The organism is Caldimonas brevitalea (assembly GCF_001017435.1).
Classification (GTDB): domain Bacteria; phylum Pseudomonadota; class Gammaproteobacteria; order Burkholderiales; family Burkholderiaceae_C; genus Caldimonas; species Caldimonas brevitalea.
The window spans coordinates 5,780,626-5,838,296 of record NZ_CP011371.1; the positions used below are offsets into that span (position 1 = coordinate 5,780,626).

Below are 57,671 nucleotides of genomic sequence, written 5' to 3' on the forward strand. Positions count from 1 at the left end.
CCGAGAGGAAAGACCGCCGCTTGCAATCCGCCGTGTCGACACCCGGGTCCAGGCAGCGCCCGTCCTGCCACAAGTAGCCGCGAAAGTCGCGCACCGACCGCGTGCCGTGGGTCACCGGCACGTCGGCCGAATAGCCGGTCAGGCGGCCGCGCACGCCGGGCGCGTTGCCGTCGTCCAGCCGCTCGAACGGCGCGATCCAGCGCAAGGTGCGGCCTCGCATGGCCACTTCGATCTGCACCCGATGCGCGCCACGGAAATCCAGCTCGCCGGGCGCGTGCGAGGCCAGGTCACCGCTGATGAAGCTGCCGATCAGATACAAAAAACCGCCGGCGTAGGGGTTGTTGCCGACCGCCACGCAGAGGCTCGCCGAATCGGGGTACTGCACATGGCAGCCCGCCATCTCCACCGCCTGCTGGGCCTTGGCCTTGTCGTCGAAGTCGATCGCGGAGAAGGGCAGCACCAGCGGGCGCAGCGGTGTCACCGCCTGCTCCGCGCTGCCGGGGTTGAGCAGCGCCAACTGGCCGGTCGGATGGCGCAACAGGGCGGCGATCTGCGCCTGGTTCTTCAGCAGGCCGTCCTGATAGTTGCGGTGGCTGCGCTGCTTTTCGTCCTGCAGCACGTGGATGGCCAGCGCCAGTGTCGCGCACGCCAGCAGCGCGAACGCGCCGCGGAAGAACACGCGCAACCCGAACGGCACGCGGTCGGGCAGGCGCCACCAGCTCATCAGGTTACCTCCGTGCTGCGCACTGCGGCGCGAGCCTCATGACCGCTTCAAGGCCCAGCGGAAGCCACGCATGGGCACGTTCTCGATGCCGTCGAAGCCGGGGTCGATCTCGCGGAAGGCGTCGCGGATGGTGCTGACGTGCTTGCGGATGTTGTCGCGATTGCGCCCGCTCTTGACCACCTGGTAGAGCTCGTCATACGACACCACTTCGCCGCGGCGCTGGTGCAGCGCGGCCAGGATGCGCTGCGCGGTCAATGGCAGGTTGACACGCTGGCCGCGCCACAGCGGCGAGCCCTGGCGCAGCGGGTCGAGCGAGAGCTCGTCGCCACGCGGTGCCGCCACCTCCTGGCCGGAGGGACCCCGGTCTCGCGCCGCGCGCAGGATTTCGAGGAAGGTGTCGATGAAGTCGGCCTCTTCGAAGGTCGTCTTCTGGAGGTAGTCCCAGGCATCGAGCGCCTTCATGATGCCGCGGTAGATGGTGGCCGGCATGGCCGACACCACCAGCACCGGCGTGCCGCGCTGCTTGTTGATGGCGTTGATGATGGCCACGCCCGCATGCCGCTCGCGGCCCAGTTCGATGTCGAGCACCACCACGTCGTACGTTTCGCGTGCCAGCGCGGCCTCGGCGTCGTCACGGGTGAACCACTGGTGCACCTCGATGTCCGCACGGGCCGACTCGATCCATCCCCTGAGTTGATTGCTGGTCGGGACGTCGTCCTCGATCACCGCGACTTTTGCCATGCACTGCTGCCTTCGCGGCCCCGGCCGCCTACCCGGGGATTATCCGGGCGGCGGGAGGGGCCGGCCGTGAGTGTTTCTTCCGGCGGCGGGCGGGCCGGCTCACGCACGGGAGCGGCGGGCCCCAGGGTGCAACGCAAGTCGCCCGTCCTGCGCATTGAGTGCTCCGGGGCTGATTCGAAGAATGGAGTCCAGCGAGAGACGAACGCAAACGCCGACAGACATAAAGAACGGCCGGCGCCTGACGCCTCCCGCATGACCACCACAGCGAAGACTGTTTTCTTGGAGTACCCCGACATGAACTTGCGCCTCAGCCCCCTGACCCATGCCATCCGCCATGGCCTGTCCGCCAGCCGCGCCGCCCTCGGGCGGCTGGCCGGCGGCACCGGCCGCGTCGTCCTCGCTTCGCGGCGCGGCCTGTGGGTCGCCGGCGTGCTGGGCCTCACCACCTGGGCGCTGGTGACCCATGCGCCGCTGCGCACCGTCGCCCGGGGCGACATCGGCGTGCGCACCAACCAGTTCACCGGCAGCACCACCGAATTCAGCGCCGGCAGCGTGATCGTGCTGCCGGGTCTACACGAGCTGCGGACCTATCCGCTGCGCGACCAGGTCTTTCGGCCGGCGCAGGGCCGCAAAGCCGACGGCGAGGCGCCGTTCCAGTCGGTCGAGGGCCTGTCGCTCGGGGTGGATCTGAGCATCCGCTATGCGCTCGACCCGGCCCGCATCGCGGCGATGTCGAAGAAGCTCCCCGACGACATCGCCGGCGAGGTGGTGCAGCCGGCGGTGCAGGGGGTGGTCTACAAGGCTTTCACGCGCTACACCGTGCGCGAAATCTTCTCCAGCAAGCGTGCCGAGATCCAGCAAGCGGTGGAAGCGGAACTGCGCACCAAGCTGGCGGCCGACGGCATCTTGCTGCGCAGCGTGCAGATGGGTCAGGTCGACCTGCCGGCCGAGTACCGCCAGGGCATGGACAAGCTGCTGGTTGAGGAGCTGGCGAGCGAAAAGATGCGCTACACGCTGGAGCTCAAGGAAAAGCGGGTCAAGGAGACCGAACTGGAGGCGCAGGCCGACAAGGTGCGGCGTGAGACGGCGGCCGCCGCAGCCGCCAACGAACAGGTGATCGCCGCCCGGGCCCAGGAGGAAGCGATGAAACACGTGCTGCCGTTCAAGCAGAAGCAGATCGAGCAGCGCCAGTTCGAGGCCGAGGCCGAGAAGGTGGCGCGCATCAAGTCGGCCGAAGCGAGTGCCCAGGCGCGCAGGATCGAGGCCGCCGGCGAGGCCGAATCGCGCCAGAAGCTGGCCGATGCCGAAGCCTACCGCCTCGACCGGGTCGGCAAGATCGCCAGCGAGCAGATGGCGCGCGACGGTGCGCTGATCACCCGCCATCCCTTGCTGATCCAGAAGACCGTGGCCGACAAGCTGTCGGACAAGATCCAGGTCATCATCGCGCCGCCGTCGACCGACGGGCGTTTCATCGCCGCCGGCCTGATCGGCGCGTCGCAACCTCAAGCGCCGGCCGAGGTGGCCCAGGTGCAGGAGGGCGAATGATGTTGGTCGCTGCACTGGCCTCGATGGCCATCGTCACCCAGGACCAGGTGCCGCTGCGCGCCGGCCCGCGAGATTCCGCCGCCCAGCAGGCGGTGCTGTGGCAGGGCGACACGCTCGAGGTTCGCGGCGAACGGATGGGCTATCTGCAGGTGTGGGACCACCGCCGGGAGCGCGCCGGCTACGTGCTGGCCTCGCAGGTGCGCACCACCTCGCTCAAGCCCGAGGAAGCGCCGGAGCTGTTGGCCGTGGTGCGCTTCCTGCGCGACACGCCGGGTGCCGAGGCGCTGGGCATCGGCTACACCGCCGCCTACCTGAAGGCGGCGCCGGCCGGCGACATCACCGCCGAGCCTTTCGATGCCCTGGGCAGCATGGCAGAGCGGCTGGCGCGCCGCGCGTCGGCCCAGCAGGGCAGCAAGGCCAGCGCGACGGTGGCGGCCCATCTGGAAGTGGCGACCCACTATGGCGTGAACTTCAGGAGCTACGACCACGACGGCGCGCTGCGCCTGTGCTACGACGGCGAGGCGTTTCGCCGGGTCCTGGCGATGGCGGCCAGCCCCGAGCAGCAGGCGCGCGCGGCCTTGGCGGTGACGCGCCACGACTGCATCGACCCCGGGCTGCCGCCGGTGCAACGGCAGCAGCTGGACGGCTGGCGGGCGGAGGTGCTGGACCGCCTGGGCGCGGCGCCCTTCGCGCAACTGCCCGAGCCGCTAAAGAACCGACTGCGTCTGCGGCGTGCCGGCGTGTGGGCGGGGCTGGCCTTTCAGCAGGCACGCCGCGGCGAGGGGGCGCAACCGGCTGCCCAGCGGGCCCTGGCCGAGTTGGCCGGCGTGAACAAGACCGAGCTCAGCGATGCCGATCTGGTGGACTACCACCAGGCTGCGATCCGCGTGGGCGCTTCCCGCTGGGCGGCCGAAACCGCGCCGGCCTCGCCCGCGTCGCGTCTGGGCGTGATCACGCGACCGGGCCAACCGGGTGAGACCTGCGTGATGCTCACCGATGCCAGCCACGGCGCCCGGTCCCCGCTGGCAGAACGGTGCACCTACGGGGTGGTGTGGACCGCTTCCGCCAGTCCCCACCCCAATGGCCGGGCGCTGGCCTTGGCAGTGCAGCCGCTCGAAGGCTGGCGAGAGTTATGGGTGTTCCGGCAAGACGCCACGGGATGGAGTGTCGACGTCATGCCGCCGGCGGCCAGCCAACCGGAGCTGGGGTATGTCGAGTTCGCCGGCTGGGTCCCAGGCGGCGAGAAGCTGCTGATGGCCCGCGAGGCGCGCAGCGAGGGGCGCTTGCGGCGCAGCTTCGAGGTGGCAGAGCTGGCGACGCTCAACGTCGAGAAGCAGGCCAGCACACCGTCTCTGCTGGTGCTGTTTGGCAAGTGGCAGGACGCGGCGTGGAAGCGGCAGACGGTGAGCCTGCGGTGAGCCCGGAAAGCCGACATGTGCACTCAGGCGCGGAGCAGCTCGTCGAGCCGGTCGACGAAGGCATCCGCCGGCGCGCTGCGCACCGGCTCACCGTGGTTGTAGCCGTAGCTCACCAGCACCACCGGGCAGCCGGCCCGTCGCGCCGCCTCGGCGTCGTTGCTCGAGTCGCCGATCATCAGCGTGGCGCCCGGCTCGGTGCCCAAGGCCTCGCAGGTCTTGAGCAAGGGCAAGGGGTCGGGTTTCTTGCGCGCGAAGGCATCGCCGCCGAAGGTGTGCCGGAAGTAGCCCGACAGGCGCTTGCGTTGCAGCAGCTGCGCGGCGAAGGCGGTGGGCTTGTTGGTCAGGCAGGCCATCGGCAGGCCGCGCGCCTGCAAGGCCTGCAAGCCCTCGACGACACCGGGAAAGACCGCCGAATGCTCGCCGTTGACCGTCTGGTAATGGTGCTGGTAGCGCGCCAGCGCGGTGTCGAACAATTCGGCGGCCGGCGCCTGCTTCGACGCGGCCTGCAGCAGGGTCTGGTGGATCAGGTGCTCGGAACCTTTGCCGACGGTGCGCTCGACGAAAGCACGGTCGATGTGGGCCAGCCCGAGGTCGTCGAGCATCCCGTTGAGGGCGACGACGAAGTCGCCGAGGGTGTCCACCAGGGTGCCGTCCAGGTCGACGATGAGGGCGCGCGTGGCGGCGAAGCGCGTATCAAGTAGCGGTCGGGGAAACACGTGCTGCTGCGTCTGAAGAAGTCATGCCAGGCGGGAGCGTAGCAAACGCGGGCGCGTCGGCGAGCAGGCAGCGGTCGCGCCCGCCCGCCTTGGCCTGGTAGAGCGCGCGGTCGGCGCGGGCCAACACCTCGCTCCACAGCTCTCCGGGACGGTGCCGCGCGACACCGGCCGACAAGGTCACCCGAAGGTCGGGCGCACCTGGGCACAAGCGCTGTGCCGCAACATGCTCGCGCAGCCGGTTCACCGCAGCCAGCCCGGCGCGCTCGAGGTCGGGCCCCGGGTGGAGCAGCAGCACCAGGAACTCCTCGCCTCCCCATCGGCAGATCACGTCGGTCTGCCGCAACGCGCCGGCGGCAGCCGAGGCAAACCCGGTCAGGACATGGTCGCCGGCCTGGTGGCCCCATCGGTCGTTGATCTGCTTGAAATGGTCGAGGTCGATCAGCGCCACGCAGAAGCCGCCCCCCAGGCGTTCGTGACGCAGGCATTCGCGCTCCAGCGCGAGCTGCATGTACTGGCGGTTGTACAACCCGGTGAGCGGGTCCCGCATCATCAACCGCTCGACCTGCTCGGCCGCCGCGCTCAGCTCCTCCCGCTCGCGCCGCACCCGGTCGCGCGTCTGGCCGTGGTTGTACGACTGCATCGTCAGCAACCACAGGACCACGCTGGTCATCGACACTTCCAGGACTGTCTGTCGGGGCTCGAAGTCGCCCGCACCGCTCCAGGCCGTCGCCAGCGGCATCGCGATCAGCAACAACACGGTGGCAGCCCCGGCGATCTTGGCCTGCAGTGGCCGCAGGCCCATGAAACCGAACACGATCGTCAGCGTGAGCATTTGCAGCACCGCGCCGCGGGCGGGCGGGACCCAGGCGTAAGCCGCCGTGAGCCCAAGGCTGCTCCACAACACGTAGGAGAGCGTCATCGCCGGGTCACGCCAGCGCAAGGTCATGCCGGAGCGCACCAGCAGCAGCGGCACGACGCAGCCGATCAGGTTGTGCGCCATCAGGGCCGTGGCTTGCCCTGCCGTCAGCAGCCCTGTCGGAATGACGTAGAGCAGCATCGCGGCGATGCAGGCGGCATACATGCCCGACGACAGCCAACACATCGGCATCGCGGCACGCATGCGGCGCTCGGTGCCGAGCAACAGATCGACCAGCAGCCGGCGCGGCCGCCGGCCGCCGGTCGTCGCGCGAACCGCATCGGCCGGTGTGGCCGGCGCAGTGGGACGCAGCGGCGGCGCTGGGCAAGGGGCCGGGCCGACGCCCACCGCCGGGGCAGGCGCAGCGGGCCGCATCGGCGCCGCGGCGCCGCCCGACGCGTCGACTGCGAGCCGGTCGCGGCCCAGCGCCTTGGCCTGGTACAACGCGCGGTCCGCGCGCTCCAGCGTCTCGGTCATGCTCCCCCCGCGCGGGTGTTGGCACAGCCCCGCCGAGAAGGTCACCGACAAGCGGTCGTGCAGCTGCGCCCACGGCTCTGCATGCACCGCGTCCCGCAGCCGCTGCAGCGCGGCCTCGACCTGCTCGAGATCGCGGCCGGGCATCAGCAGCAGGAATTCCTCGCCGCCCCAGCGCGCCAGCACGTCGACGTCGCCGGGAAAGGCCTCGTGCGCGAGCTGCACCAGCCGGCACAGCACCAGATCGCCGACGGCATGGCCGCAGCGGTCGTTCACCTGCTTGAAATGGTCGATGTCGAGCAAGACCACGCACAGCGGCGCCGGCGCCCGCTGCTGGCGCCGCACTTCCTCGTCGAGCCGCGCGAGCATGTGCCGACGGTTGTAGGCCCCCGTCAGCGCGTCGCGTACCGACAGCTCGCGCAGCTGCGCCAGCGTGTCGGCCATCTGCTCCTTCTGCGCCAGTTCGCGCCGGCGCACGGCGCGCGCCTGGGCGGACACCGCGATCAGCACGGGCAAGGTGGCGGCCATCAAGCCGAGGTTGAGCAGGTCGTCGCGCCAGCCATGCGCCTCGGGGCGGAACCAGCTTTGCAGGCCGACCACCAACGTCGGCAGCAGCAGGCTGAGCGCGGCCGCCAGGCGGATCTGCCGCTCGGGCAGACGGCGGATGTCGTAGGCGATGGTGACGCTGAGCCACAGCAGCGCGGTGGTCCGGCCAGCATCGAACAGCCCGTACATCAGCGTCACCAGCAAGATGGTGAACACCACCTGGGCGAAGGTCAGTACTGGGTCGCGCGAGCGCAGCGTGAGGCCGCTACGCAGCAGCCCGTAGAACACCGACAAGGTGACGAGCGTGAACATCGTCACGACCATGGCCCCTTGCCACGGACCGAGGCCGACAGCCGCTCCCGCCCACACGATGAGCAGCACCGCCGCATACGAGGGCACGGTCACCAGGAACCGGCGCATCCCCTTGCGCCGCAGCATTTCCTCGCCGACCCGGCTGGCGCGGCCAGGCGGAGCGCCGTCGTGGTCGATGGGCTGGGGGATCACGGGAAACTGTCCTTGGCGGGCGGTACGGTCTGCTGCTGCGGCGACATCGCAGGCGGCCTTCGGTTCATCGGCGCAAACCGCCTTGACTTGAGCCTTGGGGGGCGGAGGGCTGCCGGGCCGAGGGACACCTCAGGCGGCGAGCACGCAGCGGTCGCGGCCGTCGGCCTTGGCCTGGTAGAGGGCGTGGTCGGCACGCGCCACCAGCTCAGAGACGCCCTCGCCCGCCGCGTGCAGCGCGACGCCGGCCGAAAACGTGACCTGCACCTGCGGCGCTGCGGCGCAGAAGCGCTGCGCGGCCACATGCTCGCGCAGCCGGTCGACAGCCGCCAGGCCGGCGGGGCCGGGCAGCGTCCCGGGATGGGGCAACAGCACCAGGAATTCCTCGCCGCCCCAGCGGCAAATCACGTCGGTTTCGCGCAGCGCGGCGCGGGCTGCCTCCGCGAAGCCGATCAGGACGGCGTCGCCGACATGGTGGCCACAGGTGTCGTTGATGCGCTTGAAATGATCGAGGTCGATCAGGGCGACGCAGAATCCGGCGCCCGAGCGCATGTGGCGGGCACATTCGCGCTCGAGGGCGAGCTGCATGTACTGCCGGTTGAACAGACCGGTCAACGGGTCACGCATCATCAGCCGCTCGACCTGGGCGACGGCCGCCGCCAGTTCGTCACGCTCGCGCCGCACCCGCTCGCGCGTGCTGCTGTGGTTGTGCGACTGCAGGGTCAACAGCCAGAGCACGGCAGCGCTCATCGACACCTCGAGCACGATCCGGCGCGGATTTTCCCAGGCCGGCCCGAACTGGATCCACACCGCGGCCATCACCGCCAGCATCGCGATCACCACCCCACCGGCAATCTTGGTCTGGCGTGGCCGCAAGCCCATGAAGCCGAACACCATCACCAGGCTCAGCATCTGTAGCACTGCGCCGCGCAGCATCGGCACGATCGCGTACGCCACGGTCAGCCCGGCACCCGCCCACAAGACGTAGGGCAGCGTGATCGCGGGGTCGCGCCAGCGAGAGGTGAAGCCGCTGCGCACCAGCAGTGGCGGAACGACACACCCGATCATGTTCTGCGCGAGCAACACCCAGACACTCCAATGAGCCGTCCGGCCGGCGGGCACGAGGTGCGCCAGCAACACGGTGATGCACGCGACGTACATGGCCGACGACAGCAAACACATCGGCATCACCGCCCGCACGCGGCGGTCGGTGCCGAGCACCAGGTCGGCCAGGCGCGGGAAGGCCGGGCGCCGCTCGGGCGCGGGTGGGGGGGCGTCGGCTACCGGCGGCTGGAGTGGCTGCGGCGGGAGGTCGGGAACCCGCACCTGAGCCTCGCTGCGCTGCCGTGCCGCAGCCCAGCGGGACGGGTCCTGCGGGCCGTCGTGATCCATCTTGCCGTGCACCACCACCCGGTCGCGCCCCAGCGCCTTGGCCTGGTACAGCGCGCGGTCCGCCTGCTCGAGCGTCTCGGCCATGTTGCACTCGGGAAGGTGCAAACACACACCGGCCGAGAAGGTCACCGCCAGGCCGGCATGGTGTTGCCCCCAGTCGTATCCGTGCACCGCGTCGCGCAGCCGCTGCACCGCGGCTTCGGCGTCGCGCAACGGAGTGGCGGGCATCAGCAGCAAAAACTCCTCGCCGCCCCAGCGCGCCAGCGCGTCGACGTCGCCGGGAAAGGCCGCCTGCGCCAGCTGTGCAAAACGCTGCAGCACGGCGTCGCCGATCGGGTGACCGCAGTGATCGTTCACTTGCTTGAAATGGTCGATGTCGAGTAGCGCGACGCACAGCGGCACACCGTCTCGCTGCTGGCGCCGCTGCTCCTCGTCCAGCCGGGTCAGCATGTGGCGGCGGTTGTAGAGGCCGGTCAGCGCGTCACGTATCGACAGTTCGCGCCGCTGGGCCAGTGTGCGGGCCATCTGCTGCCGCTGCTCCAGGTCGCGGCGGCGCACCGAGCGGGCGCGCGCGGACAGGGTGATCAGCACCGCCATCGCGACGGCCAGCAGGGCGAGGTTGAGCAGGCTGTCGAACCACCCTGCCGTCTCGGGGCGCAGCCAGCCGCGCAGGCCGATCACCAACGCGGGCAACAGCAGGCTGAACCCCACCGCGAGCCGGATCTGCCGCTCCGGCAGCCGCCGGATGTCGTAGGCGATGATCACCGTCAGCCACAGCAAGGCGGTGTTGCGGGACGCCTCGAACAAGGCATAGACCAGCGCCACCAGCGCGATGCTGAACATCGCCTGCGAGAACGCCAGCACCGGGTCCGCCGGCGTCAGCACGGTGCCGCGCCGCAAGAGCAGGTAGAACCCGACCAGCGTCACGAGCGTGAACAACGTCACGCCGATGGCCCGTGGCACGTCGCCCAGACCCGCCAGCGTCCCGCCCCACACCACCGCCATCACGACGGCGTGCGAGCGCAGCGTGATCAAAAAGCGCCGCATGCCCTTGCGGCGCAGATCCTGCCCGTCGGGCAGCACAGCGCCGACGGAAGTTCCGCCGTCTGGGACGGTGGGCGTAGCGGTCACGGCAAATCGATCCTTGGAACGGGCGTCACGGGCGCGGCGGGCACGAGGCAACCTCGTCCCGGCCGGGCCATGCGTCGTCTTCGGCCGGAATCGGCAGGACTTGAGCCTGGCCCGCCTTCCTCGGTGTATGCCGCCGACGTCCAGGCGACGCAGGTCACGATCCGCCGCGCAAACAAACCGTTCCACCTCCTTACGCGACCGCGCGCACCGGCGCGGCCTCGGGTGAGCGAAACTTGGCAGCCGCGGCCGGGTCTCACCTGGCCGCTGCGTTTCCCCCTTCCGACCCAGCACGATGCACCACCATCACCATCACCCCCGAGACACCCGATCCGTCCGGCATGCCGGCGCCCAGCTTTGCCTGTTGCTGGCCCTGGCGGGCTGTGGCGGCGGTGGCGGGGACGGGGGCAGCGGCGACGAAAGCCTGGCAGCGCCGGCGCCCGGCGGCCAGGTCGCGCAAGGCGGCCCGGGCGTCGGCGAGACCCGGCACGGCGACGCGACCTACTACGGCGCCGACGGCACCGGCAATTGCAGCTTCGACGCGAGCCCGAACGACCTGATGGTGGCGGCGTTGAACGACACCGACTACGCCGGCAGCGCGGCGTGCGGTGCTTTCGTTTCGGTGCGCGGCCCCAAAGGCAGCGTCACGGTGCGCATCACCGACCGGTGTCCCGGGTGCGCGCCGGGCGACATCGACCTGAGCGAGCAGGCCTTCGCGAAGATTGCCGACCTGACCGCGGGTCGCGTCCCCGTGACGTGGCAGGTGGTCGCCGGCGACGTCAGTGGCCCGGTGCGCTACCGCTACAAGGACGGCAGCACCCGGTGGTGGACGGCGATCCAGGTGCTGAACCACCGCCTGCCGATCGAGAAGCTCGAAATCAAGCCGAGCGGCAGCTCGCAGTGGATCGCCGTGAAGCGCGAGCCGTACAACTATTTCGTGCACCAGCCCGAGATCGCCGCCGGGCCGCTGCAGGTGCGGGTGACGGCACAGGGCGGCGCGACGCTGGTCGACACCTTGCCCGAGCCGCAGAGCAACCTCGTGGTGGCCGGCCGGGCGCAGTTCCCCTGAGCGGGGCAGACACGGGCCGGCCCTGCGCGGCCGACCGGCCGAGGGTGTCAGGCGGCGAGTTGCTGGCGCATCGCGTCGATGACCGCCTTGTAATCGGGTTTGCCGAAGATGGCGCTGCCGGCCACGAAGGTGTCGGCCCCCGCATCGGCCACCTGGCGGATGTTGTCGACCTTGATGCCGCCGTCCACCTCGAGGCGGATGTCGCGTCCGCTCGCGTCGATCAGCTTGCGCACCTTTTCCACCTTGCGCAGCGCGCTGGGGATGAAGCTCTGGCCGCCGAAGCCGGGGTTGACGCTCATGATCAGCACCAGATCGATTTTGTCGATCACCCATTCGAGCACGTCGATCGGCTCGGCCGGGTTGAACACCAGACCGGCCCGGCAGCCTTCGGCCTTGATGAGTTGCAGCGTGCGGTCCACATGCATGCTGGCATCGGGATGGAAGCTGACCAGATCGGCGCCGGCCTTGGCGAAGGCCTGGGCCAGCGCGTCCACCGGCTTCACCATCAGGTGCACGTCGATCGGCACCGCGTTGCCGTCCTCGCGCAGCGCATGCGGGCGCAGCGCTTCGCAAATCATCGGCCCGAAGGTCAGGTTGGGCACGTAATGGTTGTCCATCACGTCGAAGTGGATCCAGTCGGCGCCGGCGGCGATGACGTTCTTCACTTCGTCGCCGAGCCGCGCGAAGTCGGCCGACAAGATGCTGGGGGCGATGCGGTAGGTGGGCATGGGCATTCCTTCGGGATCGGTGATTCTAAGGAGGTCGGCCTGCGGCGTCCGCCCCCCGAGGGGGAAAGGAAACTCGGGGCGGCCCCACGTTTCCTGTCGGCCCCCAGGCCGCCTGCGGCGTCCGCCCCCCGAGGGGGAAAGGAAACTCGGGGCGGCCCCACGTTTCCTGTGGACCCCCAGGCCGCCTTCAGCGTCCGCCCCCCGAGGGGGAAAGGAAACTCGGGGCGGCCCCACGTTTCCTGTGGACCCCCAGGCCGCCTTCAGCGTCCGCCCCCCGAGGGGGAAAGGAAACTCGGGGCGGCCCCACGTTTCCTTGCCCGCCCTTGTTACCATCGCCGCCGATGAGAACAGCAGCATCCCCCGGCGGCATCTGACGGACACGACCATGGCCCTATACGAGTTCACTTGCAGTGTCGAACCGCAGTACCTCCCCGAACAGTCGGACCCCGAGCAAGGCGTGTTCGCCTTTGCCTACACCGTGACGATCCAGAACACCGGGCAGGTGGCGGCTCAGCTGATCTCGCGGCACTGGATCATCACCGACGCGACCGGCCGGGTCGAAGAAGTCAAGGGCCTTGGCGTGGTCGGTCATCAACCGCTGCTGAAGCCGGGCGAGGGGTTCGAATACACCAGCTGGACCCGGCTGGCGACGCCGCGCGGCACCATGAGCGGCAGCTATTTCTGCGTCGCCGACGACGGCGAGCGCTTCGACGCCCCCATCCCCGCCTTTTCGCTGGCCGTTCAGCGCAGCGGTCTGCACTGACCGGCAGGCCGCGGATGCGCTCGATACTGCCGCGCGCGGTATGGGACCTCACCGCCCTGCTTGCGACGCTGGACGCGCGTGCCGAACCGGCACGGCGCAACCTCTGGTGGGTGCGGCTGGCCGAGTGGCTGCGCCACGCACCGCTCAAGCGCGAAGGGGTGGAGGCGCCGGAGGCCGGCAGCGCCACGCCGTTGCCGGTGCTGCGCTTGCGCCATCTGCTGAACCTGCTCGACCGCCAGCCCGGCTACCGCGCCCAGGTGGTCGACCTGCTGGCGAGCACGCTCGAAGACCTCGACGCGACACTGCTGTTGGCCGATTTCGGTTTTGCGCAGCGGCTCGCGTTTTTCAGCGAGCTGGGTGAACGCCTGCAGCGCAAGCTGTTGCCGGGCAGCGCCGACACCCGAGACCTGGCCGAGTTGTTTCAGCTGGTGTTTTCCGATCAGGACGACGCGGAGTGGCTGGCCGCCCTCGACGACCCAACCCTGCAGCGCGTCGCCGCCTTGTTCCACGATGCGGTGGCGGCGTCGCAGCACCCCCGCGCTGCGGCGCGCTGGCAGCAGTCGCTGCTCGACGCGCTGATGTTCTGCACCAGCCAGGTCCGCGCGGCGGCGTTTTCGTCCGAGATCCGCACCCGGCTGTCGCCGTCGGCCCAGGCGCTGACGCCGTTTCGCCAGCTGTCGCGCGCCTTCGACGAGGTGCGCGACCTGCTGGAAAACGGCAAGCCGGAGCCGGCCGCCCTGACGCCGGCACTCGGCTACGCGCGGGCGCTGCTCGACGCCGGCCGGCGCGACGTGCTCACCGTCCATGACCATCTGGAGGAATTCGGCGTCTCGGTCGACATCGTGTTCCGGCTCGAACAGATCGAGTCGCGCCTGGACCGCATCCACCAGTTGCTCGACTGCCTGCTGAGCGACCGGCCGGCGCAGTCGGTGCGCTCGCTGATGGTGCAGTTTGCCGAAACGGCGTGCGCGCGGCGCAGCGTGCGGGCGCTGCTGGCGCGCAACTATTCGCTGCTGGCGCGCAAGGTGGTGGAGCGCAGCGCCGAGACCGGCGCGCACTACATCACCCGCACGCCGCGCGAGTACCGCCAGATGTTCTGGCGCGCCTGCGGCGGCGGGGCGGTGACCACGCTGACCGTGTTCGTGAAGTTTCTGCTGTCGGGTCTCGGGTTGTCGCCGTTCTGGGCCGGCTTCAGCGCCGGCCTCAACTACGCCGCCAGCTTCGTCGCCATCCAGTTGGCGCACTTCACCCTCGCCACCAAACAGCCGGCCATGACGGCGCCCGCGATGGCGGCGCGCCTGACCGACCTGAGCTCCGACGATGCCATCGAGGGTTTTGTCGACGAAGTGGCCCATCTGATCCGCACCCAGGTGGTCGGCATCCTTGGCAACGTCGTGGTGGTGCTGCCCTGCGTGCTGCTGACGCAGCTGGCGTGGGCGGCGGCCTTCGGCAGCCCGCTGGTCGGCGCGGCCAAGGCCGAAGCCTCGCTGCAGGCCCTCAGCGTGCTCGGCCCCACCCCGTTGTTCGCGGCGGCCACCGGCGTGCTGCTGTTCTTGTCGAGCCTGGTGGCCGGCTGGGCCGAGAACTGGTTCGTGCTGCACCGGCTGGGCCGGGCGCTGCGCTGGAACCCGCGCATCCTGGCCCGGCTCGGCGAACAGCGTGCGCAGCGGTGGTCCCACTACCTGCAGGCCAACGTCTCGGGCTTTGCCGGCAACATCTCGCTCGGGTTGATGCTGGGCCTGGTGCCGGCGGTCGCCACCTTCTTCGGCCTGCAGTTCGACGTGCGCCACGTCACCCTGGCCAGCGGCCAGCTGGGCGCCGCGCTCGGCGCCTTGGGCTGGGAGATCGTCTACACGCCCGAGGTCTGGCTGGCGGTGCTCGGCATCGCCGTCACCGGCCTGCTGAACGTCACCGTCAGCTTCGCCTTCGCCTTCCGCCTGGCGCTGCGCTCACGCAACCTGCGCCTCAAAGACCGCCACCGGCTCTACGCCGCGGTGCGCCAGCGCGTGCGCCACAGGCCCGCGAGCTTCGTGCTGCCGGTCGGCACGGTGGCGCCGCGCGCGCCGGCACCATGAAGCAGACCGGTACGCAGGCTGTCAGGCCGGCGGCGGTGTGCTGTCGTCGTGACGCTCGTCCTCGTGCCGTTCGCCACCCCGGCGCCCCGAGAACATCGTCCACCAGACGATGAAAATCAGGACCCCGAGGGCTGCCAAGGCCTCCAGCAACAGCAACCACATGCGCTTTCTCTTTCCTTATCCACCGTTCACCTCGCCGCGTCGGCAAGGCGGCTTCGCGCGCGCGCTCGGCGCCCTGATTCTAGGAACGCTGGCCGCCTGCGGCACCGTGCCCGAAGACGCCGCCCCGCCTCTGCCGCCCGACACGGCCGCGGTGCCCGCCCAACTGCCCGCCATCGAACAGCCCCGTTCACGCTGGGTGCCGGTGCCCTGGGACGCCCTGCCCGGCTGGCAAGCCGACCAGGTCGGCCTGGCGTGGCCGGCGCTGCTGCGCAGCTGCGAACGGCCGGCACCGGCCTGGGCCGAGGTGTGCAAGGAGGCGCGCGCGCTGCCGATGCCTGACGAGCGCAGCGTGCGCGACTGGCTGCAGCGCAGGCTGCAGCCGTATCAAGTGCAAAACCGGGACGACGGCCGCCCCGACGGCCTCATCACCGGCTATTACGAACCGCTGGTCGACGCCAGCCGCGAGGCGCGCGGCGCCTACCGCGTGCCGCTGCACCAGCCGCCGGCCGACCTGGGCCAGCGCCAGCCTTATTGGAGCCGCGCCGAACTCGACACGGTGCCGGCCGCCCGCGCTGCCCTGCGCGGCCGCGAAATCGCCTATGTGGCCGACCCGCTCGACGTGCTGGTGCTGCAGATCCAGGGCTCCGGCCGGCTGCAGGTGACCGAGCGCGACGGCAGCAAGCGGCTGGTCCGCGTCGCCTTTGCCGGCCACAACCAGCATCCGTACCGCTCGGTCGGACGCTGGCTGGTCGACCAGGGCGCGTTCTCGCTCGAGCAGGCCTCGTGGCCCGCGATCAAGCAATGGGCACGCGCGAACCCCACACGGGTGCAGCAGATGCTGCACGTCAACCCACGGGTGGTGTTCTTCCGCGAGGAGCCGCTGCTCGACCCCACCATCGGCCCGGTGGGCGCGCAAGGTGTGCCGTTGACGCCCGGCCGCTCGATCGCGGTCGACCGCGAGTCGGTGCCCTATGGCACCCCGGTGTGGATCGACACCACCGAGCCGTTGCTGCAGCCAGGCGCCCCCGCCCGGCCGCTGCAGCGCCTGGTGGTGGCGCAAGACACCGGCAGCGCCATCGTCGGCGCGGTACGGGCGGACTATTTCTGGGGCTGGACCGAAGGTGCCGGCGAGTACGCGGGGCGCATGAAGCAGCCGTTGCGGATGTGGGCGCTGTGGCCCCGTTCGCCGTCCTGACTCCCGTGCGCCTTCGTCGGGCGCGTGGGCAGCGTCAAGGCGCGCTGACGCGCAGCTGCACCAGCTGACGCCGGCTGCCCGACGCCTGGCGGCTCGACAGCACCCCTCGCACGTCGCGCTGCTCGGTGTCGCCGCTGCTGGCGATCGTGACCCATTCGTCGAGCGGCACCTGCACGGTGGTGAGGGCGGTACCGCCTTCACGGGCGGCGGCGGTGTCCAAACGGCTCGACTCGGCCTCGATCTCGACCAGCACCGGGGCATTGCCGCCCGGCCAGCGCGGCGAGACGCTGAAGCCGCGGCCGGCTTCGACGATCACGGTGGTCGGCATCAGTTGCGGGCCGGTGCCGGGGCTCCAGGCCACCTGATACAGCTGCAGCGGCTGGCTCTGGCCCAACCTCACGCCGGCGCGGCCGCCGTTGAGCACCAACACCTGTTGCGCGGCCTGGCCGCTGCGGCGGGTCTCGCGCCGGGTGGTTTGGACGGTCACGCCGCCCTCCACGCGGCGGGAGGTCGAGACGGTCACCTCCCCGCCCGCGCCGAGGCCCTGCTGTGTCAGCTCGGCTTCGTCGCCCTGCCGCACTTCGATCCGCAGGTTGCGCTGGGGCAGGTCCGCGGCAGATTGCGCCGGCGCAGCACCAGCGGCCAATGCGCACACCGCCAGCACCAGGCCGCGGCGGACAAGGAAGGTGGGGATCATGGGGGCTCCGGTGGTGGGACCGGCTCACTCTAGTGGCCTGTCACCCTGGAATGGGAGCGAGGGACGCGCGAGACGGGGTGCGGTGCAAGGCGCAAAGCACAGCGATGCCGGTTGGCATCGCGAGCATTTGCAACGCCGCAACGCGCGTCGTATCGCGTGGACAGCGACTTCCGATTCCAGGGTTAGAGGCCACTAACGCACCGCGGCGGCGCCTCTCGACGCCGTTCCGGAACAGCCGGCCCGCGCAGGCGCGAAGCCGGCTTGCCGAGACCTTCAGCGAGAGCTGCCGCCCTGATGCGGACGCTTGCCCGCATGCTTTTTCGTGTGCGTGTGCGGCCCTCGTTCGGTCGCGGCCTGCTGCTGTTGCCCTTGTGGGCTTTGGCTCGCGTCGAGCTGTGCGTCAGGCTGCTGCTGCATCGGGTTTGCAGTTTGCGAGCCCGGTGCTTCCGGGGACGACGAGGCCGAGGTGTTGGGGGTGTCGGGTTGCATCTGGACTCCTTCACATTGGAAACATGGCCTCCTGTCCCCGGCAAACCTTGTGCCGGGCGCTGCGGCCCGGCACAAGGTGTCACCCCTATGCAGCGCGCGTCACACGGCGCGACGACGCTGACGCAACCGGACCCCCAGCAGACCCAGCCCGGCGAGCACCAGTGCCACGCTTTCCGGCTCCGGGACGGGCGTCAGGATCGCGTAACGCAGCTGACCGTCGACCCGCCCGCTGACGAGGTACTGGCCCACGTCGTTGGCCGCCTGCACGCTGAGGATGTCCCAGGATGCTGCGTCCGTGCCGTCGAGCAGGCTGTCGACGCTGAGCATCGTCCCGTCGCTCAGCCAGATGACACCGTCACCCTTGTTCGTGCCCACGACGATGCCGTCCTCGGTGATGTCGAGGGCCTGGCTGCCCAGGTCGCCCAACAAGGTCAGCTCGCCGTCGACCCATAGCGCCGCCTGTTGTCCGTCGTGCCACGGGCCGCCCGACTCGAACCGCTCTGCGGTCCCGATGATCCGGCCCGCTTCGTTGATGTCGCGCGCGTAGGCGAACTCCCAGCCTTCGATCTGACTGTCGAGCACCTTCAGGTTGCCGTTCTCCTCCCACATCACCGCCTGCGCGCGCGTGATATCGGCGTTGACGGCCGGGACTTCCTGGACCGTGATGCTGCCGTAGCCGACGATCAGGCCGCGGTCGTTCAGGCCCAGCGCGCCGCCGTACCAGGGGTCCTGCTGGTTGGGGTTCGGAAGGTTCTGCAACTGCGTGAGTTGGCCGTTGCGCCACACCAGGCCCTCGGAATGCGACCCTTGGAAATAGTGTTCCCCGACCACCACGCCGTTGTTGTTGATGTCATGGGTCAACGCGCCGTCGATCCTGCCGGGCAACGGCGTCGCTTCCGCACCCGGTTGCCACACCACCGGCTTCCAGAAAGGACGGTCTTCCTCGTTGAGGCGCTGGCCGAGGATCACACCGTTGTCGTTGATGCCCGTGGCCTTTGCGCCCAATCCGTTCTCTGGGCCGGTCAGACGTTGCACACGGCCTGCGCTCCAGAGGTAGGAAACATACCGGTCGTCCCACCAATCTTCTGGGTCGCCCTCGTTCACGCTGTAACCAACCACCTGGCCATGGTCGTTGAAGCCGGTCACGTGGTACTCGTTCAGATCAGGCGCCGCGAGCGCCTCGACCTGGTAGCGCGGCAGCGGGCCAGCCGCCGCCGACTGGATACAAGCGCCGCAGAGCAGCGCAATAGCGATGTGCAATGGTTTCATGACAGATTCAGAACTTGTTGTGGATGTGAAACGCCCCGGGGGTGAGGCGAATGCACACTAGCGCGAGCAGCCCCTCGCTTCATCTGCTCATGGTGACAAAGTCTTGCCGACGTGCCGGTGCCGGCCGCCACGCCTTGCCTGCCTGGCGGCCGCCCTTGTGACTCCCCCGTAAGGGTGTGGCGCCCGACACACAACTGTGCGCGTTACGCGCGTCAGCGCACCTTGGGTTTCAGATGGCCCAGCGGCAGCGCCCGGCTCGCCTTCACCTCGCCCAGCGAGAAACTGGTGTGCAGGTCTTTCACATTCGGCAGCTTGAACAGCGTGTCCATCGCCCAGCGGGAATAGGCGTCGAGATCGGTCGCCATCACCTGCAGCTCGAAGGTGCCCGAGCCGGAGATGTAGTGGCACGAGATGACCTCGGGCAAGGCGCGGATCGCGTCCTCCAGTTCGCGCGTGGCGACCGCGTTGTTGCGCTCGGCGTCGACGCGCACGAAGGCCAGCACGCCCAGCCCGATCCGGTGCCGGTCGATCTCGGCCCGGTAGCCCTTGATGTAGCCCTGCTCCTCCAGCCACTTCACGCGCCGCCAGCAGGGCGTCGGCGACAAGCCGATGCGGGCGGCCAGTTCGGCGTTGGACAGGCGGGCGTCTTGCTGCAGTGCTTCGAGGATGGCGACGTCGTACCGGTCGAGCCCACCCTGCACCGCCTCGCCGGCATCGGCGGGGTCGGCTGCCGCGCCCCGGGTTTTCCCTGAATTCGCGTTCTTTGAGTACATCTTTCCCCTCCTGGGCCCGAACGGAGCCAATTATTCCTGTTCGATCCCGTTTAGCGGCAAAGAAAGGAAAGATTTGTCGGGCCGGCATTTTTACACTTGACCGACACACGCCCTCGCCCGGCGCCCCCCGTCACGAGCGGGCGGGCCCCGGGCCCCACCAGGAGTAACACGATGAACGCCCCGCTTCCCGAGTCGATCCGCAAAGCGCTCGAATCGGTGTCCTTGGACGACAAATACGCGCTCGACCACGGCCGCGCCTTCATGAGCGGCGTACAGGCGCTGGTGCGGCTGCCGATGCTGCAACGCACCCGGGACGCACGCAACGGGCTCAACACCGGCGGCTTCATCAGCGGCTACCGCGGCTCCCCGCTCGGCGGCTACGACCAGGCGCTGTGGCAGGCCAAGCAGCACCTGGCGGCGAACAACATCGTGTTCCAGCCCGGCGTCAACGAGGAACTGGGCGCGACCGCCGTCTGGGGCACGCAGCAACTCGACCTCTACCCGGAGCAGAAGAAGTTCGACGGCGTGTTCGGCATCTGGTACGGCAAGGGCCCGGGGGTGGACCGCTGCTCCGATGTCTTCAAGCACGCCAACATGGCCGGCACCGCGAAGCACGGTGGTGTCATCGCGCTGGCCGGCGACGACCACGTCGCCAAGAGTTCGACCGCGGCACACCAGAGCGACCACATCTTCAAGGCCTGCGGCCTGCCGGTGTTCTTCCCGGCCAGCGTGCAGGAGATCCTGGACCTCGGGTTGCATGCCTTCGCGATGAGCCGGTTCGCCGGCGTCTGGGCCGGCATGAAGACGATCCAGGAGATCGTCGAATCGTCGTCCAGCGTCTCCGTGGACCCCGACCGCGTCGACATCGTGCTGCCCGAGGACTTCGTGATGCCCCCGGGCGGCCTGCACATCCGCTGGCCCGACCCGCCGCTGGAGCAGGAAGCGCGGCTGATGGACTACAAGTGGTACGCCGCGCTCGCCTATGTGCGGGCCAACCGGCTCAACCACACCGTGATCGACTCGCCGCACGCCCGCCTGGGCCTGATCGCCAGCGGCAAGGCCTACAACGACACGCGCCAGGCGCTGCACGACCTGGGGCTGGACGACGCCACCTGCCGCCGCATCGGCATCCGTTTGCACAAGGTGTCGGTGGTGTGGCCGCTCGAGGCGACCATCACGCGCGAGTTCGCCACCGGCCTGCAGGAGATCCTGGTGGTCGAGGAGAAGCGCCAGGTCATCGAATACCAGCTCAAGGAAGAGCTGTACAACTGGCGCGAGGACGTGCGCCCCAACGTCCTCGGCAAGTTCAGCGAGCCCGACGGCGACCACTCGGGCGGCGAATGGTCGATGCCCAACCCGGCGCAGAACTGGCTGCTGCGCGCCAAGGCCGACCTCAACCCCGCGCTGATCGCCAAGGCCATCGCACAGCGCCTCGAGAAGCTGGGCCTGATGCAGCAGCTCGACCGCGACCTGCGCGCCCACATCACCAGCCGCCTGGCCATCATCGAGGCCAAGGAGCGCGCCCAGGCGGCCCCGACGGTCAGCACCGACCGCACGCCCTGGTTCTGCAGCGGCTGCCCGCACAACACCTCCACCCGCGTGCCCGAAGGCTCGCGCGCGGTGGCCGGCATCGGCTGCCACTACATGGTGGTGTGGATGGACCGGCAGACCTCCACCTTCACGCAAATGGGTGGCGAAGGTGTGCCCTGGGTCGGCCAGGCCCCCTTCACGAAAGAAAAGCATCTGTTCGCCAACCTTGGCGACGGCACCTACTTCCATTCGGGCCTGCTGGCGATCCGCCAGAGCATCGCGGCCAAGGTCAACATCACCTACAAGATCCTCTACAACGACGCCGTGGCGATGACGGGCGGCCAGCCGGTGGACGGCACGATGACGGTGCCGCAGATGACGCGCGAGCTGGAAGCCGAGGGCGTCAAGAAGATGGTGGTGGTGACCGACGACCCGGCCCGCTACAACGCCCCGCTGAACCTGGCCCCCGGCGTTTCGGTGCACCACCGCGACGAACTCGACCGCCTCCAGCGCGAGTTCCGCGAGGTCGAGGGCTGCACCGTCATCATCTACGACCAGACCTGCGCGACCGAAAAGCGCCGCCGCCGCAAGCGCGGCACGATGCCCGACGTGGCCAAGCGGGTGGTCATCAACGAGCTGGTCTGCGAAGGTTGTGGTGACTGCTCGGTGCAGAGCAACTGTCTGTCGGTCGAACCGGTGGAGACCGAATTCGGCCGCAAGCGCCGCATCAACCAGAGCACCTGCAACAAGGACTTTTCCTGTGTGAAAGGTTTCTGCCCGAGCTTCGTGACGGTCGAAGGCGGCCAGCTGAAGTCGGCCAAGAAGACTGGCGCGGCGCGGCCCGACCCGCGCTCGTTGCCGCCGCTGCCCGAGCCGACACTCCCGCTGGCGGAACGGGCCTACGGCATCGTCGTGGCCGGAGTCGGCGGCACCGGCGTCATCACGATCGGCCAGCTGCTCGGCATGGCCGCCCACCTGGAAGGCAAGGGGGTGGTGACACAAGACGCCGCCGGCCTGGCCCAGAAAGGCGGCAGCACCTGGAGCCACATCCAGATCGCCAACCGCGCCGACGCGATCCACACCACCCGCGTGGGCACGGCCGAAGCCGACCTGGTGCTCGGCTGCGACCCGATCGTCGCCGCCAACAAGACCACGCTCGCGGCGATGGTCGAAGGCCGCACCAAGGTCGCCTTGAACGCCCACGGTACGCCGACGGCGGCCTTCGTCCACAACCCCGATTGGGAGTTCCCGGGCGGCAATTGCGACGCCTTGCTGGCGCAGACGGTCGGCGATGCCAATGTCGGCCGCTTCGACGCCGACCAGCTGTCGCTGCGCCTGCTCGGCGATTCGATCTATGCCAACCCGATGATGCTGGGTTATGCGTGGCAGAAGGGCTGGGTGCCGCTCAGCCACGCCGCGCTGATGCGGGCGATCGAGTTGAACGGGGTGCAGGTGGAGCACAACAAGACGGCCTTCGAATGGGGCCGCCGCGCGGCGCACGACCTCGCCGCCGTCGCCGGCCTGGCCGAGCCGCAAGGCCAGGTGGTGCAGTTCGTCAAGAAACAGAAGGTCGACCTCGAAACCTTGATCGCCCGCCGCGAGGCCTTCCTGACCGACTACCAGAACGCCGCCTACGCACGCCGCTACCGCAGCTTCGTCGAGCGGGTGCGCCTGGCCGAAGCGCCGTTGGGCTCGACCCGGCTGACCGAGGCCGTCGCCCGCGGCCTGTTCAAGCTGATGGCCTACAAGGACGAATACGAGGTGGCGCGTTTGCACACCGACCGCAGCTTCCTGGACAAGATCGGCCAGCAGTTCGAAGGCGATTACAAGCTGACCTACCACCTGGCGCCGCCGCTGCTCGCGCAGCGCAACGACCAAGGTGAACTGCAGAAGCGGCGTTACGGCCCCTGGATGCTGCGTGCCTTCGGCCTGTTGGCCCGGCTCAAGGGCCTGCGCGGCACCGCCCTCGACCCGTTTGGCTACACCGACGAGCGCAAGACCGAGCGCGCGCTGATCGGCCAGTACCAGGACACGGTCGAAGAACTGCTGACATCGCTGACGGCCGAGCGGCTGCCGCTCGCGGTCGAGCTGGCGCGTATCGCCGACGACATCCGCGGCTACGGCCACGTGAAGGAGCGCCATCTGGTCGCGGCACGTGCCAAGTGGGAACGGCTGCTGGTCGAGTGGCGGGCCGCGGCCCCGACACGACAGGCGGCGTGACGGCGGCCTGTCCGGCCGCGGATTCGTGTCAGATCGCCGGCGGCGCTGCGGCCCGCCGGCGGTGTCCTCGCCCACCCGGGTACGCCGGTTGCGTCTCCCGGCAGCATGGAAGCTCAGCACACCTTCGAACACACCGAACGCCTGTTGCAGCAAGGCGTCGAATGGCTGCGATTGGCGGTCGAGGGCCTGGGTGCGCTGGTCATCGCAGCCGGCATCCTGGCGGCCGGCTGGGAACTGTTCCGCCGCCTCGCCCGGCGCGACCGCGAGCATGGCGACTTCTCGCAAGTCCGTCTGGGCTTTGCCCACTACCTGGCACTGGCACTCGAATTCCAGCTGGCGGCCGACATCCTGTCGACCGCGGTGGCGCCGAGTTGGGACCGGATCGGCAAACTGGCCGCGATTGCGGTGATCCGTACCGTGCTCAACTACTTTCTGACCCGTGAAATGGCGCAAGAGCGGTCGCACGAGCGGCCTGCCCCGGGCGATTGAGAAGCCGCTCGCTGCAGCGTGTGGCATCTCCTCTGCGCCACAATGTCGGCCTGCCGATCGGCGCGTTCGCGCCGGCCGCTCGTCCAGGGAGTGCCGCATGTCCGAGCCCAACCGCCATCTGCCACACCACGGGCCACACCACCCGCCACATGAGGGCGCCCAGCGCCCGGACGGGGGCCGGCGCACCCTGCTCGCCGCCCTCGCTGCGGCCGCCCTCGCGCCACTGGCCGCCTGCGGCGGCGGCGGCGACGATCACCACCACGACGACGACGACGCGGGGCACGAGCAGCTGCCGCTGCTGCGGTTCGTCAACGCCACGCTCGAGTACGCGTCGCTCGACGTGTTCCTCCCGGACATCCCGGACCGCCCGGCATCGAAACCGGTCGAGATCGATTTGCGCAACGGCGGCACCACCACCCCCTATGACAGCCTGGGCGCCAAACGCCATCGGGTCAGGATGAAGAGCACCACCTTCGGCGTCGAGGGTGAAGTAGAGGGCGAGAAGGTGTTCGAGCCCGACACCTACACCACCGCCCTCGCCTACGGCGGGCGCGGGACGAGCGGCAAACTGGTGTTCCTGGACGAGAACGAGCCGGCGGCGCCAGACGGCCGCCACAAGCTGCGCGTCCTGCACGCTTCGCCGCTGCACCAGGCCCTCGACGTCTATGTGACGCCACCGACCATGACCGATCTGCGCGACGAGCCGCCCGCGCTGGCCGGCATCGCCTATGGCGCCGTGACCGCTTACAAGGCGCTCGCCGTCGGGTTGCTGCGCGTTCACGTCACGGCCGCGGGCAGCAAGACCGTCCTGTACCGCTCCGACCCCTTCCACCCCTCCGGGTCGATCACCACGCTGGCGCTGTTGCCCAGGAACGATCGATTGCACCTCACCGAGCTGCCGCAGGGCCGCAGCGCGCAGCAGCACGACAACGTCGTGACGTGAGGGGCAGCGCTCCGCCTGGGCCTTCTTCCCTTCTTTTGCCACACCAAGTCGTAGTAGGTGCCCACGCCGGTTCCGTCCGGCATCGTCGCCACGCCTGCCCTGGTACAACCACCGTCCGTCGGAACAAGCATGGTCCCGGGGAGCCCCTGTGCCTAGACTTCGCGCATGCTGCCGCCCCACCTGCCTTCTCACTTTCCGGCCGTCCAGGCCGCCCAGGCGCTGCGACGCGAGCAGCGCCTGCCGTTCCGCATCGCCGGCCAACAGGTCGGCAGCGTGTCGCGTGCCCATTTGTCGCTGCTGTCGGGCTGCGCGCCGTGGCTGCAGATCGGCTCCGGCGGCGTGCGCATGGACGAGCGGTTGCGCAACGAAGTACAGCGCAGCGCCGCCTTGTGTGCCGCCAACCAGATGCTGCGCGACGACGGGGTCATCACCGGCTGGCGCGATGAAACCTATGCCGTGCTGCCCGATCTCGACAGCGCGCCGCTGGCGTTGATCGAACGCGCCGCCTCGCGCTTCTGGGGCACCTTGACGATCGGCGCCCACCTCAACGGCTACCTGGCAGACGACTCGGGCCGCCCGACCCATCTGTGGATCGCCCGGCGTTCGCCCGACAAGGCCACCGACCCGGGCAAGCTCGACAACCTCGTCGGCGCCGGCGTGCCCTGGGGTGAAACACCGTTCGAGGCGCTGATGCGCGAGTGCTGGGAAGAATCGGGCCTGAGCGACAGCGTCGCCCGGGGTTCGCGCTTCGGCGAGCAACTGCGCGTGCACTGCGACATCGCCGAAGGCTTGCAGCACGAAGCCTTGTTCGTCTACGACCTCGAGCTGCCGCACGACTTCGTGCCGCACAACGTCGACGGCGAGGTGGCCGAACACCGGCTGCTGCCGGTGGACGAGGTGGTCGAGCTGCTGCATGGCCATGAAATGACGACCGACGCGGCGCTCGCCACGTTGAGCCTGCTCACACGGCACGGCCTGGTGGAGCCGGCGGCGCCGTGCTGCCCCAGCGAGCCGGCAGCCCGCCAAGCGGCCTGAGCAGGGCGGCCGCGACCAAGGGCCAAACGGCGCTCGGCCCCGCACGCCCCCGGGCTCCAGCCGGAACAGTTGAAAACGCCTCCGCTGCTGCGGGGCGGGCATTGCCAGCGCCCGCCCGGCTGGCTGGGGCCCTCTCCTCGAGGAACGGCGGCGTAGCCGAACCCGCGCCCCTCAAAACTCGAACAGCGTCAGCCCCACGCCCACACTCGTCTGGCGGAAGTTGTAGTCCAGCAAGGTTTCGCCGTAGCCAGTGAAGGCCTGCACATACCAGCGCAACCCGTCCGGCTTGTCGCGGTCGATCGGGTAGGTCCAGTCGAACTGCAGCGAGCCGTGCTTGAGGTCGCGCAGGTTGTTGCGCCAGCGCAGTGCCGCGGTGGCCTGGCCGGGCACCCAGGTGAGCGCCAGTTCGCCGCGCCCGATGTAGTGCACCAGGTCGGGGTTGTCGTCGTCTTCCGGGTCTTCGCTCAGGCGCTTGTGGATACGGCCGTACAGCGTCACGTCACCCCGCTCGAAGCCGGCGCCCAGGTAGACCCGGTTCCAGCTGCGCGACAACGGGTCGGTCTGGCCATTCGACTGGTGGGCCAGACCCGCTTGCAACATCCGGAACTCCCAGCCGCCCGGGAGCGACCGCAAGCCCTCGGGCACGGGCACCACGTAGATCAGCTCGGGCTCGAAGTCGGTGTTGCGGAACGGCGACGACTCCTTGCGGTTCCACACCTGCCACAGCGATTGCTGCGTATAGCCGAACCAGATGTCGGCGTCGGGCAGCAACACACTCTGCGCGATCTTGGTGCGCACCGACAGCTGCAGCTTGGCTTCGAGGTGCTTGTAGCCGGGCTGGGTCGCGGGGCTGGGCTGGGTCGGGCTGCTGGGCGAGCGGTTGATGTGGTCGGTGTAGTGCAGCGGCAGCAGGAAGTTGGGCCGGTAGGTCTTGAAGTTGAAGGTGCCGCGCTTGTCGCTGCGATCGAGTTCCCAGAAGCTCGACCACAAACTGGGCGAGCGCCGCCCCTGCAAACCGGTGCCGGCGACCGCGACCACCGGGGAGTCCGCAGCGCCGGCAGGAGGCGCCGGCGGTGTGACGACGGCGGGCAAGGGCGCCGGCTGTGACACGACGCCAGCAGGAGCGGCCGGCGTGGGCGCCGGCGTTTTCGATCCTTCGGCACCGGGCCGCCCGGCCAATCGGTCATAACAGGCCAGCCGCTCGCTGTCGCCGATGACGCTGGCGCAACTGGTCAGGCTCAGCGGTTGCACCGGCGCCTGCGCCCAGGCGCTGGAAGCGCCCGCAACGCACGCTGCCGCGGCGAGCGGCAGCCACACGGCCTGGGGACGCTCGCGCAGGGCCGGCCGGCGAGAATGCAAGGGATATCGATGCAAAGGGTGTAATTGCATGGCAGCGGAGTGTGCCGCAAGTCCCCCTTCCGGCCCTGTCTAGAAGTTGTTTCCTTTCAAAGCATTCGAACGGTTCGGTCAACAGCGGTGAACTTTCCCTTGCAACCGGCCTCCTATGCTTCACAGGTGCACCGCGGCAGCCCGCGACACACCCCCGTGTTTTTCCACTTCAGGCGATTTCAATGCAAACCACCGTCCCGGTTCCCGGCAGCGTCCGCTACAGCGGCCTCGCGATCGCCTTTCACTGGGTGCTGGCGGTGGCCATCGTGGTCGCCTTCTGCGTCGGCTTCTACATGACCGGGCTGTCGATGTCGCCCACCCGGCTGAAGCTCTACAACTGGCACAAATGGGCCGGCGTCGTGATCCTCGCGCTATCGGCCGCGCGGCTGTTGTGGCGTTTGCTCAAGCGCCCGCCGGCGCTGCCCGACACCATCGTCGCCGGCATGCCGCGCTGGCAACAGGTGGCGCACCACGCCACGCACGGTCTGCTGTATCTGCTGTTCTTCGCCGTGCCGCTGGTCGGCTGGGCCTACAGTTCGTCGGCCGGTTTCCCCATCGTGCTGTTCGGCACGGTGCCGCTGCCCGACTTCGTGACGCCCGACAAGGCGCTCGCCGAAGTGCTCAAGCCGATCCACCGCTGGCTCGCCTACACGCTCGCCTCGCTGGTGGTGGTGCACATCGCGGCCGCGCTCAAGCACCATTTCATCGACCGCGACGGACTGCTGGCCCGCATGGTGCCCGGGCTGCGCTGAACAACATTCATTTCTTCTTTCTTTGTTTGGAAACGACCCCATGACCTTGACCCTCCTGCCCCGCGTCGCGCTCGTTGCCTTTGCCGCCGCCGCGGCCGCAACCCCGGCGCTCGCACAACAACAAAAGCTGGTGCCGGCGCAAAGCGAGATTGTTTTCGTGAGCAAGCAGATGGGCGTGCCCGTGGAAGGCCGTTTCCAGAAGTTCGACGCCCGCGTTGCGTTCGACCCGAAGAAGCCCGAGACGGCCAACATCGCCTTCAGCGTCGACCTCGGCAGTGCCGCCCTCGGCGCGCCGGAAACCGAAGCGGAGCTGGTCAAGCCGTCGTGGTTCAACGTGCCCAAGTTCCCCCAGGCCACCTTCCAGTCCACCGGCGTGAAGCCGCTGGGCGGCGGCAAGTTCGAAGTGGCCGGCAAGCTCAACATCAAGGGCAACGCCCGCGACCTGGTGGTGCCCGTGACGCTGTCGCAAAGCGGTGCCACGACGAACGCCAGCGGCGCGTTCACGCTCAAGCGGCTCGATTTCAAGATCGGCGAAGGCGAATGGGCCGACACCTCGATGGTGGCCAACGATGTGCAAGTGAAATTCAAGCTGGCGCTGACCGGCGTGGGCACCCTCTGAACCCCGGCCGAGGCTGCTCGTCCCTGCTCTTTTTCTCCCCTCCTCCCCCTTTTCTCTCTGAATGGAAACCACTGTGAAGAAGACCCTTGTTGTCGCGGCCGCCCTGTTGTCGGCCTCTCTTGGCGCTCAAGCCCAATCGGCCACCTACGCGATCGACCCGACGCACACCTTCGTGACCTTCGAAGTGACGCACTTCGGCACCTCCACCAACCGCGGCCGCTTCGACAAAAAGGAAGGCACGGTGCAGTTCGACCGCGCCGGCAAGACCGGCAAGGTCGAGCTGACGCTGGACACCGCGTCGATCAACACCGGCGTGGCGCCGTTCAACAAGCACCTGCAGGGCAAGGACTTCTTCAACAGCGAAGAGCACCCGACCGCCAAGTTCGTCGGCGACAAGTTCACCTTCGACGGTGACAAGGTGGCCTCGGTCAGCGGCACGCTGACGCTGCTGGGCAAGACCCAGCCGGTGACGCTGAAGGCCAACCGCTTCAACTGCTACCAGAACCCGATGCTCAAGCGGGAAGTCTGCGGCGGCGACTTCGAGACCACCATCCAGCGCAGCCAATGGGGCATGAACTGGGGCCTGAACATGGGCCAGCCCGACGACGTGCGACTGCTGGTGCAGGTCGAGGCCGTCAAGCAGTAAGAAGAAGACGACGCCACCTGCGCGTCGAGACGCTCACGCAGCCCCCGTCCGGCCCCCGCCGACGGGGGCTTTTGTTTGCAGGGCTGCTCCCCGCACAATGCGCGCATGAAGCCACTGCCCCGCCCCTCGCTCGCGCTGCTGCTGCCGCTGGCCTGCCTGACCCTGTGTGCCGCGGCGCGCGTGCAGGCCGAGCCGGTGACCTACACCCTGGAGCCCAGCCACACCAGCATCACCTGGGAGGTGTTGCACTTCGGCACCTCGACCATCCGCGGGCGCTTGCCTCGCGTCGAAGGCCAGATCAGCTGGGACCGCGACGCCAAACGCGGCAAGCTGTCGGTGCAGATCGACATGAACGCGCTGGAAACCGGCGTGGCCCCCTTCACCGCCCGGCTCAAGGCGCCCGATTTGTTCGCCACGCAGGAGCACCCGCACGCGTGGTTCGTGGCCGAGCGCCTGCAATTCGACGGCGACCGCCTGACCGCCGCGCCCGGCGAGTTGACGCTGCGCGGCACCAGCCAGCCGCTGACGCTCAGCGTGGTCCGCTTCAACTGCTACCTCAACCCCTTGTTTCGGCGTGAAGTGTGCGGCGGCGATTTCGAGGCACGCGTGAAACGCAGCGATTTCGGGATGAGCTTCGGCCTGCCGTTCGTCGCGAACGACGTGCTGCTGCGGGTGCAGGTGGAAGCGGTGAAGCAGGCCGCCGCGCCGGCGGAGCCGCCGGACTCGGCGCCTGCCCCAGCATCGGCGCCCGCCTCGACGCCGACGACGCCACCTGCAGCGGCCGCCACGCCTGCCCCGTCACCGTGACGCGCACCTCCCGAGACAGCGCCTCGCCCACCACACTGCCGGGCACTCCCCCCACAGTGGGGGCCGGCCGTCCCCGCGGGCGAACGGCAGCGGTTTCTATAATCGCCCGGCAACTCACACAGTCCCATCCATGCCCGCATCGGAGCCCGACGCCTTGCGTACCGCGGCTCCGCCCGGCGCTTCCCGCACCTTGCAACCCTCACCGCGCTCCCTGATCAGGTCTGCCCTCCGTGTGCTCGGCACGGCGCTCGTCGCGGCGTGCTGCTTGATGCTGCTGACGTCGGTGGCGCTGGTGGTGGCCTACCCCAACGTGCCGCCGATCAGCGAGCTGACCGACTACCGCCCCCAGCTGCCGCTGCGGGTGTACTCGGCCGACGGTGTGCTGCTGGGCGAGTACGGTGAGGAGCGACGCCGCTACCTGCCGCTGGACGAGATCCCGCCGCGGGTGGTCGATGCCGTGCTGTCGGTCGAAGACGCGCGCTTCTACCAGCACCCCGGCATCGACATCGTGCGCGTGCTCGGCGCCGGGCTGCGCAATATCGTCGACTTTCGCAGCGAGGGTGCGTCGACCATCACGATGCAGCTGGCCCGCAACTTCTATTTGCCGACCGAGAAGACCTTCACCCGCAAGGTCTACGAGATGCTGCTGGCGCTGAAGATCGAGAGCCAGCTGTCGAAGCAGCAGATCCTCGAAACCTACATGAACCACATCGACCTCGGGCAGCGGGCGCACGGCTTTGCCGCCGCGAGCGAGATCTACTTCGGCAAGCCCCTCAAGGACGTGACGCTGGCCGAGGCCGCGATGCTGGCCGGCCTGCCCCAGGCACCTTCGACGCACAACCCGGCGGTCAACCCGCAGCGGGCCAAACAGCGGCAGTTGCACGTGCTCGACCGGATGTGGAAGACCGGCGTCATCACGCAGGCCGAGCGCGACGACGCCCGCATCGCCCCCTTGCAGTACCGCGTCCGCCTGGAGGCGCCGGCCTACGCGCGGCATGTGGCGGAGACGGCGCGGCAGCTGGTGTATGCGCAATACGGTGCCGATGCCTACACGCGCGGCCTGAACGTCTGGCTGAGCATCGACTCCGGCCGTCAGATGGCGGCGTACCGCGCCTTGCGACGCGGCATCCTCGACTACGAGCGGCGCCAGCCCTACCGCGGCCCGGAAGCCTATGTGGACCTGCCCGCCGACCCGGCCGAGACCGACGCCCGAGTGGCCGAGGCCTTGTTGAAACACCCCGACAACGACGAGTTGCGCGCCGCAGTGGTGCTGGAAGCGCAGCCCGACAAGGTGGTGGCCGCGCTGGCCGACGGCCAGGTGGTGAGCGTGACCGGCAGCGGACTGCAGCCGGCGGCCGCCGCGCTGCGCGGAGCGGGTGCAGGCGCCAGCAAGACGGCGATCCGCCGGGGGGCGGTGGTGCGGCTGGTGCAAGGCGCCGCCGGATGGACGCTGACGCAATTACCCGAAGTGGAAGGCGCCGTGGTGTCGCTCGACCCGCGCAGCGGCGCCATTCTGGCGCTGGTGGGCGGCTTCGATCATGCGAAGAACCAGTTCAACCACGCCACCCAGGCCTGGCGGCAGCCCGGCTCGGCCTTCAAGCCGTTCGTCTATTCGGCGGCGCTCGAGAAGGGCTACACGCCGGCCACGGTGATCCTCGACGGCCCGCTGTTCTTCTCGGCCTCGGCCGGCGCGCCCGCGTGGGAGCCGAAGAACTACGATCAGCAGTTCGAAGGCCCGATGTCCTTGCGCCGCAGCCTGGCCAAATCGAAGAACATTCCGGCCGTCCGCTTGCTGCAGGCCATCGGCACGCCCTACGCACGAAGCTGGGTGGGCCGCTTCGGCTTCGAGGCCGAGCGCCACCCGGCCAGCCTGACGATGGCGCTGGGTGCCGGCACCACGACGCCATTGCAGCTCGCCTCGGCCTACGCCGTGTTCGCCAACGGCGGCTACCGTTTGCCACCGGTGCTGATCACCCGGCTGACCGACGCGCGCGGGCGGGTGCTGAAAGAAATCGGCCCGGCGGCGATGGACACCACGACCCGTGCCATCGACCCTCGCAATGCCTTCCTCACCGGCAGCCTGCTGCAGGAGGTGACACGCTCGGGCACGGCCGCGCGGGCCCAGCAGGTGTTGAAGCGCCCCGATCTGTACGGCAAGACCGGCACCACCAACGACAGCTTCGACGCCTGGTTCGCCGGCTACCAACCGGGGCTGGTGGCGGTGGTCTGGCTCGGCTACGACGAGCCGCGGCGGCTGGGGGAACGAGAAGGCGGCGCCACGCTGGCGCTGCCGGTGTGGATCGACTACATGGGCCAGGCGCTGCAGGGCGCCCCGGTGGTGAACCCGGAAACGCCCGACGGGCTGGTGTGGTGGAACGGCGAGTGGTACTACGAGGAGTACACGCCGACCACCGGCATCTCCACGCTGGGCATGGAAGACCTGCCACCGCCGCCGCCGAGCGAGGAGGAGAAGCGGGGCATTCTCGACCTGTTCAGGTCGTAAGCGCTGGCGGTGCCGCCGGGGGTGCGGCGCCCGCCCTCCCGCCACCCGTGCTCAGGAGTGGATGTATTTCTCGAAGACGTCGCTGAAGTCGCGCTTCACATAGCGCTCGAGCAGCGTTGTGTTGACCGCATGCAGCAGCGTTTGGTAGTGCTTGACCAGCGTCGCTTCGCTGTCGAGCGTGCCGAGCTTGTACATCGAGCCGATGGCGTCCAGGCAGGGCAGCACGTTCTGGCGGGCGATCTCGTTGCGCGCCTGGATCTTGCCGATGGTGTGCAGTGCCTTGTAGATGTCTTTCAGCTGTTCGAGGAAGTTCTTCTTCACGTCGATGCTGAAGGTGGGGCCGTCCTCGACGCTGAACTTGAGTTCGATGTCGAGGTCGATCGTGCCAGCCGTCTCGATCGAGACGTTGGAGAGCTGGTGGCTCGAATAGTCATAGCGCTTGATGGTGCGCTTGGACGACACGGCCGAGTCGCCGTCCACGTGGATGATGGCGAGGTTGGTGAAGCAGTATTCGTCCTTCTTCGACTTGATCAGGAAGAAGATCTTTTCGCCGTCTTCGTGGAAGAGATAGTCGTCGGCGTCGACCTTGTCGTAATCGGCCGGCGAGATGATGACGCCGATGTCGCTGAGGCCGAGGGCTTCGGAGGCGAGCTTTTTGAACATCGTGATTTGTCCTTTTGTGGGATGGAAGCGTCAGCGCGGCGGCGCGACTTACACGCCACAGCGTGTCACCGGCCCGTCCCCCTCGAGCGTGCCGGTGACGTGAAGATTGTGCGGTCAGACCCCGGCGGACCGCGCCCGCGAACGATGGCCCTATGTGCCTTAGTTCCGCTGTAGGGAAGCCCTGTGGGCGGACCGGCGCCGGCTGCCTCACGGTCTGGGCGTGTCGACAAGAATAGGCCGTATCAGGCCGGATGCGAACGCGGGCCACGGGCGAGGCGCTCAACCTCGCCGCCGCGGCATCATCAGAAGTACAAGGACTCCACCACCTTGCCGCCCACGTGCAGGTCGCACTTGTCGCCCGCCTTGCTGTGGGCGCTCTGCACGGCGCCCGCGACGATGCCGACGACACCGCCCTTGCTGCCCAGCACGGAGCCGAAGTAGCACTCGGCTCGCACGTCCAGCCCGCGGTATTGGGCGTTCAGGTTCAAGGTGGGCGTATAGGGAGGGAAACTGCCGCGCATGACGGGATCGCCGTTGACGGACAGCGACAGTTCATTGCCGCGCGGGTCGTAGACGCCGCCGAATTCGAGCTTTTGCCCGGCGACCTGCACGGTCTTGTTCTGGGCAATGCGCGATGAGGCGCAGCCCGCCGACAAGGCGGCAGCGGCCGCCAGACAGACGACGACGGCGATCGAAGAAAAGCGCATGTGGGTCCTCCCGATGTTTGTGGATGTAGGTGGCGTTCGTTGCTTTGTGTGGCGCCGGGTCGACCCCTCGTGCCGGCCGGCTCACCCCGGCGGTGAGCCGGCGGCTGGCGAAGATTGTGGGACGCATCGACGTGCAGTGCCGTCCCCCATGCGGGGGATGCGAGGGGCGGCGAGCGACTGTGTAATGCCTCGACTCTCGCCCGCTTCAGCGTCTTCTGTCGCTCGCGACGTTTGCCATGACTGCTCCTTTGGCCCACCTCACCGCTTCATCGCTGTCACGCGATGGCACTGCCAGCGCGGGCGTCGGTGCGCTGGCATTGATGCACCGGTGGCCGGCCCTCCTCCTCTGCGCGGCCATCGCCGGCGCTGTGTCCCCTTTCGGCTGGGCCCCGGTGTCCTGCTGGCCCGTTGCGCTGCTGGGCTATGGCGTGCTGTTCAGCCTGCTGCCGCACTCGCGATCACCCTGCCATGCCTTCGCGGTCGGACTCGCGTTCGGCCTCGGGCTGCACCTGTCGGGCCACGGTTGGGTCTACACGTCGTTGCACGACAAGACGGGTATGTCGGTGGGGTGGGCGGTGCTCGGCAGCGCCATCTTCATTGGCTATCTGGCGATCTTCACCGCCGTGCCGTGCGCCGTATGGCGCTGGGGGGTGGGGCATCGCCGGCGCTACACGCCGAGCGGCCAGGCCGCAGCTCGCATCGTCGCTTTCAGTGTTTGCATCGCCCTCGGCGAGTACGCCCGCAGCCTGCCGTTCGGCGGCTTCACCTCCCTCTCGCTCGGCCATGCGATGGTCGACACATGGCTGGCGCCCGTCGCACCGGTGCTCGGCGTGTACGGCTTGAGCACGCTGGCGCTGGCCGCATCCGCGGCCGCGGTCACCGCCGCGACGGGCCGGGCCCCGATGCACGTGCGACTCACCTGTCTCGCCGCGACGGCGGTGCTGCTGGCCGGCGGCAGGCTACTTGAACCGGTCGAGTGGGTGCGCCCCCTCGGCGCGCCGTTGAGCTTTCGGCTGATTCAGGGCAACGTCTCCCAGGAGCGCAAGTTCGACCCGCAGCACGTGCGCGCGGAAGTGGAGGCCTATTTGCAGGATGTGATGGAGGCCCCGGCCGACATCGTGGCAACGCCCGAGACGGCCTTCCCCCTGTTCTTGAACGAACTGCCGGCCGACACCTTGTCCCGGCTGCAAGACCACGCCCGCGCCACCGGCAGCCATGTGTTCCTGGGGGTGGCCACCCTGGGGCCCGACGGCGAGGGCCGCAACAGCGTGGTGCAGGTGACACCGCATGGCGAGCTGTCACGCTACGACAAGGTGAGGTTGATGCCCTTCGGCGAGTACAGCCCGATCGGCCTCGGCTGGTTTGCCGGGCGGATGCAGATTGCGCTGAAGGACCTGCAGCCGGGGGCGGCCGACCAACCGACGCTGCAGGTGCGGGGGCAGCGATTGGGCGTGCTGATTTGCCATGAAGATCTGTTCGGCGAGGACACGCGCCGGTGGGTGAGGCGTAAAGGCGACGACGGGGTGACCGTGTTGCTCAACGTGAGCAACCTCGCCTGGTTCGATGGCAGCGACGCGATCGATCAGCGACTTCAAATCGTGCGGCTGCACGCGTTGGCGCTGGCTCGGCCCGTGTTGCGGGTGGCGAACACCGGGGTGACGGTCTTGGTCGATGCGCGGGGGCGGGTGGGAACGGCGTTGCCGACGGGCGTACACGGGATTTTGAGCGGTCAGGTGCAAGGTGTGCAGGGGCTGACGCCGTATGCCCGCTATGGGGAGTGGCCCTTTCTGGCGCTCAGCGTCAGCGCGCTCGGCCTCGCCGCGCTGCTTGCCATGCGCACGGCGAGACATTGACGGGCTGTCTTCACCACAGCAAGACAAACTACAGCGATGACAGGCAGTATCGACATTCGATGATCGTCAAAACAACTTACCGGTGGCGCATAAACGTTTGCGAACGTGGCGACAACATTCTGAATTCGCTCATCAATTCCTCCCGGTTGGTTGCAATTCTAAAAACTCAAAGATGCGCAGCATCCTTGATCGCCGCCTATTTGTTTAGGAGCGATGCAGGGAACAAAAGCTTGCCTGCGAGGTGTCAAATCTACAGGCTCCGTTCGTTGGCAACCAGTTCCGCAAGGTCTTCGGCAAATACAAACAGCTCACCTCTGGCACCGCGCCTGTTGTGAAATGGCTTTGATCCCTCACCAGCAGCAGGTCCCTGACAAAATAACGCGTTCGTCGGCGCACGATTTCCAGCGTCAGAACCGTGAGCGGCATCAACAACCTGCCTTCCGTACTGATGGGGACAGCCGCAATGCAGCGACTAGCGAGGCGGCCTTACGACAACAAACCAGAAGACGCAACTTGCAACAGACCCACATAACATTGAGAAGCCCGCGCCAGCGCTTGCATCCAAAAGCATCGTCAAGACTCCCTGTGGACTGCTCTTCCAGTTCAGCACCACGCTAGGGCCAAAAATTATCGCGAAAGGGGTCAGTCCCATCGCCGCCCCGAGCGACGAATAAACCCACAATTTCGACTGTTCCTTCCATCGCAACAAAAAATAGAGTGGTAGGCCCATGATTGCTGCCGAAAGGTAACCGTATGCCGCGAGCACGCTCGCTACCCATTCAGCTTGCGAATGCGGAATTATAAACATCGAGACGACGTAGATAATCAGTGCCGGCACCGCTGGCCCGATGAGGAACCCGGCGACGGTTCCGAACGCTTTAGTACTCATACTCGTCTCGATTGAACGTTTGGACTTAATACCTATTTCAATCTGGTCACGACTCTTTGCAAGACCGGTTGGATAGGATATGGGGCAATAGCTCCCTGATAATATATGCCTCACGACGCAGCATGGCTTCGACCCTTAGCAAACCTAAACTTTTGGAGGGGGACGCGTATCAGGTGACGGTCTTACACCCAAAGCGATCGGTTAACCAAAGAATCGCTTATGGCCTGCGACATTTAAACTTAATGGCGAAGCCGAACATCAATAAGCCAAAATTGCAATCGCAACCATGTCACAAGCAAGTCCGACAACGCGACGCCCTATTCGAGCGCTCAGTCGTATTCAAAAAACCGGTCCCACCACGTAAACGTTGCCCCCTGCGTCATTTTCTCGACCGGAAGAAAGCCGTCATAAACGGCTCCCCTTAGCACGTCCCCATCCACCCAGAGGAAGCCATGCCGGTTTAGAACATCCCTTATTTCCGCCAACACCTTTCCTTCATATGCCGCCTCCCCCTCGACGATCGAGGTCGTAGCACAATGGCTAGCCAATTGACCCCAGCTAGAAAATCGGATTGCGAGAAACGGAGCGTCCTTTGATTCACCGTCGCCGCGCACCTCTCGGATTTCGCCCCAGAAAAATGCATCCTGATAATTGTCGACCAGACATAGTTTCATGTCCAACTTTGATTCCAACTCCACAACACATTGTTGAGCACGCCTCACTGCGTCGCGGAAGTCAAAATTTTCAGGACTGTCCCCACTCAACCACCCGTCGGAATTCCTCCCCTGCAAGTCGAGCGCCTTAAGTCGGAGATGAAGCGCATTTTCCATCCAGACACCTTCCTCAATTTATAATATCCGTCGACACCGGCACATAAGGGTAAGCCGAAATAACCTCAGGCGGATTAGTTCCCCGCTTTGTAATAATTCTGATATGAGTCTCGCCTTCGGCGCCAATAGTGCCCACTTTTATCACAAAGGTCCCTTGGTCGCTTTGGGACACAGGTCTCCGATTGGGCCCACTCTTTTTCCATGCCTCATCAAGCACCTCCAGCAATTTGTCGGGACTAACCACGAATACCGAATGCGACTTTCCCGCTCGATCTCGCGCCGGGTCCAAGGTCAAGTGATGGCCGATATGCTCGATGCGATTCGCTCCATTTTTATCTGTCCCCTTATATCTTAGACCTTCCAAGCTCACCCAGTCGTTTGGACCTCGCTGGGTGAGCCGACCGTTTTTCACCGCCTCATCCACCATGCCGCGAGCGACCTGGGGAATGCTCGTGGGATGTAGCACAAGACGACTCGGCGCCGGCGGCGGACTCCCCGGCGGCGGAGGATTGGTCAATTTGCCTTTGCCCCCGCCGAACACAGAGTCGATCGCGTCGCTGCCGCTCTTCCCTTTCTTGCCCACCGCGTCGATCAGGATGTTCGTCGTCGCCAGCAAGGTCTCGCCCGCCTTCTCGAGATCGCTTTCGCACTGCGCCCCGTTGATCTGATCAACCAGACTGAGCAGCCCCTTGACGAAGTCGATCCCAGCGTTGCCGAGACTCCAGTACGCCATTCCCACGAGCGCAATGTCGGCGAGGAAACCGGCGCCCAAGGCATGCGAGGCTCCCCACAGCGCGAAGATCGCAACCGTCCCGGCGATGTTTGTCGGGCTCACCAATTCCTTGAGCTGATGTCCGATCTCCGCCGGCAGGCCCTTGGCCGCGTACAGGAACACCTCCCTCAGCTTGTCGCCGAAACCCATCGAAGGCACGTCGAGGGCCGGCGCCAAGCCCAACGGGTCAAGGTGACGGTGGGGCTGGCCCAATGCGAACTCATACAGATCGGGCCCTGCCGCCAAGCCCAAGGGGTCGGGGCTCAGATACCGGCCCTGCTGCGGGTCCAGATAGCGGTGCGTGTTGTAGTGCAGCCCCGTCTCGGCATCGAAGTACTGGTTCGACCCACGCAACGGCATCTCAAGGCGCGACCCTGTAGCAACGACGGCAGCACCCGTATCCGTTAGCGTTGCCTGCCAAGCAACCTGCCTTGTCGAGTCTGTCACCGCCAGCGGAGCCAGCCGATGGTCGGTATGGATCGCTAGGATCGCCCGGCCAGACAGCATCGCCACCGGCCGCCCGTCCAGGTACACGTACTGGCGCACGATGCGACCGGCTTCATCGGCCTCGGCGGTGAGTTGTGCCCCGTCGTAGAAGAAGCGCGTCACCTTCTGGCCCTGCGCGCTGTAAACCACCTTCGCGATGCGTTCCCCGAAGACGTTGTAGCGATAGCGCGCGACGAGTCGTTCGGCCTGCCCGTCGCGGGCCTTGGCGAATACCTCCATCAAACGGTCTAGCCCGTCCCACACATATCTGTGCCGCGCGTCCTCCACGACCCGGCCGCGGGCGTCGTGTCTCGTCTCGCCAAGCTCTCTTGGCTCGGTGGCCTCTGCCGCCGCCCGTGCAAACAATGGCGGCGGCGCCTCAGTACCCAAGTGACCCAGCCGGAACGCCCACCGCTGCCGCCATGGCAATGAAGCTTGCGACGCAGCTGCACGGCCAGGCACGGCGGCATAACGGTAGTCCACCCGCACCTGCTCGTCCTGCCACTGCAATTGGCTGGCAGCCGCCGCCTCGCTGCCCACCTGCACGGGCCTGCCGTCTACGTCCAGCAGGCGCCTGTGCGTCAAGCCGTTGCCATGGACGAAGCCCCGATCGTGAAACCGCTCCTCCACAGTGTTGAGGCCGGTGACAATCGGAGCGTTCACCAAGCCCTCGCGGTCAATGCCGGCTAATACGCCCGGCTTCGCGTGCTCGGGGCCGTTGTAGCGATAGGCCAGACGCTGCCCGTCTGGCAGCACCTTGCGTTGCAAACGGCCGAACCCATCGAATTCATAACGTGTGGTGAAGCGGCGGCCGTCGATCAAGCGGGTGTGGGCAGTCAGCCGCGCCTCTGCGTCGTAGTCGTAGCGCTCTTCCCCCGCCTCGTAGGCGATGCGCGCCGGCTTGTTCGCGCGGCCCCATTCGATCTTCGCGTCCTCGCCGTCGGCCTGAACCCGAATGCCGCGGCCCAGCGCGTCTCGCCCAATGCGAGTCACACCGCCGTCGGACGCCACGCGCTGCACCAACTGGTCGGCTTCGTCATGGTGGTACACCGTGCGCCCGCTGACGGGGCTGTCGTCAAGCACCAGTCGACCGAAGTCGTCGAACAAATCGGTGTTCAGGCGCGCCTGACTGTCGAGCTGTGTGCGGACAGCCTGAGGTGCCGACTCGGGCCCGCCCAATGTCTTGATCTCGCGTCCATCAGGCATAGAAAGGCGCAAGGCCAAACGCGGCAGTGCCACCTGCAAGGCAGCATCCACTGCCGCAAGGGTCTCGGCCTGGCGTCGCTGGCTCACGCTGCCGTCCGGATTCAGCAGCTGCAACTCGCGCAGGCTGTCGTCCGCCGCATAGTGCCAAGCAATGCGGTTGCCCTGTCCGTCACTCAGTTCACTCAGCTGCCCGGACGCGTCGTACTGCAGGCGCAGGTGTTGGCCTAGCGCGTCGCGCGCTTCGGCCACCTGGCCCTTCACATCGTAGGCCAGCTGCAACTGGCGTCCCGCCCGCTGCACGCCTGTCAGGCGTCCTCGGCTGTCATAAGTCAGGCGTTCAGTCACGCCGTCCAGACCGGCGCGCTCGATCAGCCGCCCCGCGTCGTCATAACCAAAGCTCGCCTGCAGCCCCATCGGATAAGTGATGCCGACGATGCGACCACCCGTCGGGTCATACCGATACCGTGTGACGTCGGAATCCGCAGGGCTACCCGTGCGGCCGTTGGGCAAAGGACCGTCCACCTCGCTCAGCAAGCTGCGACCGTTGACCAACTGGTAGCGATAGCCCGTCGTGCGGCTCATCGGCACCCCCGCCGGCACCACCCGCCCCTGCCCATCCACCGGGCTGTAGCCCCGCTCGACCACCTGTGTGACCTGCCCGTGCTCGTTGTACGCCAGCCGGGTGACCTGCTCCTGGCCCGCCACCACGCTCGGCCGAGCCACCACCACCGGCTGCCGCCCCTCACCCTCGTATTCGTAGCGCACCAACACCCGCGCCGGCTGCGCCCGGCCGTCGACGTGCTCGACCTGCTCCACCCGCACCGTCCGCCCCTGCGCATCCAGCACCGCACGTTGGCTCTGCTGCGGCACACCGTCGGTCGACAACCCGGTCACCGACACCAACCGCCCGCTGCGTTCATACCCGTACCGCACGTTGGCCGGCCCGCAGCTGTCGCACCCCGCCCCGCGCGATTCGAGCAGCCGGAACTCCCCGCCGATCACCGCCGTTTTGTAGAACGTGCGCCGCCCCTGCCCGTCAATGAGCACGGTCTGCCCGGGCTGGCCGCCCGGGCTGGGCAGTTCCTGAAACGCCAGCTCCACACGCTCGGCGCCCGGCTGCCCCACGGCGCCGCGCACGCTCAGCACCGCACGGCCGCGCTCGTCGTAGCCGTAGGTGGCGAGGCGCTGGTTCAGCAGCCGCCCGTCGCCGCCGGTGCCGACCACGCTGATGCCGGTCAGCAGCGTCGGAAAGCGGCCGTCCTCGTAGTGGTACACGCGGCTGATCGCGCTGCTGCTGACGCCGCGGTCGGTGTATGCATGCACCGGGGTGCTTGGGTCGTGCGAGGTCGGCTGCCCCACCTTAACCAGGTTGGCCCAAACGCTGGACGCCGGCGCGCTGCTCTCCTTGGGCAAGGCGCTGCCATATTCGTAGGTGTAGCGCCCCACCGGCGTGTCGATGCTCTGCACCCCCCGGAAACGGTCGCCGGCCTTGGCAGCCTGCCGGTCCAGATAGTTCAGCCGCAGGCTGCGGCCCTGCGGGTCGGTGACCTTCAGCAAGTGCCCGCCGGCGTCGTGCTGCAAGGTCACGAACTCACCGGTGGGCGCCAAGATCTGCGTCAGCCGGCCTTGCGCGTTGAAACTCAGCTGGCGCCCGTCGGCCCACACCCAGGTGTACTGCTCACCGTCGCGGCCCGTGTGGATCAGCACCCGGCCCTGCGCCGGGTCGGCGTGGCTGCACTGGCTGGGATGGCGCGGGTCGCGGTTGAAGATCAACCGCCCGCCGTCGGCCTGCGTGATCTGCACGGTGTTGCGGCCGACCGCGTGCAGCTCGGTTTCGTAGCTCAGCCGCCAGCCCCGACCGAGGATGCCGTTTGGCGCGTTCGTGCTCGAGGCGCTGCTGTTGTAGTGGCGCACCAGCTCCAGCCCCAGCACGCCGGGCAGTGCGGGCAGGTCCACCTCGCGCTGGTATTTGTTGCCGTTGACGACGTTCAGCGGGTTGCCGGCACCCACGTTGGTGCCCGAGGCGTTGCCCAGGCTCGCCGGGCCTGCCCCGCCGCAGGGAGGCCCCGGATTGGTGGGACCACACGAGGCACCGCCCCCTGCGCCCGGATCACCGGGCACGCCGGGGATCGAGGCGTTCTGGGCGGCTGCCGGTGGGGCGAGTCCGGCCAGGCACAGCCCGACCAGGAGAACAGCCTTCACGCACCGCCGCAAGATGCGGCCATCGCCGCGCGTCCGAAGCGCCTCGCCTGCAGTGGCATCGACAACTCCCGGATCTGGTGTCTGCATCATCACTCCCTCGTGTCATATCTGGCCATCGGGCGGCACGCAGCAGTAAGACGTGCCGCAGCCAGGGTCGCAGCTCGGGTCGCCCATCTCGCAGCCGGGCGGGCGGCAGCCGTTGGGGTCGGTGGCTGGGTCGCAGGTGCCGCCATCGCCGCCACCCGGTGGCTCGATCGGAACGGGGGGCACGCTGCAACCGATGGTCTGGCATTCGGGTGGCGGCGTGTCCACGCGGGGCGGGTCGCCAGGGTCGCTGGGGCTGCCGTCGTTGCCCGGGCCCGGGTGGGACTCGACCGGGCCTTCGATCGGGTCGGACTGCATTTGCAGCGTCACATGGCTGACGATGGGCACCCTGCCGGCATTCACGAGGCGGGTGTAGGCGGCATCGTTGCCCGTATCCATCCACTGCAGGTAGCGGGTGTAGACCATGCCCACCAGCGGCACCGAGGGCCGGTAGCCGTGCGTGATCTTGAGCTTGATCAGGTTCGCGTCGTGCACGCTCTGGCCCGAAGCGGTACCGACCGCTTCGGGGTCGCGCGCCGCGAGCCCGGCATGGCGGATGGCCCTGGCGCCATAGGCGTTCTCGAGCTGCGCGTCGTTCCAGTCGTCATAGCTCTCCCGAGTGGGATTGAGCAGGCGCACCTCGACGAACTCGGCCACCTCGGCCGCCGCCCGGGTCAGCGATTCGGCCAATTCACTGGAGCTGCGGCCGCCGCCGTACAAGGCCAAGACGTTGCGCGCATAGGCGAGGCGGATGGCGTCCACGTTGGCGTGGCCGGTGCTGCCCGCCCGAGCCGCCATGAAGGTTGCGTAGTTGATCTGGTTCTTGGCGAAGAACAGCAAGCCGTACTGCACGACAGCCAGGCCCAGCAGTGTCAGCAAGGGCCCGACCACCGCAAATTCGACCATTGCGGCGCCACGCTGCCGTCGCGGCCGCGTGGGCGCAGCGGCGTGCCCACCCGGGCGCGGTGGGCCGCCTTCGCCGTCGTGCGGGGCGAAGTACCCATGCGCGAACGCGTCGCCCGGCCGGATGCCGAGAGCCGCCACGGTGCCGGCCGCAAGTTCGAGGCAGTGGCGAGCGAGTGCGGCCGGCGCAGCGCCGTGATGCGGCCCACGCACGCGGCACACATTGGCGCGCCAGGGCTTCAGGGCCGGCACACAGGCGACGACCCGGCCTGCCGCATCGAGGTACACCAGATCGAGGGCGTAGCGCATGAAGCAGGTGTGCACGCTGGCGCACCGGGGGATCAGCAGGCCCGCGTCCGGTCGGAGGGGTGGTGACAGCATCAGCCCACGCCAGCGGCTCCAGAAGCGGACGGCCACCCGCACGCGAAGCTGCCAGGCGCCGGTCGCCGTGTAGATGACGGCAAACTCGGCACGCTCGGCCGCGTGGTCCGTCCTTGCTGCTAGTCGTGCCATCGATCCCTCGCCTGCGTTGTGTTGTGGTTGCAAGCGCCTCCCTGGAGCGCAACGCCACCATGGGGTGGCCGCTGGCGGTTGTCTATCCGTCTTTCACCGGCACCCTCCCGTACAAGAAACGACCACGCTGCATCGCCGCGCTCCTTCAAAAGCCCGATTCGAGGAACTTGATGACGATCGGAAAGAACAGCACGATGAACGTGCAGGGAAAGATGAAGGCGATCAACGGGAACAGCATCTTCACGGGGGCTTCCATTGCCAGCTTCTCGGCCCGCAGAAAGCGCTCGGTGCGGCGTTGGTCGGCCTGTGCCCGCAGCACCGGGCCGAGGTTCATGCCCATGCTTTCGGCCTGGATCACGGCGACGATGAAGTTCGTCACCGGTGGCTCGTTCAACCGCTCGGACATCGCCCGCAGCGAGTCGACGCGCGCCTTGCCGGCGCGGATGTCGCGCAGCACCCGCTGGAATTCGTCGCGCAGCACACCCTTGGGGCCCTTGGCCACCGCCTGGTTCATCGCGCCTTGCAGGTTGAGCCCGGCCTCGATGCACAGCGTGACGATGTCAAGATAGAACGGAAAGGCCTTCAGCATCTCGCGCCGTCGCAAGGCCATGCGATCGCGCAGCCAGAGCGCGGGATACCCCCAGCCGAAGACGAGGCCGACGGCCACGGCCTGCAGGTAGGCACGGGCGCTGAAACCTTGCGGGAAGAGCCGGTTCGACGGTGTGTCGAACGAGGCGAGCGCGGCGCAAAGCACGGCCGCCATCACCACCGCGCAAACCACACGCGCCGAGACGAGCTGGGCCGGGCTGATGCTGTAGTCCAGCCCGGCCTTGCGCAGCTTCGTCAACAGCTGCATCTGCGTCTTTTGAGACAACGCAGCGTCGAGGTAGTGGCTGCCCCACTGGATCGGCCACCAGGCCAGGCGGAAGCCGATGGGCGGCGCGTCCTTGAACTCGCGGTCTTCCCGCGGCACCGTGACCACCGCGCGGCTGACCGCCCAGGCCAGCAGCGCGACTGAAGCGCCCATCAACATCATGAACAAGGCGGCCATCACCGCGCCGCTACTGGTGAGTTGATCCAGGAACATGTGCTCGTCCTCGCTGGGTGGGAGGCTCTAGGCCTTACACGTCGATCGCGATGATCTTGCGAATCACCCACACACCCATGAACTCGAAGAAGGCGATCACCGACAACGCCGCCCAGCCCATCGGTGTGCTCCACATCAGTGCCATGGCCTCGGGCTCCATCTTGTTCAACACGACCATCAGGCCCACCGGCAGCATGCCCACCACCCACGCCTGCAGCTTGCCCTGCGAGGTGAGCGCGCGGATCTTGCCCTCCATCTGCAGCCGGCTGCGGATGGTGTGCGCGGTGCGCTCGAGGGTTTCGGCCAGGCCCCCACCGGTCTCGGACGCGATGCGCATCGCCGACACCACCAGGGTGGTGGTCTGGGTCGGCACACGCCGGGACAAGTTGCTCAGGCTTTGTTCGAGCGTGACGCCCAGGCGCTGTTCGCGCAGCACCAGGGCGAATTCCTGGCTGATGGGGGGCTGAGCTTCGGTCACCATCTGGCGCAAGGCGGAGTTGAGGCCAACGCCGGCGCGCATCCCGCCGGCCAGCATCATCAGGGCGTCGGGCAGCTGCTCTTCGAAGCTGCGCAATCGCCGGCGGCGCATCCACGCATAGACGATGCGCGGCAGGAACCCGAGCGCGAAGAACACCGGCACGGCCACCAGCGCGGCGCCAGTGGCCAGCCAAACCAGCACGGCGCCAAGCGCCATCACCGCCAGGTTGGCGATGAACAGCTTGCGCGCGTCGATGAACAGGAAAAACTCCTGCATCTGAAACTTGGTGCGCTCGGTGAAACTCGCACGGTAGCGGGCCAGGGTGGTAGTGCCCAGATCGATCACAAACCACGTGAGCAGTGCCACCGAGACGGCCGACACGCCGGTGACCAGGGTCAGAACTGCATTGTTGTCGAGCATGTCAGGCCTTTTCGTTGGGGCGTACCGTCGGGTGCGCCGTTTCACAGGGCTTGCTCGGGCAGCTCGTCCACGGCCGCCATGCCGTGCATTGCGGTGGCCTTGAAGATCGAGACGTCGAGTTGGACCCCCGCAGCACGCAATTCGTCATAGAAGCTCGGCACCGTGTCGCAACCGGTGAAATAGCCCTGCACCCGGCCGCCCGCCTGAAGCCCACCCCGGCCGTAGCCGCGGTTGACGAAGCGGAACAGCTCCTGCACCTGAATCTTCCCGCTCTCCATGCCGGTGATCTCGACGACATGCGTCACCATGCGGGTGCCGCAGGCGAATCGGGTTTGCTGCACGATGATGTCGACGGCGGATGCGATCTGCTCGCGTATCGCGCCGAGCGGCAGCTCCATCCCTGCCATCAGAACCATGGTCTCCAGCCGAGCCAGCGCATCGCGGGGGGCGTTGGCGTGCAAGGTGGTCAGCGATCCTTCGTGGCCGGTGTTCATCGCCTGCAGCATGTCGAGCGCCTCGGCGCCTCGGCATTCACCGACCACGATACGGTCGGGCCGCATGCGCAGCGTGTTGCGCACCAGCTCGCGTATGGTCACCGCCCCCTTGCCTTCGACATTCTCAGGGCGGGCTTCGAGGCTGATCAGGTGTTCGTGGTGTAGCTTCAGCTCGGCGGCGTCTTCGACCGTGATGACACGCTCGCCGGGCGGGATGAAGTTGGACAGGATGTTGAGCAGCGTGGTCTTGCCGGAGCCGGTGCCGCCCGAGACAACGATGTTCTTCCGGGCTTCGACACACAGGTGCAAAAACGCGGCCATCGGCGGGCTGATGGAGCCGAAGGCGATCAAGTCCTGCGCTTGCAGCTTGCGCTTGGAGAACTTCCGGATCGTCAGCGTCGGGCCTTTCAGGGCCAGCGGCGGGATGATGGCGTTGACGCGCGAACCATCCTTCAGCCGCGCGTCGACCATCGGCGACGACTCGTCGATGCGGCGCCCGAGCGGTGCGACGATACGCTCGATGACGCCCATCACGGCACGGTCGCCGGTGAAGGTCAGCGGGTGGCGGTGCAGCCGCCCCGACCGCTCGACGTAGATCTCGTCATACCGGTTGACCATGATTTCGGTGACGCCGTCGTCTTCCAGCAGCTCTTCCAGCGGGCCGAGGGCGATGGCTTCGTTGAGCACCTGCCGGCACAGCAGCTCGCGGTCGAGTTCGGCCGGCACCTCGTCGTCGCGGTCTTGCAGCAGCTCGCGTATCAGCGTTTCGGTTTCGCGGCGCAGGCGGTCGTCGCTCATGCGCGAGACGTCCTGGCGGCGCAGGTCCATGGTTTCCAGCAACTGGACATGCAGACGCTTGCGCCATTCGAACTCGAGCTGCTTGCGCCTGGCGTCTTGCGGCGTCACGAGCGAGACGGCCGGTCGCTCGGCGATGGCAACAGGTCCAGACAGGGTCTGCGGCAGGGGTGAGAGGGGCGCCGGCGGCGTCGTTTGGCGCACCAGATCTTCTCGGCGGTGGGGCGGCTGGCGCGACGCCAAGTCCACCGGCGTCGTGTCGGCGAACGAACTCTCGACCGCGGGATCAACCGGCCCTGCCTCGCCGCAGTTCAGCACCTGCAGCCGGTAGGGTCCGATGCCGATCACGTCTTCCGGCAGTAGCGGACCATGTTGCAACTCGATGCGCTGCCCGTTGACGCTCACCCCGCCGAAGGCGCCCATGTCTTCAACCAGCACCCCGCCGGGCGTGCGAAACAAGCGGGCGTGCTCCTTCCCGATGCGCCAGCTTTCCAGGCGGACCTCGTTCTGCGCCCCTTTGCCGACGACACACTGGTCGGCCACCGTCACCTGTCGGCTTTGGCCCTGCGCGTCGAGGATCATGATCTGCAGCATTGCGCCTCCTGGCTTCAGCGTTGGCCTTCGAGAGGGGAGTTCAAGGTCGGCGGCTCCAGCCATTGCGCAGGCACCCAGCCGCGCTTCTGCTCGCCCCCGTCCCCCAGCTGCACCGCCACCCAGTGCCCGCGCGGGGGCTGAGGCAGCAAGCCAATGACATCGCCCGCACTCAAATGGACGACCACGTGGGCATTGATGTCCGGCGCAACGCGCAAGGCCAGTCGCTCCAGCGTGACGCGGTACCGGCTGGCAGCCGGCACGTCACGGGGGGCGGGTGGCAGCGACTCCGGAGCTGACGCACGGCCCGACGGCAGCGCCGCGAGCCGCCCGGCCTGGTCCTGGCGGGCAGCGCCGCCAGGAGCGGCTGCGATCGTCAGGCTGCCCCTGGCAGGGCGCACGGCAGTGCTCGGTACCCAGCCGCTCACCGAGCCCACCAGCACGTGACGCCAGACCGCCGTGCCATCGGCATGAGGCAAGGCGCCGCCCATCAGCACGGTCGACCCGATCCCCAGCTGCAGCAGCGCCGGCGCGCGGGAATGCGGTTCGGCCCGCAAGGCCATGGCGTCGACCACGACGCGCAAGGCACTTCCGCCCGGCAGGGGTGCAGCACTGGCAGCAGCGGGCGGCCGGGCGACGGGTGCGTCGGCAGGCGTGGGCGCAGTCGCAGGCTGGACGGGCGCGGAGAAAGACACCGGAAGACGGCCAGCGGCGGGTGCGTCCACGCCCGCCGTGGCGGGCGGTTGCGCCACCGCCGGTGCCGGAGTGGTGTTCGGCTGTTGATACTGCGCCCCGGGCTGCAGCGGCTCGGTCAGATGAGGCGGGGGGCCCATGCGCTCTTCGAGTCGATCGCTCACGCGCTGCACCCGGTCCTGCAGGCCCGCCGACTGCGCGCTGACCACCGTGGGCGTGACGAAGACGACCAGTTCCGTCTCGCGGTTCTGGAAGCGCTTGGACCTGAACAGCGGCCCCAGGATCGGCAGATCGCCGAGCAAGGGCACCTTGTCGACGTCGCTGCCCGTGTCGCGCTGCAACAGACCGGCCAGCACGATAGTCTCGCCGTCGCGCACATTGAACTCGGTGTTCGCCTTGCGCGAGAGCAAGGCGGGTCCGCTGGCGGTGCTCACCGACTGGTCGATCGAGCTGACTTCGGTGTTGATCTGCGCGCGGATCACCCCCCTGTGGTCGACACGTGGCTCGATGTCGAGCTTGACGCCGTATTCCTTGAACTGGACCCGCGGGCCGTTGATCGTGTAGACGGTGTAGGGGATCTCGCCGCCGGCCAGGAAATTGGCTCGGGCGCCGTTGCGCGCGGACAGCTGCGGCTCGGCCAGCACCGCCGCCTTGCCCTCTTGCGCCAGCAGGTTCAGCTGCGCGTTCAGGCCCATGTTGATCGCGCTCAGCACGTTGAGGCCGCTGGGCAGCACCACACCGCCACCACTGCCGTCGGGGTTGGTGATCGGCGGGGCATTGCCCTCGCCGGTGTGGATGTCGATCTGGTAGGGGCCGCTGTGACCACGCCGCCCCGGCGCCCAGATGCCGCCCACCGCAGCGCCGCCGGTGGCGTTCCATTTCAGGCCGATCTCGCGTAAGACCGTACTCGGGAACTCCACCACCTTCACGTCCATCAGCACCATCTGTTCCCAGCCGAGCCGGTTGGTGAAGTTGACGATCTGTGGGTAGCGCTTGGCGAGTTCCTCGATCTTGCGCAGGTCGTTGTCGGACAGGTCGTCGCCCTCGACAATGATGTTGGCCCCGACCACCGACGCCTTGGCATTCGGGATGGCGGTGAGGAAGGCCGCGATCTCGCGGGCGAAGCGGCTGGTGTCGCCCGGCACGATGTTCACCTTGACGCGCTGGTAGCGGCCGTCGACGTTCCAGACGAACAGCGATGAAGTGCCCGGGCCATTGGCGAACAGGATCACTTCCTTTTGGTCGAGCGCGGCAGCCGTCAGGATCGATCCGTTGCCGACCGCGATGCGCGCGACCCCGGGTGCCGGGAACACGCGCGACTCGCCGACGAACATCTCGATCTCGGGAACCTGCCCTTCGTCATCGGGCGCGCGGATGGGGGTGTAGGGCCGGGCGTCGGTACTGGCACCTGTGCGCCTGGCCAGAGCGCTGTGTGGTTTGAGATGCTCCGCGAAACCATTGCGCACGGGCCGGTGCGCGCCTGCCGGCAAGGGCGCGGTGCCATCCCCCTCGGCGCGGGCCTGCGGCCCCACCGTGACCTCATCGCTCTCCCGCGCCTGTGCGGCGTGCAGCCCTGCGCAGGCGCACACGAACAGGCAGGCCCGAGCGAGGCGTTGCCGGTCGACCTCGCTCGCGCCCGCACGGCGCCCCCGGCCCTTGTGGCGCTCTCCCTCGTCGTAATCGTTGTCGCACTTCTTCATTGGAAGACCACATCCCTCTCTGGTGTGACTGCGCACGTCGATCGGTCCGCCCGTTCTCGCGGCGTTCATCGTGCTTCCGGATACAGCCGGCTGTCGTGTTCAAGGCACCCGGGCGCTCGCAGGCCTCGGGTGGGCCGCTCCCGTTGCGGCAGGTGTACCGTGGGACGGCACCACCTCCTCCTCATCACCGTCCAACACATCGAGCGCGCCACCAGGGGCCTGCGGCATCGGTGCTTCGGCGCTGGGCCGATGACGCTCCTGCTGCACGTGCTGCCCCAGCGTCAGGCCCTCGGGCGGCAACCGGTTGCTGTACAACACCGGCACCTGCGGGTCGGTCCCGTCCACCGCCGCGCCAGCGCCCGCCTTGATGCCGAGCAGGGCCTCGATGTCGTGCCGAGCGGAGGTCAGGGCCTGTTTGTCGGCGGGGTTGCGCAGCAGCGCCGTGATGCGGCCCGTCTCCCGCGCGACGATCACGTACTGGGCCTGCTGCGGCGTGGTGTCGAGCGTGACGGTCGAGTAGGAGCGGCGTTCGCCGCCCATTTTTTTACCCTCATCGTCCGAGCGCTGCCCGGTGGCCATCACTTCGACGCTTTGCAGCAGCGGGAAGGTCAACTTCTTGCCCTTGCGGTCAAGCGTGACGATCAGGTCGATGATGTCCCCCGGCTCCAACATCCCCGAGATCGAGCTGATCTCGTCGACCGCCACCGTGACAGCGCGCCGCCCGGCTTCCACGCGCGCCGAGAAGGTCGGCCTGCGCTTACCCTCGAGTGCGCTCCACAGGATCAGTTCACCGCGCTTGACGGGGAAGGCAATCGCCTGGTTCTCGACGCGGTCGAATTGGTCGGGAACCACTGCCAGCGAGTGCGCAAAGTCCCCCGGGATCTGGCGGATGGCGACGTTGTCAGACGTGAGTTTTGTGCCGCGCGGCAGGTCAGCCCGGGCCACGACCAGACCGACGGTCTTGCCCCTGGCCTGGGCTTCGATCTCGGCCACCCGGCTCGAAAAATAGCTGCGTGCCGTCAGCGCGGCCAGCCCACCGAGAACCAGTGCCACCGCCAGGATGGCCCAGGTCTTGTTGAACACAAGCGCCCTCTTGGCATCGAATCTCGGCAGCTGCATCGGGTTCTCGCTTGTTGGTCCGCCGGCGACGGTTCAGGTGGGAATCGACAACGCGAAACTGATGCGCTCGTAGGCTTGCTTCAGCGTGTCGATCAGGATGCCGAAGGCCGTGCGGGGAGCGTCTGGGCTCGCTGCGTCCTGGATGGGATAGAACAGGAACAGCGCGAACACGGCGCACAGCACGACGTATTCGATGAGGACCTGGCCACGCTGCGACGCCCGACCTTCTACCGTTGTAAGGTGCCGTTGCATCATTTGAAGTGCTCCATGCTTCTGACGACGCTGAGCACGACCATCGTTTGGCGCTCGGGGCTGCGTACGACCACGGCCATCGCCTCCTTGCCTGCCCCCTTGAAATAGAGCACCCTGCCCTCTGGTGTCGCCGACCCTTGGGCACCCTCCTCCGTTTGGGTGTCGCGCTCGAACGCCAGGCCGTCCTCCTGCATCAGCGCCTTGACGCGGTCGACGTTGACCTGCAACGCGTGCCGATTGAAAAACGTCAGGTGGCTCGACAGCCGCGCCCCGTCGTCCGCCTTCACCTGGTTCATCAACCGGGAACCGGCCGGCATCCTCGACTGCCAGTGCTCGACTTCGACCTTGGACTCGTCGCGCGCCGCCTCGGCCGCCTTGAGGTGGCCCGCGGCCACCAGGGCGCGGGTGCCGTCGGCGCCGCCGACACCGAGAGGCTCGAGTTGCACCGTCAGGTAGTGCTCGCCCGAGCCGCGGCCCAGCAGCAGCTTGCCGCCGACCTGCCGTTCGACCAACGGCGGCCCCAGGCGGGCACGGAACCAGGCTGCCAGTTCGCTGGCGGGACGTTCGGACACGAAGCCGCGGATGCGCATCGGAACGCCGTTGACATGGAGTTCGGTGCCCACATCGAAGGCGTGTGCATCGTGGGGAACGGGCAGCTCCGGCCACCCGGATGCGTCTGCAGCTCGCACCGAGGCGAGCGCGAGTACCAGGCAGGCAGCGCAGGCGGCGCGGGCCGGTGGCGGAGCACGCATCTCAATCCTCCCCCTCGAGACGGTCGTCGGGCACGACATCGCGCCAGAACTCCAGTTGCCCGAGGCGGGGGCCACGCAAGCCGCCGGGCGCCTCGATCACCGAGACGGCGGCATCGACGAAGTCTGCGGGCTCGCGCAAGGTGGCCACCGGATAGATGCGGGGATCGCCGCCGATGCGGGCCTCGACTTGTGTCGGACCTTGTGCCACCCAGGGATCAAGCAGCACGCTGGTGGCACGGCGCAGCGACAAATCAAGGCCGTCGAACGGTTGGAGGCTGCGGACGTCGGCTGGCAGGTTGGCGAGCACGACCGACACGTTGACGGTATAGACACCGCGCGCCGGCAAACCGAGCGGTTCTCGAAGTGTGTAGGGCATGCCGTCGCTCGCGCTTTCGAAACCGGCGATCTGGTTTGCACTGTTGTCAGAGCCGAAACCAATGCTCACGTCAGCGAAACGTCGCACCAGCGCGCCACCCCCCGGATCGCGCCAGAACGGGTTCTGATGCGCCTTGAAATCGCCCGCCACGTCGTGCGTCTTGATCGGGGCGTCAGGATGGCTGAAGAACCGGCGGCGCACCTCGTCGGCCAGCTGGTGGGACGGCTTCCAACTGCTGACCGCGTCGTTGCGCGCCATCGCGTCGAACGCCGCATACCGGCTCGCCAACTGGGCACTGTGGCGGATGTCCTGGTACTTCGCGATCATCGGCACCAGCAGGAACAGCGGTACCAGTGCGAGCGCGACGACCAGGAACTCGGTCAAGGCCTGGCCGCGTTGTGCACGGCGAACAACGTGCCGCGTCATGGCTTGATACCTTTCGGCGTCACCACCCGCAGCTCCCCAGGCACCCGGAACAAACGCTCGGGCACGAGCTTGTTCAGGTGCACCTCCTCAGTGTGCAGCGTGAGCCCCGGCGGCGTCGACTCGGTGGACAGCAGCAGGCCGGGAACGCTGCGATTGAAGCGACTGGAGGGGATGGGGAAGCGGCTGGCGCTCGGACGGGCGATGCACTGTTCACGGCGTATCGGCTTGCTGAGGGCATATACCTCGCAGCTCACGCCGGCCATGGTCCGGCGTTCGCCGGTCGGCTGTGGCCAGGGGGGCGATTCGCGCCGCTGCTGTCGGTGTGCCTCGACACGATCCCGGATCTCCGGCGGCAGATCGGGCGGCAGCGGTGCGGTCATCATCTTCGAATCCGGCCCCGACGGCGCCAGGGCCTGCCAGTGCTCTGGTGACGCGTGCGCATGGGCACCGCTGTCGCAATCGCCGCTGGCCTCCCCCCGTTCGTGATGCATCGTGCAGAGACCGGCGCTGGAGTCCAGATAGGTCAGACGCGTTTCGGTTCGCGGTATCGAGCAGTCTTTCTGGTCGAGGTAGTAGTCGATGTGCCGGTGCAACTGCAGCATCCGGTTGGATGCGTAGTAGAAGTCGATCTCGAGTTGATGCAAGACGGGCGGCAGGTCCGCGACGCTTTGCGTCTTCACGGGCCAACCCATGGCACGGTTCCGTTCGACGCACCCGGCGTGCACCTTCAGCGTGTAGTCCCGATCGAACTTCGCGTCGCCGGTGTGCCCGGTCAAACGAACGTGATGTACCTCAACCTTGTCATCGGCGTGCTGAGCATGAGCGGTCGACAGCATCCCCGCGGTCGGCATCATGAACAGCAGCAGCAGCCTCACCAAGGCCGTGAGGTACTCGCAACGCCCCCGGCCCCGCCAGCCGCGTCCCTGCCAGGCGCACGCGACTGTGCACCAGGCGGGCTGGAAGCTGGTTGGAGAACCAGCGTGCTGCGCACTGCGACGCGAGCCCCTTCGGGCGGCCAGGCGGGAGTTCATGGCAGCACGACCCCCTGCCAGGCCTGTGCCTGCTGCAACTCGGCGAGGGACGGCGCCCGCAGACGCGTGTCCCAATAGGGGTTGAACAGCGAGCCCAGTTCGCGCGGCCGTCCGATCGAGGCACCGTAGACGTTGTCGCGGGAGCTGCCGGGTCGTGCGAAATAGACGTCCGAGGCGGCGACGGCCGCGTAAACCTCGTTGGCCGGGGCGCCACTGTAGGGGTTTAGGCGACGGGGCTGCGCCGACTGGATCGAGGAGCGGCCGTCCGAGGTCAGCGTTTGGTCCCGGTCTCGATGCAGGCGCACGGCGAACTGCAGACGCGGATCGGGCTGATCCAGCGCCGCCGGCGACAGGTCGAAAAAACTGGGAAGTCCGGAATAGCCCCAGGCAGACGTCGAGGTGGCGACGGCCACGGCGGTAGCACCGGGATTGACCAGAGGCGCGCTGTCGTAATGCAACGGATCGAGATCCAGCGTTGGATTGTCGGCGGCGCTCTGCCCGCCCCACCCGGCCGGTCGCTCCTTCACCGCGCGGCACATGACATCGGTCTTGTTCTTGGGCACCCAGCGCTTCTCGGACAGCGTGTCGAGCGCCTTCCACTCGTCGAAACCGATCAGCTCGGTGCCGCCGCGACGGTCGAGCCAGTCCACGCGGCCGGTCGCGGTGGCCGAGCCGCAGTCGCTATAGAGCGCCGGCATCATCCAGCTGCGCCGCTCAATGAAGCGGTCCCGCGACAACCCGGCTTGCACGGCTTGCGCAAAGCGCGTGCGCTCGTCGCCGGCGTACTGTTGAACGAACTGGGGGAAGTCGTTCGGGCTCAGCAGCATCAGGTCGACTGTGACCGTTCCGTCACCGCGGTAGTTCGCCTGGGCCACCTCGTTCATCACGGCGGCGCGGGCTGGCAGCAACCCGGCGTTTGCAACCGCCTGGGCAACGCGCAAGTTCGTGATGAGGTTGTCTGAGGTGCGCACGAGGTTTTCCAAGACGTTTTGGTCGATCAGTTCCGATTTCGCGTCGGGCCCGAAATCCACTGCCGTCTCATAGGACAGATAGTAGGGGGACAACTTCGGGTTTTGCAGCACGAAGCCGAACGTCCCCATCGCGTCGGCGTAGCGAACCCACGATGCCAGACTAGTCAATTGCGCAATCGCGATGGTGTTGGCGACCATCGCCCGATTGGTATAGGCGTCGAAATTCAGCGTGCGCGCATTCATCACGCCGGCGCTGTATGCCACCGCATCGGCGGTATTCACCAGCTTGGTTTTTTCGGCGGTGAGCTGACCGGTGTTGAACAGAAAGAAAAGCGCTGCCAACCCGCCTAAAAGCAGGAACAAGCCATATATCAGCGCTTGCCCGCGTTGGCGGACCCTCCCCGCAACACACGGCCAGCCCCACCTTGGGCCGGCGCGTGACATGCGCGTCAGTTGCGCTGTTTATTCGCCACCGCCACCGCCACCGCCACCAGCAGTGCCGCGAGTCGCGTTGTCGTTGTAGTTGCGCAAACTGCGCTCATTGACTTCACTTTCTTGCGCCTTGTCTGCTGAATTCCGGGCGGCCTCAAGAGCGGCGGCCCCGTCTTGTCCCGACAACTCGCGGGCAATACCGGCCGTCTGACTGCGCACGGTCTGTCCGAACAGCTGATATACAGCAATTGCAGCAATGCCGATCAGCGCGACGATGACGATGTATTCCGTCATGCCTTGGCCATACTGCCTTCTTTTGCTGGAACGAAGTTTCATGAAACCCCCTTGGCTGATTTGAGAATGGAAAGAGGCAGCAGCGTGCCGCGCTCAACGCAGAATTGCACTCAAACAGGAAGCCTTGGGCCTTTTCTCGAACCTCGCCGTGCAGCTCCAGGGGCGATATTAGATCTCCGCCTCACTTCGGAAACCCCCTCGATGCGGGGAACCGCAGAATTTCGCGAAACAGAATGTGTATTTCCACTAATTGGCGAAAACCCAGCCTGACGCCCAGCCAGATTAAATCAACAAAACAGCCAGCTTAGCGAAGCGACCTGCAATTAATAACAGGATCGAGCGAGACGGTGATAACTGTGAAACACCGCAGGGGTCTGACGAAGAAAAAAGGGAGGTATGGCGCGGGGATAAACACCCGCATCTGCAGGAAACTGCGAGTCGGCGTCGCCACGCCATCAGGACCGCCGATGCTTTCGGCAGGTTCCGTTCGATCAAATGGCCAGCACGCGCTTGCGCTTAACGATCACAACCGGTGCTGATTGCTGCGGGTTGGCCTTAGGGCGTGGCTCCGGGTCGTTCGACCCGCCGCCCTGGGCCCGCCGCACCGCCGCACGCACCTGACTCGTGCTCAACGCGGCAAGGTGGTCGCCATTCACCTGGAAGTAAAGGCCTTCCGGGTCGACCGCCAGCGCGCCGATCTGTGCGCCGCGCTCGATGCTGCCGAGCAGCCGCAACGGATCGTCCTCGGCCCGCGGGTGCGTGAAGCGGCGCCAGTACACATCGCCCAGCCGGACCCGCCACTGCTGGCTGCTACGCGCCATGGTGTGCTCCACCACGCCCAGACCGCTCATGCCTCCCGCCACGCGTTGCCCGCGCCGCGCCCCCCGCGTCTGCCCTCATGCCACACCTCCCGCGCGCGCGAACCGTTCGCGCATTTGTCTCAAATGGGAATTTTGCCTTCCTGTTCATTCTGCCAGGGGGTGGCGGCGGATTTTTTACAGGAAGCAACACGCCTGAAAGCCCGGCGGCAGGCCGGATAGCGCCGAAATCAGGGCCTGGAAGTGGATGGAGTGTGACGTTTTGCACCGAACCGCATTGATCGCGACGGCGACCCTGCTGCCGCGCCGAGCGAGCAAAGGCGGCCCCGAACTTGCGTTTTTGCCCGTCAGCTCCACGAAAACGTAACGGCAACCCGGTCGAGGAGCAGCGCAGGAAACAGCTGGTTTCGAGGTTGACCGCGACGGTCGGTCCATGACGAATCCAGGCTGCCCTGGCGGCGCAATCGACCGTTAAGAGGGGTACCCCTTGGAACAACGCGCAACAACGACTCTTTCGAAACGCGGTGGACTGCATCACGCCGTCGCCCTGAGCCTTGCCGCACTGCTGGCCGCGTGCGGCGGCGGCAGTGGCGACGACAGCACCGCGACGCCGGGTTCGGACCCGAGCACCAACACGCCAGCCCCCGGCGGCGAAAACACCGGCAATCCGCCGGGCGGCACCGACACGGGTGGACAGCCGGGCACCAACCCCGGCACCAACCCCGGCACCAACCCCGGCACTGACCCGGGCAGCGATCCCAACGCCGCAAGGCCGACCACCACCCGCGATGCCGTGCGCCTGGCCGACCAGGCCACCTTCGGGCCGACCGAAGCCTTGATCGCCGAAATCCGCAGCAAGGGGGCGGCGAAGTGGGTGTCCGACCAGTTCGCGCTGACGACGCCCCGCTCGGAGTACAAAAGTGGCATGGGCGGTGAGGTGCACCAGCACACCGGCTCCGGCGACTTTTGCGACGGCAAGGGACCGAACTGCTGGCGCGACTGGTCGTCGACCCAGCCGCTGGTGTGGGACTTCTACCGCAATGCGGTGCAAAACCCCGACCAGCTGCGCCAGCGTGTCGCCTTCGCATTGCAACAGATCACCGTGGTGTCCAACCTCGAGGTGAGCGGCACCTATGGCTTCCGTAACTACCACAACGCGCTGCTGAACGAGGCCTTCGGCAACTACCGCAACGTGCTGAAGAAGGTGGCGCTGTCGCCGGTGATGGGCGACTTCCTGAACAACGCCAACAACGACAAGGCGGCGCCCAACGAGAACTTCGCGCGCGAGCTGCTGCAGCTGTTCTCGATCGGCACCTGCGAACTCGACCCCGACGGCACGTTGAAGGGCGACACCTGCAAGCCCACCTACGACAACGAACGCGTGCGTGCCTATGCCTATGCACTGACCGGCTGGACCTACCCCGCCGGCGGCGCCACGTCGTGGGGCTGCTGGCCCGAAGGCACCAACTGCCGCTACTACGGTGGCGACATGGTGCCGGTCGCGCGCTACCACGACACGCAAGCGCGCCAGCTGCTCAACGGCGTCTCGCTGCCCGCCGGCCACAGCGCGCCGCAAGCGC

45 protein-coding genes (2 of these 45 only partly in view) are annotated in these 57,671 nt (G+C 67.7%); 17 read left to right on the top strand and 28 right to left on the bottom strand.

Annotated elements, in window-relative coordinates; genetic code table 11:
* Together AAW51_RS24640 and AAW51_RS24645 are read right to left on the bottom strand one after the other, a co-directional pair.
* Positions 1-724, bottom strand: partial view of a HAMP domain-containing sensor histidine kinase gene (locus tag AAW51_RS24640; RefSeq protein ID WP_047196744.1) — the 5' end (the start) only. 1,367 nt of this gene lie to the left of the window's left edge; only the first 724 of its 2,091 coding nucleotides appear in the window; its start codon is at positions 722-724; its stop codon lies off the left edge, out of view.
* A 36-nt stretch (positions 725-760) separates the two neighbouring features.
* Complete coding sequence (locus tag AAW51_RS24645) at positions 761-1,465, bottom strand: response regulator transcription factor (RefSeq protein ID WP_047196745.1); 705 nt, start codon at positions 1,463-1,465, stop codon at positions 761-763.
* A 294-nt stretch (positions 1,466-1,759) separates the two neighbouring features.
* On the opposite strand from AAW51_RS24645, the gene AAW51_RS24650 reads away from it, so the two are divergent.
* Both AAW51_RS24650 and AAW51_RS24655 read left to right on the top strand, forming a co-directional pair.
* Positions 1,760-3,010, top strand: coding sequence for an SPFH domain-containing protein (locus AAW51_RS24650; protein WP_047196746.1), 1,251 nt, complete (start codon positions 1,760-1,762; stop codon positions 3,008-3,010).
* A complete protein-coding gene (locus AAW51_RS24655) occupies positions 3,007-4,428 on the top strand; it encodes an SH3 domain-containing protein (protein WP_047196747.1) in 1,422 nt (473 codons plus the stop codon). Before AAW51_RS24650 ends, AAW51_RS24655 begins: the two co-directional genes overlap by 4 nt.
* 23 nt (positions 4,429-4,451) lie before the next feature.
* Here the strand turns inward: AAW51_RS24655 and AAW51_RS24660 are convergent, their stop codons facing one another.
* From AAW51_RS24660 to AAW51_RS28535, 3 genes are all read right to left on the bottom strand, one after another.
* Complete coding sequence (locus AAW51_RS24660; protein ID WP_047196748.1) at positions 4,452-5,144, bottom strand: phosphoglycolate phosphatase; 693 nt, start codon at positions 5,142-5,144, stop codon at positions 4,452-4,454.
* The gene (locus tag AAW51_RS24665; protein ID WP_047196749.1) at positions 5,122-7,584 is read right to left on the bottom strand and encodes a GGDEF domain-containing protein; all 2,463 of its coding nucleotides are present in this window, start codon (positions 7,582-7,584) and stop codon (positions 5,122-5,124) included. The genes AAW51_RS24660 and AAW51_RS24665 overlap by 23 nt, the downstream gene beginning before the upstream one ends.
* Before the next feature lie 129 nt (positions 7,585-7,713).
* Complete coding sequence (locus AAW51_RS28535; protein WP_157360022.1) at positions 7,714-10,104, bottom strand: GGDEF domain-containing protein; 2,391 nt, start codon at positions 10,102-10,104, stop codon at positions 7,714-7,716.
* A 292-nt stretch (positions 10,105-10,396) separates the two neighbouring features.
* On the opposite strand from AAW51_RS28535, the gene AAW51_RS24675 reads away from it, so the two are divergent.
* On the top strand, positions 10,397-11,170 hold the full coding sequence (locus tag AAW51_RS24675) for an expansin EXLX1 family cellulose-binding protein (RefSeq protein ID WP_053013886.1): 774 nt from the start codon (positions 10,397-10,399) through the stop codon (positions 11,168-11,170).
* A gap of 47 nt (positions 11,171-11,217) precedes the next feature.
* Here AAW51_RS24675 and rpe read toward each other — a convergent pair whose 3' ends face one another.
* Entirely contained in the window at positions 11,218-11,898 is a 681-nt protein-coding gene (gene rpe / locus AAW51_RS24680) for a ribulose-phosphate 3-epimerase (protein WP_047196750.1), read from the bottom strand.
* A gap of 385 nt (positions 11,899-12,283) precedes the next feature.
* Between rpe and apaG the strand changes: the two genes are divergently transcribed.
* Both apaG and AAW51_RS24690 read left to right on the top strand, forming a co-directional pair.
* Entirely contained in the window at positions 12,284-12,661 is a 378-nt protein-coding gene (gene apaG, locus AAW51_RS24685) for a Co2+/Mg2+ efflux protein ApaG (protein WP_047198257.1), read from the top strand.
* A gap of 14 nt (positions 12,662-12,675) precedes the next feature.
* Positions 12,676-14,736: a site-specific recombinase gene (locus AAW51_RS24690; protein ID WP_047196751.1), complete on the top strand. Its 2,061-nt coding sequence runs from the start codon at positions 12,676-12,678 to the stop codon at positions 14,734-14,736.
* 21 nt (positions 14,737-14,757) lie between these two features.
* Here AAW51_RS24690 and AAW51_RS30520 read toward each other — a convergent pair whose 3' ends face one another.
* Positions 14,758-14,898: a hypothetical protein gene (locus AAW51_RS30520; protein ID WP_169787955.1), complete on the bottom strand. Its 141-nt coding sequence runs from the start codon at positions 14,896-14,898 to the stop codon at positions 14,758-14,760.
* Between AAW51_RS30520 and mltA the strand changes: the two genes are divergently transcribed.
* A complete protein-coding gene (gene mltA, locus AAW51_RS24695; RefSeq protein WP_047196752.1) occupies positions 14,831-16,093 on the top strand; it encodes a murein transglycosylase A in 1,263 nt (420 codons plus the stop codon). The two genes, AAW51_RS30520 and mltA, sit on opposite strands and share 68 nt — an antisense overlap.
* A 34-nt stretch (positions 16,094-16,127) precedes the next feature.
* On the opposite strand, the gene AAW51_RS24700 is transcribed toward mltA, so the two are convergent.
* From AAW51_RS24700 to AAW51_RS24715, 3 genes are all read right to left on the bottom strand, one after another.
* Entirely contained in the window at positions 16,128-16,790 is a 663-nt protein-coding gene (locus AAW51_RS24700; protein WP_047196753.1) for a hypothetical protein, read from the bottom strand.
* A 588-nt stretch (positions 16,791-17,378) separates the two neighbouring features.
* Positions 17,379-18,548, bottom strand: a complete 1,170-nt coding sequence (locus AAW51_RS31015; protein ID WP_083438555.1) for a PEP-CTERM sorting domain-containing protein — start codon at positions 18,546-18,548, stop codon at positions 17,379-17,381.
* 212 nt (positions 18,549-18,760) lie between these two features.
* Complete coding sequence (locus tag AAW51_RS24715) at positions 18,761-19,321, bottom strand: Lrp/AsnC family transcriptional regulator (protein WP_047196756.1); 561 nt, start codon at positions 19,319-19,321, stop codon at positions 18,761-18,763.
* Between the two features lie 171 nt (positions 19,322-19,492).
* Here AAW51_RS24715 and AAW51_RS24720 point away from each other — a divergent pair, with 171 nt between their 5' ends.
* From AAW51_RS24720 to AAW51_RS24735, 4 genes are all read left to right on the top strand, one after another.
* Positions 19,493-23,071 carry an indolepyruvate ferredoxin oxidoreductase family protein gene (locus AAW51_RS24720; RefSeq protein WP_047196757.1) on the top strand — a complete coding sequence of 1,193 codons (3,579 nt, stop codon included), beginning with the start codon at positions 19,493-19,495 and terminating at the stop codon, positions 23,069-23,071.
* A 105-nt stretch (positions 23,072-23,176) separates the two neighbouring features.
* Positions 23,177-23,560, top strand: a complete 384-nt coding sequence (locus tag AAW51_RS24725) for a DUF1622 domain-containing protein (protein WP_047196758.1) — start codon at positions 23,177-23,179, stop codon at positions 23,558-23,560.
* A gap of 97 nt (positions 23,561-23,657) precedes the next feature.
* The gene (locus AAW51_RS24730; protein ID WP_047196759.1) at positions 23,658-24,503 is read left to right on the top strand and encodes a DUF4397 domain-containing protein; all 846 of its coding nucleotides are present in this window, start codon (positions 23,658-23,660) and stop codon (positions 24,501-24,503) included.
* A 165-nt stretch (positions 24,504-24,668) separates the two neighbouring features.
* On the top strand, positions 24,669-25,538 hold the full coding sequence (locus AAW51_RS24735; RefSeq protein ID WP_047196760.1) for an NUDIX hydrolase: 870 nt from the start codon (positions 24,669-24,671) through the stop codon (positions 25,536-25,538).
* A 171-nt stretch (positions 25,539-25,709) separates the two neighbouring features.
* On the opposite strand, the gene AAW51_RS24740 is transcribed toward AAW51_RS24735, so the two are convergent.
* Positions 25,710-26,897, bottom strand: coding sequence for a phospholipase A (locus AAW51_RS24740; RefSeq protein ID WP_238947687.1), 1,188 nt, complete (start codon positions 26,895-26,897; stop codon positions 25,710-25,712).
* 212 nt (positions 26,898-27,109) lie between these two features.
* On the opposite strand from AAW51_RS24740, the gene AAW51_RS24745 reads away from it, so the two are divergent.
* From AAW51_RS24745 to AAW51_RS24765, 5 genes are all read left to right on the top strand, one after another.
* Complete coding sequence (locus AAW51_RS24745; protein ID WP_047196761.1) at positions 27,110-27,679, top strand: cytochrome b; 570 nt, start codon at positions 27,110-27,112, stop codon at positions 27,677-27,679.
* A 40-nt stretch (positions 27,680-27,719) separates the two neighbouring features.
* Positions 27,720-28,298, top strand: a complete 579-nt coding sequence (locus AAW51_RS24750) for a YceI family protein (protein WP_047196762.1) — start codon at positions 27,720-27,722, stop codon at positions 28,296-28,298.
* A gap of 61 nt (positions 28,299-28,359) precedes the next feature.
* Positions 28,360-28,944, top strand: coding sequence for a YceI family protein (locus AAW51_RS24755; RefSeq protein ID WP_047196763.1), 585 nt, complete (start codon positions 28,360-28,362; stop codon positions 28,942-28,944).
* Between the two features lie 105 nt (positions 28,945-29,049).
* Positions 29,050-29,751 (top strand): YceI family protein, encoded by a 702-nt coding sequence (locus AAW51_RS24760; RefSeq protein WP_083438557.1) that lies wholly within the window; start codon positions 29,050-29,052, stop codon positions 29,749-29,751.
* Between the two features lie 130 nt (positions 29,752-29,881).
* Positions 29,882-32,254: a penicillin-binding protein 1A gene (locus AAW51_RS24765; RefSeq protein WP_083438558.1), complete on the top strand. Its 2,373-nt coding sequence runs from the start codon at positions 29,882-29,884 to the stop codon at positions 32,252-32,254.
* A 51-nt stretch (positions 32,255-32,305) separates the two neighbouring features.
* On the opposite strand, the gene AAW51_RS24770 is transcribed toward AAW51_RS24765, so the two are convergent.
* Positions 32,306-32,917 (bottom strand): PH domain-containing protein, encoded by a 612-nt coding sequence (locus AAW51_RS24770; protein ID WP_047196764.1) that lies wholly within the window; start codon positions 32,915-32,917, stop codon positions 32,306-32,308.
* A 302-nt stretch (positions 32,918-33,219) separates the two neighbouring features.
* Positions 33,220-33,624 (bottom strand): hypothetical protein, encoded by a 405-nt coding sequence (locus AAW51_RS24775; protein WP_053013887.1) that lies wholly within the window; start codon positions 33,622-33,624, stop codon positions 33,220-33,222.
* A 236-nt stretch (positions 33,625-33,860) separates the two neighbouring features.
* Here AAW51_RS24775 and lnt point away from each other — a divergent pair, with 236 nt between their 5' ends.
* A complete protein-coding gene (gene lnt / locus AAW51_RS24780) occupies positions 33,861-35,477 on the top strand; it encodes an apolipoprotein N-acyltransferase (protein WP_083438559.1) in 1,617 nt (538 codons plus the stop codon).
* 1,218 nt (positions 35,478-36,695) lie between these two features.
* On the opposite strand, the gene AAW51_RS24785 is transcribed toward lnt, so the two are convergent.
* From AAW51_RS24785 to AAW51_RS24855, 15 genes are all read right to left on the bottom strand, one after another.
* Positions 36,696-37,196 (bottom strand): hypothetical protein, encoded by a 501-nt coding sequence (locus tag AAW51_RS24785; protein ID WP_047196765.1) that lies wholly within the window; start codon positions 37,194-37,196, stop codon positions 36,696-36,698.
* Between the two features lie 13 nt (positions 37,197-37,209).
* A complete protein-coding gene (locus AAW51_RS24790) occupies positions 37,210-41,952 on the bottom strand; it encodes a DUF6531 domain-containing protein (RefSeq protein WP_083438560.1) in 4,743 nt (1,580 codons plus the stop codon).
* 12 nt (positions 41,953-41,964) lie between these two features.
* Positions 41,965-43,362, bottom strand: a complete 1,398-nt coding sequence (locus tag AAW51_RS30215) for a DUF192 domain-containing protein (RefSeq protein ID WP_157360023.1) — start codon at positions 43,360-43,362, stop codon at positions 41,965-41,967.
* Positions 43,363-43,507: 145 nt separating this feature from the next.
* Positions 43,508-44,449, bottom strand: a complete 942-nt coding sequence (locus tag AAW51_RS24800) for a type II secretion system F family protein (RefSeq protein WP_047196767.1) — start codon at positions 44,447-44,449, stop codon at positions 43,508-43,510.
* Positions 44,450-44,483: 34 nt separating this feature from the next.
* The gene (locus AAW51_RS24805) at positions 44,484-45,347 is read right to left on the bottom strand and encodes a type II secretion system F family protein (RefSeq protein WP_047196768.1); all 864 of its coding nucleotides are present in this window, start codon (positions 45,345-45,347) and stop codon (positions 44,484-44,486) included.
* 41 nt (positions 45,348-45,388) lie between these two features.
* Entirely contained in the window at positions 45,389-47,230 is a 1,842-nt protein-coding gene (locus AAW51_RS24810; protein ID WP_047196769.1) for a TadA family conjugal transfer-associated ATPase, read from the bottom strand.
* 14 nt (positions 47,231-47,244) lie between these two features.
* A complete protein-coding gene (locus AAW51_RS24815; protein WP_053013889.1) occupies positions 47,245-49,620 on the bottom strand; it encodes a pilus assembly protein N-terminal domain-containing protein in 2,376 nt (791 codons plus the stop codon).
* A gap of 99 nt (positions 49,621-49,719) precedes the next feature.
* On the bottom strand, positions 49,720-50,739 hold the full coding sequence (gene cpaB / locus AAW51_RS24820; protein WP_083438561.1) for a Flp pilus assembly protein CpaB: 1,020 nt from the start codon (positions 50,737-50,739) through the stop codon (positions 49,720-49,722).
* Positions 50,740-50,772: 33 nt separating this feature from the next.
* Positions 50,773-50,994: a hypothetical protein gene (locus AAW51_RS24825; RefSeq protein ID WP_047196770.1), complete on the bottom strand. Its 222-nt coding sequence runs from the start codon at positions 50,992-50,994 to the stop codon at positions 50,773-50,775.
* The gene (locus AAW51_RS24830; protein WP_157360024.1) at positions 50,991-51,743 is read right to left on the bottom strand and encodes a hypothetical protein; all 753 of its coding nucleotides are present in this window, start codon (positions 51,741-51,743) and stop codon (positions 50,991-50,993) included. Before AAW51_RS24830 ends, AAW51_RS24825 begins: the two co-directional genes overlap by 4 nt.
* Before the next feature lies 1 nt (position 51,744).
* On the bottom strand, positions 51,745-52,545 hold the full coding sequence (locus tag AAW51_RS24835) for a hypothetical protein (protein WP_047196772.1): 801 nt from the start codon (positions 52,543-52,545) through the stop codon (positions 51,745-51,747).
* Complete coding sequence (locus AAW51_RS24840) at positions 52,542-53,420, bottom strand: hypothetical protein (protein ID WP_157360025.1); 879 nt, start codon at positions 53,418-53,420, stop codon at positions 52,542-52,544. Before AAW51_RS24840 ends, AAW51_RS24835 begins: the two co-directional genes overlap by 4 nt.
* Before the next feature lie 152 nt (positions 53,421-53,572).
* On the bottom strand, positions 53,573-54,910 hold the full coding sequence (locus AAW51_RS24845; RefSeq protein WP_169788076.1) for a hypothetical protein: 1,338 nt from the start codon (positions 54,908-54,910) through the stop codon (positions 53,573-53,575).
* A gap of 99 nt (positions 54,911-55,009) precedes the next feature.
* Positions 55,010-55,315 carry a Flp family type IVb pilin gene (locus AAW51_RS24850; protein ID WP_047196775.1) on the bottom strand — a complete coding sequence of 102 codons (306 nt, stop codon included), beginning with the start codon at positions 55,313-55,315 and terminating at the stop codon, positions 55,010-55,012.
* 449 nt (positions 55,316-55,764) lie between these two features.
* Positions 55,765-56,124, bottom strand: a complete 360-nt coding sequence (locus AAW51_RS24855) for a hypothetical protein (RefSeq protein ID WP_047196776.1) — start codon at positions 56,122-56,124, stop codon at positions 55,765-55,767.
* A 454-nt stretch (positions 56,125-56,578) separates the two neighbouring features.
* On the opposite strand from AAW51_RS24855, the gene AAW51_RS24860 reads away from it, so the two are divergent.
* A protein-coding gene (locus AAW51_RS24860) for a DUF1800 domain-containing protein (RefSeq protein WP_047196777.1) crosses the window boundary here: on the top strand, positions 56,579-57,671 show its 5' portion. 770 nt of this gene lie beyond the right edge of the window; the window shows 1,093 of its 1,863 coding nt (coding positions 1-1,093); its start codon is at positions 56,579-56,581; its stop codon lies beyond the right edge, outside the window.

What these genes read in the sequence shown, in the direction of transcription:
- AAW51_RS24690 (WP_047196751.1), top strand. Translation starts at nt 12,676, where the DNA reads ATGCGCTCGATACTGCCGCGCGCGGTATGGGACCTCACCGCCCTGCTT.
- cpaB (WP_083438561.1), bottom strand. Translation starts at nt 50,739, where the DNA reads ATGCAGCTGCCGAGATTCGATGCCAAGAGGGCGCTTGTGTTCAACAAG.
- AAW51_RS24790 (WP_083438560.1), bottom strand. Translation starts at nt 41,952, where the DNA reads ATGATGCAGACACCAGATCCGGGAGTTGTCGATGCCACTGCAGGCGAG.
- AAW51_RS24765 (WP_083438558.1), top strand. Translation starts at nt 29,882, where the DNA reads ATGCCCGCATCGGAGCCCGACGCCTTGCGTACCGCGGCTCCGCCCGGC.
- AAW51_RS24700 (WP_047196753.1), bottom strand. Translation starts at nt 16,790, where the DNA reads ATGATCCCCACCTTCCTTGTCCGCCGCGGCCTGGTGCTGGCGGTGTGC.
- AAW51_RS30215 (WP_157360023.1), bottom strand. Translation starts at nt 43,362, where the DNA reads ATGGCACGACTAGCAGCAAGGACGGACCACGCGGCCGAGCGTGCCGAG.
- AAW51_RS24830 (WP_157360024.1), bottom strand. Translation starts at nt 51,743, where the DNA reads ATGCGTGCTCCGCCACCGGCCCGCGCCGCCTGCGCTGCCTGCCTGGTA.
- AAW51_RS24805 (WP_047196768.1), bottom strand. Translation starts at nt 45,347, where the DNA reads ATGCTCGACAACAATGCAGTTCTGACCCTGGTCACCGGCGTGTCGGCC.
- AAW51_RS24815 (WP_053013889.1), bottom strand. Translation starts at nt 49,620, where the DNA reads ATGAAGAAGTGCGACAACGATTACGACGAGGGAGAGCGCCACAAGGGC.
- AAW51_RS30520 (WP_169787955.1), bottom strand. Translation starts at nt 14,898, where the DNA reads ATGTGGTTGCTGTTGCTGGAGGCCTTGGCAGCCCTCGGGGTCCTGATT.
- AAW51_RS24770 (WP_047196764.1), bottom strand. Translation starts at nt 32,917, where the DNA reads ATGTTCAAAAAGCTCGCCTCCGAAGCCCTCGGCCTCAGCGACATCGGC.
- AAW51_RS24755 (WP_047196763.1), top strand. Translation starts at nt 28,360, where the DNA reads ATGGAAACCACTGTGAAGAAGACCCTTGTTGTCGCGGCCGCCCTGTTG.
- apaG (WP_047198257.1), top strand. Translation starts at nt 12,284, where the DNA reads ATGGCCCTATACGAGTTCACTTGCAGTGTCGAACCGCAGTACCTCCCC.
- AAW51_RS24675 (WP_053013886.1), top strand. Translation starts at nt 10,397, where the DNA reads ATGCACCACCATCACCATCACCCCCGAGACACCCGATCCGTCCGGCAT.
- AAW51_RS24775 (WP_053013887.1), bottom strand. Translation starts at nt 33,624, where the DNA reads ATGCGCTTTTCTTCGATCGCCGTCGTCGTCTGTCTGGCGGCCGCTGCC.
- AAW51_RS31015 (WP_083438555.1), bottom strand. Translation starts at nt 18,548, where the DNA reads ATGAAACCATTGCACATCGCTATTGCGCTGCTCTGCGGCGCTTGTATC.
- AAW51_RS24810 (WP_047196769.1), bottom strand. Translation starts at nt 47,230, where the DNA reads ATGCTGCAGATCATGATCCTCGACGCGCAGGGCCAAAGCCGACAGGTG.
- AAW51_RS24825 (WP_047196770.1), bottom strand. Translation starts at nt 50,994, where the DNA reads ATGATGCAACGGCACCTTACAACGGTAGAAGGTCGGGCGTCGCAGCGT.
- lnt (WP_083438559.1), top strand. Translation starts at nt 33,861, where the DNA reads ATGACTGCTCCTTTGGCCCACCTCACCGCTTCATCGCTGTCACGCGAT.
- AAW51_RS24745 (WP_047196761.1), top strand. Translation starts at nt 27,110, where the DNA reads ATGCAAACCACCGTCCCGGTTCCCGGCAGCGTCCGCTACAGCGGCCTC.
- AAW51_RS24750 (WP_047196762.1), top strand. Translation starts at nt 27,720, where the DNA reads ATGACCTTGACCCTCCTGCCCCGCGTCGCGCTCGTTGCCTTTGCCGCC.
- AAW51_RS24655 (WP_047196747.1), top strand. Translation starts at nt 3,007, where the DNA reads ATGATGTTGGTCGCTGCACTGGCCTCGATGGCCATCGTCACCCAGGAC.
- AAW51_RS24715 (WP_047196756.1), bottom strand. Translation starts at nt 19,321, where the DNA reads ATGTACTCAAAGAACGCGAATTCAGGGAAAACCCGGGGCGCGGCAGCC.
- AAW51_RS24720 (WP_047196757.1), top strand. Translation starts at nt 19,493, where the DNA reads ATGAACGCCCCGCTTCCCGAGTCGATCCGCAAAGCGCTCGAATCGGTG.
- AAW51_RS24835 (WP_047196772.1), bottom strand. Translation starts at nt 52,545, where the DNA reads ATGACGCGGCACGTTGTTCGCCGTGCACAACGCGGCCAGGCCTTGACC.
- AAW51_RS24785 (WP_047196765.1), bottom strand. Translation starts at nt 37,196, where the DNA reads ATGGAAAATGCGCTTCATCTCCGACTTAAGGCGCTCGACTTGCAGGGG.
- AAW51_RS24725 (WP_047196758.1), top strand. Translation starts at nt 23,177, where the DNA reads ATGGAAGCTCAGCACACCTTCGAACACACCGAACGCCTGTTGCAGCAA.
- AAW51_RS24730 (WP_047196759.1), top strand. Translation starts at nt 23,658, where the DNA reads ATGTCCGAGCCCAACCGCCATCTGCCACACCACGGGCCACACCACCCG.
- rpe (WP_047196750.1), bottom strand. Translation starts at nt 11,898, where the DNA reads ATGCCCACCTACCGCATCGCCCCCAGCATCTTGTCGGCCGACTTCGCG.
- AAW51_RS24855 (WP_047196776.1), bottom strand. Translation starts at nt 56,124, where the DNA reads ATGAGCGGTCTGGGCGTGGTGGAGCACACCATGGCGCGTAGCAGCCAG.
- AAW51_RS24760 (WP_083438557.1), top strand. Translation starts at nt 29,050, where the DNA reads ATGAAGCCACTGCCCCGCCCCTCGCTCGCGCTGCTGCTGCCGCTGGCC.
- AAW51_RS24800 (WP_047196767.1), bottom strand. Translation starts at nt 44,449, where the DNA reads ATGTTCCTGGATCAACTCACCAGTAGCGGCGCGGTGATGGCCGCCTTG.
- AAW51_RS24735 (WP_047196760.1), top strand. Translation starts at nt 24,669, where the DNA reads ATGCTGCCGCCCCACCTGCCTTCTCACTTTCCGGCCGTCCAGGCCGCC.
- AAW51_RS24645 (WP_047196745.1), bottom strand. Translation starts at nt 1,465, where the DNA reads ATGGCAAAAGTCGCGGTGATCGAGGACGACGTCCCGACCAGCAATCAA.
- AAW51_RS24850 (WP_047196775.1), bottom strand. Translation starts at nt 55,315, where the DNA reads ATGAAACTTCGTTCCAGCAAAAGAAGGCAGTATGGCCAAGGCATGACG.
- AAW51_RS24650 (WP_047196746.1), top strand. Translation starts at nt 1,760, where the DNA reads ATGAACTTGCGCCTCAGCCCCCTGACCCATGCCATCCGCCATGGCCTG.